The 41,417-nt window shown below is 64.1% G+C and carries 37 protein-coding genes and 3 pseudogenes; 13 read left to right on the plus strand and 27 right to left on the minus strand.

What is annotated here, in order from left to right; translation table 11 throughout:
• Window positions 1-508: sigma-70 family RNA polymerase sigma factor (locus ADT71_RS05595; protein ID WP_156336494.1), on the plus strand; the 508-nt coding region annotated here is incomplete at its 5' end.
• Between the two features lie 149 nt (window positions 509-657).
• Here ADT71_RS05595 and ADT71_RS05600 read toward each other — a convergent pair.
• The 4 genes from ADT71_RS05600 to ADT71_RS05610 all read right to left on the minus strand — a co-directional run bounded on the left by ADT71_RS05600 (window position 658) and on the right by ADT71_RS05610 (window position 5,099).
• Window positions 658-2,550, minus strand: a complete 1,893-nt coding sequence (locus ADT71_RS05600; RefSeq protein WP_054435724.1) for a tannase/feruloyl esterase family alpha/beta hydrolase — start codon at window positions 2,548-2,550, stop codon at window positions 658-660.
• A 302-nt stretch (window positions 2,551-2,852) separates the two neighbouring features.
• A complete protein-coding gene (locus ADT71_RS34885) occupies window positions 2,853-3,032 on the minus strand; it encodes a family 1 glycosylhydrolase (RefSeq protein WP_082370172.1) in 180 nt (59 codons plus the stop codon).
• Window positions 2,987-4,213, minus strand: a complete 1,227-nt coding sequence (locus ADT71_RS05605; RefSeq protein WP_054435726.1) for a family 1 glycosylhydrolase — start codon at window positions 4,211-4,213, stop codon at window positions 2,987-2,989. Before ADT71_RS05605 ends, ADT71_RS34885 begins: the two co-directional genes overlap by 46 nt.
• A 130-nt stretch (window positions 4,214-4,343) precedes the next feature.
• Window positions 4,344-5,099 carry a FadR/GntR family transcriptional regulator gene (locus ADT71_RS05610; protein WP_054435728.1) on the minus strand — a complete coding sequence of 252 codons (756 nt, stop codon included), beginning with the start codon at window positions 5,097-5,099 and terminating at the stop codon, window positions 4,344-4,346.
• 92 nt (window positions 5,100-5,191) lie between these two features.
• Here ADT71_RS05610 and manD point away from each other — a divergent pair.
• Window positions 5,192-6,399, plus strand: a pseudogene (gene manD, locus ADT71_RS05615) (D-mannonate dehydratase ManD).
• Window positions 6,400-6,432: 33 nt separating this feature from the next.
• On the opposite strand, the gene ADT71_RS32970 reads toward manD, so the two are convergent.
• The 4 genes and pseudogenes from ADT71_RS32970 to ADT71_RS05630 all read right to left on the minus strand — a co-directional run bounded on the left by ADT71_RS32970 (window position 6,433) and on the right by ADT71_RS05630 (window position 9,968).
• Window positions 6,433-7,980, minus strand: coding sequence for a glycoside hydrolase family 2 TIM barrel-domain containing protein (locus tag ADT71_RS32970; RefSeq protein ID WP_054435729.1), 1,548 nt, complete (start codon window positions 7,978-7,980; stop codon window positions 6,433-6,435).
• Window positions 7,981-8,203: 223 nt separating this feature from the next.
• Window positions 8,204-8,854, minus strand: a pseudogene (locus ADT71_RS32975) (sugar-binding domain-containing protein); the annotation flags it as partial.
• Window positions 8,851-9,111, minus strand: coding sequence for a hypothetical protein (locus ADT71_RS32980; protein WP_054435731.1), 261 nt, complete (start codon window positions 9,109-9,111; stop codon window positions 8,851-8,853). The gene ADT71_RS32980 and the pseudogene ADT71_RS32975, both read right to left, overlap by 4 nt.
• Before the next feature lie 152 nt (window positions 9,112-9,263).
• Entirely contained in the window at window positions 9,264-9,968 is a 705-nt protein-coding gene (locus ADT71_RS05630; RefSeq protein WP_082370175.1) for a GntR family transcriptional regulator, read from the minus strand.
• 129 nt (window positions 9,969-10,097) lie between these two features.
• Between ADT71_RS05630 and ADT71_RS05635 the strand changes: the two genes are divergently transcribed.
• The gene (locus ADT71_RS05635) at window positions 10,098-10,844 is read left to right on the plus strand and encodes an SDR family NAD(P)-dependent oxidoreductase (RefSeq protein WP_054435735.1); all 747 of its coding nucleotides are present in this window, start codon (window positions 10,098-10,100) and stop codon (window positions 10,842-10,844) included.
• 77 nt (window positions 10,845-10,921) lie between these two features.
• On the opposite strand, the gene ADT71_RS05640 is transcribed toward ADT71_RS05635, so the two are convergent.
• Together ADT71_RS05640 and ADT71_RS05645 are read right to left on the minus strand one after the other, a co-directional pair.
• Window positions 10,922-11,239 carry a hypothetical protein gene (locus ADT71_RS05640; RefSeq protein WP_231635614.1) on the minus strand — a complete coding sequence of 106 codons (318 nt, stop codon included), beginning with the start codon at window positions 11,237-11,239 and terminating at the stop codon, window positions 10,922-10,924.
• 318 nt (window positions 11,240-11,557) lie between these two features.
• Window positions 11,558-12,352, minus strand: a complete 795-nt coding sequence (locus tag ADT71_RS05645) for a sugar phosphate isomerase/epimerase (RefSeq protein WP_054435737.1) — start codon at window positions 12,350-12,352, stop codon at window positions 11,558-11,560.
• A 65-nt stretch (window positions 12,353-12,417) separates the two neighbouring features.
• On the opposite strand from ADT71_RS05645, the gene ADT71_RS05650 reads away from it, so the two are divergent.
• Window positions 12,418-13,617, plus strand: coding sequence for an SDR family NAD(P)-dependent oxidoreductase (locus ADT71_RS05650; protein ID WP_231635615.1), 1,200 nt, complete (start codon window positions 12,418-12,420; stop codon window positions 13,615-13,617).
• Window positions 13,618-14,074: 457 nt separating this feature from the next.
• Here ADT71_RS05650 and ADT71_RS32985 read toward each other — a convergent pair whose 3' ends face one another.
• Window positions 14,075-14,335, minus strand: a complete 261-nt coding sequence (locus tag ADT71_RS32985; protein WP_231635616.1) for a hypothetical protein — start codon at window positions 14,333-14,335, stop codon at window positions 14,075-14,077.
• Window positions 14,336-14,350: 15 nt separating this feature from the next.
• On the opposite strand from ADT71_RS32985, the gene ADT71_RS05655 reads away from it, so the two are divergent.
• Both ADT71_RS05655 and ADT71_RS05660 read left to right on the plus strand, forming a co-directional pair.
• Complete coding sequence (locus ADT71_RS05655) at window positions 14,351-15,295, plus strand: cytochrome P450 (RefSeq protein ID WP_231635617.1); 945 nt, start codon at window positions 14,351-14,353, stop codon at window positions 15,293-15,295.
• A gap of 28 nt (window positions 15,296-15,323) precedes the next feature.
• Complete coding sequence (locus ADT71_RS05660; protein ID WP_054435741.1) at window positions 15,324-16,067, plus strand: SDR family NAD(P)-dependent oxidoreductase; 744 nt, start codon at window positions 15,324-15,326, stop codon at window positions 16,065-16,067.
• 45 nt (window positions 16,068-16,112) lie between these two features.
• On the opposite strand, the gene ADT71_RS05665 is transcribed toward ADT71_RS05660, so the two are convergent.
• Genes ADT71_RS05665 through ADT71_RS05685 form a run of 6 tightly spaced genes read right to left on the minus strand, consistent with a single transcriptional unit; the run spans window position 16,113 to window position 22,788 of the window.
• A complete protein-coding gene (locus tag ADT71_RS05665; protein ID WP_054435744.1) occupies window positions 16,113-17,003 on the minus strand; it encodes a DUF1838 family protein in 891 nt (296 codons plus the stop codon).
• 24 nt (window positions 17,004-17,027) lie between these two features.
• On the minus strand, window positions 17,028-17,546 hold the full coding sequence (locus tag ADT71_RS32990; protein ID WP_369818181.1) for a TolC family protein: 519 nt from the start codon (window positions 17,544-17,546) through the stop codon (window positions 17,028-17,030).
• A complete protein-coding gene (locus tag ADT71_RS05670) occupies window positions 17,495-18,358 on the minus strand; it encodes a TolC family protein (RefSeq protein ID WP_231635618.1) in 864 nt (287 codons plus the stop codon). The genes ADT71_RS32990 and ADT71_RS05670 overlap by 52 nt, the downstream gene beginning before the upstream one ends.
• A gap of 4 nt (window positions 18,359-18,362) precedes the next feature.
• Entirely contained in the window at window positions 18,363-20,783 is a 2,421-nt protein-coding gene (locus tag ADT71_RS05675; protein WP_054435747.1) for an ABC transporter permease, read from the minus strand.
• Window positions 20,784-20,793: 10 nt separating this feature from the next.
• Window positions 20,794-21,471, minus strand: coding sequence for an ABC transporter ATP-binding protein (locus ADT71_RS05680; RefSeq protein ID WP_054435749.1), 678 nt, complete (start codon window positions 21,469-21,471; stop codon window positions 20,794-20,796).
• A gap of 15 nt (window positions 21,472-21,486) precedes the next feature.
• A complete protein-coding gene (locus ADT71_RS05685) occupies window positions 21,487-22,788 on the minus strand; it encodes an efflux RND transporter periplasmic adaptor subunit (protein ID WP_231635619.1) in 1,302 nt (433 codons plus the stop codon).
• 108 nt (window positions 22,789-22,896) lie between these two features.
• Between ADT71_RS05685 and ADT71_RS05690 the strand changes: the two genes are divergently transcribed.
• The 4 genes from ADT71_RS05690 to ADT71_RS33000 all read left to right on the plus strand — a co-directional run bounded on the left by ADT71_RS05690 (window position 22,897) and on the right by ADT71_RS33000 (window position 28,110).
• Complete coding sequence (locus ADT71_RS05690; protein ID WP_054435752.1) at window positions 22,897-24,111, plus strand: sigma-54 dependent transcriptional regulator; 1,215 nt, start codon at window positions 22,897-22,899, stop codon at window positions 24,109-24,111.
• A gap of 72 nt (window positions 24,112-24,183) precedes the next feature.
• Complete coding sequence (locus tag ADT71_RS05695; protein ID WP_156336496.1) at window positions 24,184-25,230, plus strand: PAS domain-containing sensor histidine kinase; 1,047 nt, start codon at window positions 24,184-24,186, stop codon at window positions 25,228-25,230.
• Window positions 25,231-25,423: 193 nt separating this feature from the next.
• On the plus strand, window positions 25,424-26,857 hold the full coding sequence (locus tag ADT71_RS32995) for a TonB-dependent siderophore receptor (RefSeq protein WP_231635620.1): 1,434 nt from the start codon (window positions 25,424-25,426) through the stop codon (window positions 26,855-26,857).
• Window positions 26,800-28,110: a TonB-dependent receptor domain-containing protein gene (locus ADT71_RS33000; RefSeq protein WP_231635621.1), complete on the plus strand. Its 1,311-nt coding sequence runs from the start codon at window positions 26,800-26,802 to the stop codon at window positions 28,108-28,110. Before ADT71_RS32995 ends, ADT71_RS33000 begins: the two co-directional genes overlap by 58 nt.
• Before the next feature lie 74 nt (window positions 28,111-28,184).
• Here ADT71_RS33000 and ADT71_RS05705 read toward each other — a convergent pair whose 3' ends face one another.
• The 4 genes from ADT71_RS05705 to ADT71_RS05720 all read right to left on the minus strand — a co-directional run bounded on the left by ADT71_RS05705 (window position 28,185) and on the right by ADT71_RS05720 (window position 32,785).
• A complete protein-coding gene (locus ADT71_RS05705; protein ID WP_054435755.1) occupies window positions 28,185-28,781 on the minus strand; it encodes an FMN-binding negative transcriptional regulator in 597 nt (198 codons plus the stop codon).
• 156 nt (window positions 28,782-28,937) lie between these two features.
• Complete coding sequence (locus ADT71_RS33005) at window positions 28,938-30,275, minus strand: amidohydrolase family protein (RefSeq protein WP_231635622.1); 1,338 nt, start codon at window positions 30,273-30,275, stop codon at window positions 28,938-28,940.
• On the minus strand, window positions 30,275-32,230 hold the full coding sequence (locus ADT71_RS33010; RefSeq protein ID WP_231635623.1) for a hypothetical protein: 1,956 nt from the start codon (window positions 32,228-32,230) through the stop codon (window positions 30,275-30,277). The genes ADT71_RS33005 and ADT71_RS33010 overlap by 1 nt, the downstream gene beginning before the upstream one ends.
• A 117-nt stretch (window positions 32,231-32,347) precedes the next feature.
• Window positions 32,348-32,785, minus strand: a complete 438-nt coding sequence (locus tag ADT71_RS05720) for an Lrp/AsnC family transcriptional regulator (RefSeq protein WP_054435761.1) — start codon at window positions 32,783-32,785, stop codon at window positions 32,348-32,350.
• A 145-nt stretch (window positions 32,786-32,930) separates the two neighbouring features.
• On the opposite strand from ADT71_RS05720, the gene ADT71_RS05725 reads away from it, so the two are divergent.
• Both ADT71_RS05725 and ADT71_RS05730 read left to right on the plus strand, forming a co-directional pair.
• Window positions 32,931-33,980, plus strand: coding sequence for an ornithine cyclodeaminase (locus ADT71_RS05725; RefSeq protein ID WP_054435762.1), 1,050 nt, complete (start codon window positions 32,931-32,933; stop codon window positions 33,978-33,980).
• A gap of 104 nt (window positions 33,981-34,084) precedes the next feature.
• The gene (locus ADT71_RS05730; protein ID WP_082370174.1) at window positions 34,085-35,656 is read left to right on the plus strand and encodes an amidase; all 1,572 of its coding nucleotides are present in this window, start codon (window positions 34,085-34,087) and stop codon (window positions 35,654-35,656) included.
• A 165-nt stretch (window positions 35,657-35,821) separates the two neighbouring features.
• Here the strand turns inward: ADT71_RS05730 and ADT71_RS33015 are convergent, their stop codons facing one another.
• From ADT71_RS33015 to ADT71_RS05740, 3 genes are read right to left on the minus strand one after another with little or no spacing between them, the layout of a single operon-like run.
• Window positions 35,822-36,073, minus strand: coding sequence for a hypothetical protein (locus ADT71_RS33015; RefSeq protein WP_231635624.1), 252 nt, complete (start codon window positions 36,071-36,073; stop codon window positions 35,822-35,824).
• Entirely contained in the window at window positions 36,043-37,119 is a 1,077-nt protein-coding gene (locus ADT71_RS05735) for a metallophosphoesterase (protein ID WP_231635625.1), read from the minus strand. Before ADT71_RS05735 ends, ADT71_RS33015 begins: the two co-directional genes overlap by 31 nt.
• A 32-nt stretch (window positions 37,120-37,151) precedes the next feature.
• On the minus strand, window positions 37,152-39,479 hold the full coding sequence (locus ADT71_RS05740; RefSeq protein ID WP_054435763.1) for a TonB-dependent receptor: 2,328 nt from the start codon (window positions 39,477-39,479) through the stop codon (window positions 37,152-37,154).
• Window positions 39,480-39,577: 98 nt separating this feature from the next.
• On the opposite strand from ADT71_RS05740, the gene ADT71_RS05745 reads away from it, so the two are divergent.
• Window positions 39,578-40,108 (plus strand): TetR/AcrR family transcriptional regulator, encoded by a 531-nt coding sequence (locus ADT71_RS05745; RefSeq protein WP_156336498.1) that lies wholly within the window; start codon window positions 39,578-39,580, stop codon window positions 40,106-40,108.
• A 253-nt stretch (window positions 40,109-40,361) separates the two neighbouring features.
• On the opposite strand, the gene ADT71_RS31935 is transcribed toward ADT71_RS05745, so the two are convergent.
• The 3 genes and pseudogenes from ADT71_RS31935 to ADT71_RS30105 form a co-directional block, all read right to left on the minus strand.
• Entirely contained in the window at window positions 40,362-40,808 is a 447-nt protein-coding gene (locus ADT71_RS31935) for a substrate-binding domain-containing protein (RefSeq protein ID WP_197282927.1), read from the minus strand.
• Complete coding sequence (locus ADT71_RS31940) at window positions 40,751-41,248, minus strand: LysR family transcriptional regulator (RefSeq protein WP_197282926.1); 498 nt, start codon at window positions 41,246-41,248, stop codon at window positions 40,751-40,753. Before ADT71_RS31940 ends, ADT71_RS31935 begins: the two co-directional genes overlap by 58 nt.
• A 69-nt stretch (window positions 41,249-41,317) precedes the next feature.
• Window positions 41,318-41,417: pseudogene (locus ADT71_RS30105) on the minus strand (IS5/IS1182 family transposase); the annotation flags it as partial.

Here is a 41,417-nt window from a genome sequence, read left to right on the forward strand (position 1 = left end):
GGATCAGGCCCGCACGATCCGCATCCCGGTGCACATGATCGAGACGATCAACAAGCTGGTCCGCACCAGCCGCCAGTTCCTTCACGAGCAGGGCCGCGAACCCACGCCGGAAGAAATGGCCGAGCGCCTGTCCATGCCGCTCGAAAAGGTGAAGCGGGTTCTGAAGATCGCCAAGGAGCCGATCTCGCTCGAAACGCCGATCGGCGACGAGGAAGATTCGCATCTCGGCGATTTCATTCAGGACGCGAACGCGGTTATCCCGGTGGACGCCGCGATCCAGGCGAACCTCAAGGAAATGATCACCCGCACGCTTTCCTCGCTCACCCCGCGTGAAGAACGCGTGCTGCGCATGCGCTTCGGCATCGGCATGAACACCGACCATACGCTTGAGGAAGTCGGCCAGCAGTTCTCGGTTACCCGCGAACGTATCCGCCAGATCGAAGCCAAGGCCCTGCGCAAGCTCAAGCACCCGAGCCGGTCCCGCATCATGCGCGCCTTCCTGGATTAAGCCAGACAAGGGGGGCCGCAGGCATCCAGTCTGCCGCCCCCTCCTGGGCATTCCCCTTTCAGCGAACCGGGCCGCCCGGGCAGGCTTTCACAGCAACAGTCAAGCGCAGTCGAGGGGGAATTCCAGAGAACTCCCCCTTCCCCGGCCGGTCAGATTTTCGGGCCGATGACTCCTGCCTGCCTTCCGCTCTCGCCGATTTCCAGCATTCTGCGATCGTTGGCCGGGCATTCCCAGTTTGCGCCGTCGTTGACATCGCCAGCGCCTTTGTACCGCGCCATTGCCGGATACTTGCAGAGCGGCATGGTCCGTCCCGGTGCCTTCGAGAAATCCTTCACGCCAAATCCGTTGACCGGATAGAGCGTCGCCATCAGCGCGTCGGGAGCCCGGCCGTTTTCAACCCACTTCTCCATTGCTCCGATGGCATCGAACGTGTTCGGGCCAATGCCGCCCATACTGCAGTGCGGCGTTCCGGGCAGCCCGAACAGACGTACGCTCTGCTGCACCTTCGCATAACCGCCATGGCGCGATGCAAGCTGGTTGTAGAGGTTCGTCGAGGCGTAAGGGGTGAGTACGTTGTCGGAAAGATTGTGCCAGATCAGCAGACGCGTCCTGGACTTGAGCAGATTGTCGAACCCCTCCGGCCGGTGCCCAATGCCCGAAAAGGCCTTGCGCCGCAGGAGCGCAACTTCCGAACCGGGCACGACGATGTGGAAGTTCGAGACCTGACCGGTCCCTCCACTGGCGAAGCTGACGACCGAACGCGTATGGAAATTGCGATCGTTGTCATGGACGAAGACCTTGAGCATGGCATCGGCAAGGGGCCAATATCCATTGTTCGCGACATCGCCATTGTCCGAGCCCGGAAAAGGTTCCGCGGCCGAAAGGTCTGCAGGACGCTTGGGCGTAATGAACGACGTTCCCTGCAATTCACTGACGGCAAGGCCCGGCTGCACGACCGCGCCGCGTTCATCGGTGACTGCACTGATGAGCGTGCTCACAGTCTCGACCTGTTCTTTGGTAAAGCAGGTGCCCGATGCTTGCCCCGGTTTGCAGATCGGCAGATCGCGTTCCGGTCGGAAATTACAGGCGGCCGGATTCTGGATCAACCCATCCTGAACGCCGTCGAGCTTGTCGCATTGCGCCATGACGATGGGCTGGATCAGGGAAACGAGAGCAGGCGTCACTTGCGCCGCCGGTGATCGCAAGGACGCGATCGGGACACCGGCGAACTGGAACGCCCCACCTGACGTGTTGTAGGGCGATCCCGCTATGATGCCGTCGAATGCTTCAGGAAACAGGCTTGCGGCGACAAGCGCATCGCGTCCGCCGCCGGAACAGCCGTTGAAATAGGAATAGGCGATCGATTGCGGCCGATTGCGCAGCGCCCCGTAGAACGCCTTAGTGAAATCCTTCCCCATTTTCGAGAGCACTTTGTCTGCCCGGTAGTAGAAGTCCTCTATCGCGTCTTCATCCACTTCGCCCGACGGCTTCACCGCCCAGGTTCCGCCGGCCATTCCGGTGTGCCCCTCGTCAGTCGCGAAGATCGCGTATCCCTTTGTGATCGCGTCCATCGGTTTGCCCTGGCTCGTAATGACGATCGTCGGCATGGCCGGATCGCTTACGAAGAACTGGCCGCAGTGCCCCGAACAGCCGACCTGCATGTACTTCCCGTTCCAGTTGGCCGGAAAAGTCGCCATGAAATTCGCGGTCTTGCCGGTTGCAGGGTTGGTCACGAAGCTGCCGACTGCCTGACAGAATGCAGGCGTCGTGGCGGTCGAAGCGTAGAACCTTGCGCCTTCAGGCACCGTTGCGCCATTGGGAATGGCCTTTACCGTAACACCCTGGCCCAGCACGGATGCGACGTTTTGCAGTGCTGCGGCGCTGCAGGCGGCAGCCAAAGTCTCGTCATTGATCGAAGAGGGCTCCGGCCCTGAGGCAGCAACCGGCAGCGGGGCGTCGCTTGTACTGCAACCCGACAAGGCAATCGCCAGTACGCTGCAGGCCACATACCGTGCGCGCGTGAAATCGCGATATCCGATCATTTCGTTCTCCCTCCCGATCCGCCGCCCTTGCAGGCAGCTTCGGCATTATTTTTACCGACTAATCGGTAGATAATTTAGACCGAGGGGAGTTACAACGAATTTATTGCCGGGCCAGAAATAGTCCGCGGCCTCGGACAATGCGGTTTCCAACGCCAAATTCGGGATCGGCACGTGCCGGAGAGAAACCGCTTGTTCGTTTCTCAAAGGAAGGAGGTTCTGGCCTGAATACCAAGCGCCGCGATACCGCAGCGCCAGGCGTTGCAGTATCGCGTTAAATTCGCGTGGTTCCGCGGGCTGCGCCCTCAGACCGCGTTGGCGCGGATGATTTGCCGGTAGACGGCAGCGCTTGGCTTGAGCTTCCGCGCGTAGGTCTCGCGGTCGACGGCGGCCAGCCCGAACTGGGGCTTGTAACCTTGAAGCCACTCGAAGTTATCGATCAGCGACCAGTGCATGTAGCCCATAACGGGTACGCCCGCATCCATCGCATCGTGAAGCTGAGACAGGACCTGCGGAATGTACCAGGCGCGCTGCGATCATCGGGTGTTTCGAGGCCGTTTTCCGTGACGAAGATCGGCTTTCCGGTCTGCTGGTGAACATATTCGACCGTATTGCGCAGCGCCTGCGGCTGCTTGATCATCTCTTCGAGATGCGCACGATCGACGTAAGGCATGTCCGGGAGATCGGGAAGCTTGGCACCCTCGCCCGGAATCCGAACCTGCCGATAGGTCTGCACTCCCACGAAGTCTCCAGAGCGCTTGGCAACCTCCAGCCAGTCTCCATAAGCGGCCTTGCGCAGTTCCTGGTGCTTCGCGCCTTCGTTCGCGGGCTGGAAATCGACGAGGTTCAGCGTGACGCCGGTCGGAAGATCGCCCCGCGCCGCCTTGATCGCCTGCACCGATTTTTCATGGGCGGCCATGAGTTGCGGCGTCATGCCCTTGATATCGGGATGGTTCATCGTGACGAAGCGCGCGCTACCCGTCACGCGCGCAGCCTCCCGGTGCGCGGCCTCCTGCGCCTCGTCCAGCTTTCCGAAGTAGGCCTGTGACTGGGGCATGGTCCGATAGGTGAGGCCGACCTGCGGCTCGTTGATCGTGCAGGCAACGCCGATGATCGACGCAAGCTGACGCGCGGCCCGGTCACAATAATTGGCGAACAGGTCCGGCGAATCCGGATTGAGCCAGCCTCCTGCCTCAGCGAACCAACGAGGCGCCGCGACATGATAGAAGGTCATGACGGGCTCGATCCCCGCTTCGCGCAGAGCTTCTGCAAAGCGGCGATAATAGTCGATCTCGGCTTGAGAAAACTGACCTCTCGTCGGCTCGATGCGGGACCATTCGATGGAAAAGCGATAGGAATTGAGCCCGATCGCCTTCATCACCGCAATGTCTTCCCGCCAACGGTGATAGCTGTCGTCGGCATCGCCGGAAAACTCCGCGAACGTCTGCGGCTTGACGTGCTCCATCAGCCACAGATCCGCGTTCACGTTATTGCCTTCGATCTGGTAACCCGCCGTCGAAGCGCCCCAGCGAAAGCCTTTGGGAAACCGGCGCGAAGCCGGTGCGGCCAGTGCGGCGGATGCGCCGATGCCGGCAGCGCCCGCGACCATTGCAGCAGTCGCAGCCATTGCCTTGCGGCGGTCGAAACGAACCTGTCGATCCTCCATAATCTCTCTCCCATTCGATCTATGTTCTTTGTCGCGACCCTGCTTTGCGCGGTATCGCCGTATGCCTGTGGGCGACCCATCGGCATATGATTTGGCGCGGAAGCGGAAAATTGCTGCCGCGCCGAAGTCTTCAGTTCGTGCGAATGTACCTTGCGCGCTTCGCCTCGGTTGCGCGCCGCGCTTCCTCCACGGCCATTTCCTCCGTCGCGAACAACAGGCTGTCTAGCACCGATGCCAAATGGCCGCGCATGGCCGCCCTTGCCGCCGCCGCATCGCCCGCCTCGATCGTGGCAAGTACTGCCGTATGCTCGTCCACCACGGGCTTCACATTGGCCGTTCTGGCCTTGTCGTGCAGGAGGGCGCTTTCGGGCGAAGCCTCGCGAAGGTCCCACAAACGCTCGACAAGATCGATCATCGCGCGATTGCGCGTCGCCCTTGCGATTGCCAGATGGAAAGCCCGGTCCGCGCGTTCCTTGCCAAGCGGATCGCAATTCTCGCTGGCAATCTGGTCAACGAGCGATGAAATTTCCCGCAGATCCTCGGCAGTCGCCTGGGTTGCCGCAAGAGCCGCCACTTCCCCTTCGACCATGAGACGCGCCTCGGTCAGTTCGAACGCGGTCATATCGAAGCCGGGCACATCGTTATGGCCGGGCAGGCGCACGACATAGGCACCCGATCCAATCCGCGTCTCCACGAAGCCCTGCACTTCGAGCGCGATGATCGCCTCGCGCACGATCGGCCGGCTGACGCCGTAGATGGTACACATGTCCCTTTCCGCGGGCAGGCGCGACCCCACGACGTAACGGCCCGCCACCAGTTCCTCCATCAGCTTGCGGGCAAGCTCCTGATAGAGCCGCCCTCCGGAGGCATTTTCACGTTCAGACATATTGCTCTCTTTTGGCCTGACCAATATACGAGAAGTTGTACAGAACGACACCGCGCCGTCAAGGCGGGCGGAACAGGGAGCCGGAACGCCAGATGTTTATCCATAGCGCCAGGGTCATCGTGACCTGCCCGGGCCGCAACTTCGTGACTCTCAAGATCGAGACAGATCAGGGCGTCTACGGAATCGGCGACGCTACGCTCAACGGGCGCGAGAAGGCCGTCGTATCCTATCTGGAGGATCACGTTATCCCCTGCCTGATCGGCATGGATCCGCGCCGCATCGAGGACATCTGGCAATATCTCTATCGCGGAGCCTATGGGCGGCGCGGCCCCGTAACGATGCGCGCGATCGCCGCGGTCGACATGGCGCTGTGGGATATCAAGGGCAAGATGGCCGGAATGCCGGTCTACGATCTTCTGGGCGGGCGCAGCCGCGATCGCGTCATGGTCTACGGCCATGCCAATGGCGGCGATATCGCCGAAACGGTCGATGCCGTGGGCCAGTACATCGACATGGGGTACAAGGCCATCCGCGCCCAGACCGGAATTCCCGGCATCAAGGACGCCTATGGCGTGGGCCGGGGCAAGCTGTTCTACGAGCCTGCCGACGCCGCGCTTCCTTCGGTAACGGGCTGGGATACGCGCAAGGCGCTCAACCACGTGCCCCGCCTTTTCGAAAGCTGCGAGAGACTTACGGCTTCGGCCACCACCTGCTGCATGACGGCCATCACCGCTACACGCCGCAGGAGGCCGCCAACCTCGGCAAGATGCTGGAACCGTTCCAGCTGTTCTGGCTGGAGGACTGCACGCCTGCCGAAAATCAGGAGGCCTTCCGCCTCGTGCGCCAGCATACCACCACGCCGCTGGCGGTGGGCGAGATATTCAACACGATCTGGGATGCCAAGGACCTGATCCAGAACCAGCTCATCGACTATATCCGCTGCACGGTCGTCGGCGCGGGCGGCCTCACGCACTTGCGCCGCATCGCCGATCTGGCCGCCCTCTACCAGATCCGCACCGGCTGCCACGGCGCGACGGACCTTTCCCCGGTGACGATGGGCTGCGCCCTGCATTTCGACACCTGGGTCCCCAATTTCGGCATCCAGGAATACATGCGCCACAGCGAGGAAACCGATGCGGTGTTCCCGCACGATTACCGCTTCGAAGATGGCCATCTCATCTGCGGCGAAACGCCCGGACACGGCGTCGACATCGACGAGGAGCTGGCGGCAAAGTATCCCTACAAGCCGGCCTATCTTCCCGTCGCCCGCCTCGAAGACGGCACGATGTGGAACTGGTGATCGAAGGGCGCCCCCTGGGGCGCCCTTTTCACATCATTTGTCGAGCGTGATCGCGGCGACGACCGCCTTGCCGCCCTTGCCGGCGAAGTCGAGCTTCAGCACGCCGCCCCTGACATCTACAGCAAAGGTGATCGACTTTGCCTTCAGCGCGCCGCCGGCCGATGCGGCAATATTGAAGGCCGGCACTGCGAGAGCGCCGTTCGCCGATATTGCCATCATCGCGCTGCCCGGTGCCGCCGGGCTCGGCTGGAAGGTGAGCACCGTCACCTTCCAGCGGCCGTCCGGAGCCGGTATCGCATAGGAGAACGCCTCGCCTTCGCGCCAGAACTCGAAGAGCTCCGGAGACCCGGCTTCGACCCGGCGCGGATTGGCCGCCTTGCGGCCGAAGCCCTCCATGTTGAGGATCATGGGCGCGCCGCCGGTCACGAAATTGTCCGAGCCGAACCGGCGCCCCGCCACGGCCCGCCCCGCCAGATCGCCGGCATCGATCGCAATGCCGGAAAGGGCCGGATTCGGACCGGTCCACACGGTGGCATCGCTCACCTTCGCGCCGCCGACCTCGGCATCGACCACCGCGCGGTTTTCCCCGGGAGCAAGCCTGACATCCGGCCAGATGCATATGCGGTCGGGGCAGTCGGTCTCGCCAATCATCTGGCCATTGACGGTAAGCCGGGCCTTCGCGGCGTTGGAATAGGCCCTGACCTCCATGACCGCATAGGCCCTGTCGACGTAGCGCTTGCCCGTCAGATGGATCATCGGCTCCGGATTCCACTGCGCCTTGTAGTAGTAGAAGGCGTCCTTCCGGGTCTTGCGATCGAAGCTCACCAACCCCTTCGTATTGAGGTCGATCGCATCGCCCTCCTGCCGCAAGTCGCTGGGGAAATCGAACATGTTCCACGCCCAGCTGGCGAACACATAATCCCGCTCGCGAATGACCGGCCAGTTCTCTTCATGAACGAAGGATTCGAATTCTTCCGGCTGGGGGCGTCCCGCCATGTTCACGAAGCCGGCACGCACATTGTCGCTGTGCTGGGTGAGCGATCCTCCGCCGCCGTATTCCGAAACCGAAATCGGCAAGGTGGGATGATCCGCATGAAGCTTGTCCAGCGCTTCGCCGAACTGCCTGCGCGCATCGGTCGGGTTGGGCATGTACCAGCCGTAGTAACGGTTGTAGCCGATAAGATCGGCGGCCCCGGCCAGCCCTTCGCCGGCCGTCTTGAACATCGTCAGCCCTTCGCAGCAATCAGCAAAAGTGGTCGGGCGTGACGGGTCTTCCTGCTTGGCGATCTGGTTGAGATGCCTGAGCAGCGCAAGCGGCTGTGGCGGCTCTCCCTGGACGCCGAAACCCTTGGCGGAATCGACCTCGTTGCCCACCGACCACATCATGATCGAGGGATGGTTGTAGTTCTGCCGGATCTGCTCGCGAAGCTGCTGCTCCGCATTCGCCCATAGCCGGTCGCTGCCCTTCCCGCCCGACAGCGAAGGCGTCGTGACATAGGGCAGCTCCGCCCAGACCACCATGCCGGAGCGATCTGCCTCGTCCGACCATGCATCGGCGTGCTGATAGTGGGCCTGCCTCACCGGTATTGGCCCCCAGTTCCTCGATCATGCGCATGTCGCGGGCATGGTCTTCATCCGAAAGCGCCCATCCCTTGCCCATGACGTCCTGATGGCGGGAAACCCCCTGCAGCTTCACATGCTTGCCATTCAGGAAGAAGCCGGCATTGGCATCGAACGAGAACGATCGCACGCCCAGCGGCACGGTGACAGTCTGCCTTGCCGCCCCCGGCTCCCTCGTCTCGACCGCAATGGAGTACATGTAGGGGTCGGCCCGGCCGTTCCACAGGTGCGGGCGGGGAAGCGACAGGCTCACCTGCCGGGAATCCTGCCCCGGCGCCAGGCTCAACGTCTGCGACTGTGTTGCCACCGTTCGCCCCCCGGCATCGCGAAGGGTTGTGGTCATCACCATTTTTCGGGGTGATGCGCCCTGATTGCGCAGGCGAACCAGCACGTCCACGCTTGCGCTTTCCGGCGTGACCGAAGTGGCCTTCGCGTAAACGCCGGGCCCGCCGAAATCGAGCAGATCGACACCGGCATCCGGCGCCGTCAGCAGGGTCACGCCCCGGTAGATTCCGCCATTGACGAAGAAATCGCCCGAAAGCGGTATGACCTGCCCGCTTTCGTTGTCCGCGGTAGGCTTCGAATTGTCCGCCCGCACGACGACCAGATTATCCTGGCCCGGCTTCCAGACGGCTGTAACATCGATCCTGAAGCGCGCGAACGCTCCTTCGTGCCGCCCCACATGCGTGCCGTTCACCCATATGTCGGCAATCTTGCCCACGCCCGCGAAGTCAAGGAACTGTCGCTCGCGCGCGGCTGCCCGGGGCGCCTTGACGTGGAGTCGATACCAGCCCGCCCCCTGATAGTTGTTGGCGGACGAGGATCGCTCCTTCACATACTCCCCAAGCCGTTCCAGGTGTGCGGAACGGAAACCGTCTGCCAGGCCGCATCGTCGAAACCTTGCCGGCTGGCCTCCTCCGGCTGATCGCCGACCTGGAACCGCCAGCCTTGCGATAGATCGAGCACGGACCTGCCCTGCGCCGCGGGCTGCTGGGCGCTTGCCGCCTGGGCGACGGAAGGAGCGAAAGCAGAACAGCAGCAGCCAAGCAGTGCCGCAAACAGGGCGCGCTTGCCCTTCGCATATCTTGTCACCGGAGCATCCCCATTGCAACTTTTTGGACTGACCATCATGGACCAATCGGTCCAACTCTGTCAGTCAAATGAGGTTGGTCAATGGCGAGCGGAAATGCCAATGGCGCGCAGGCGGCGTTCCGGCACGCCCGCACCCTGTATCCACTTCGAAATCAGCGGGAAGAATTGCCCCTTGCGCCTGCCGGCGTTTCGCTTCCCAGCAAATCCGCCCGATCCGCGTAACGCAGCAGCGCCTTGTGAGTGCGCCTCACCTGAATGGCCCAGATTCGCTGCGCCAAGTCCACTTCCCGGTGAGAAATGGCATCGAAGAGCAATTCGCGCTCCACCCGCATCGCCCGCAGACGTTCCTCATCCGCGACGGACATGCGCGCAAAGGCGGCGCGGTAACTATAAGTGGTATCCCATAGCCATTCTATGATGTGAGACAGCAGCGGCGCCCGATGCCCGCTGAAACAGAGCACATGGAATTCGCGAGTAAGCGCGAGATATTCCTCATACCCCAAATCATCGGCAAGGCGATCTTTGAGCTGGCGAAGCGCGTCGATCGCCTCCTCGCCAAGATGGGGAATGCTTTCGGCCAGCAGCATCGGTTCGAGAACCTCGCGGATGCGATAGGAAACATCCATGTCCTCCACGGTCCGGCTGACCACCTTCGCGCTCGCATTGGCGCGCAGCGAAACCATTCCCCGCTTTTCGAGTATTCTCAACGCATCGCGCACCGGGATCCGGCTCGTTCCCAACTCCACCGCAAGCTCGTCCTGCTTGATCGGCTCGCCGGCGGCAAGACGCCCCGTCATGATCCGCTCCGCGATGATCCTGGCAACTCGGTCGCCCGCCAGATCGGATTCATCGCCCATTCCATTGCCCTTCAAGATCGTTAGCTCCGCATCGTAGACTTCCCGCATTTCCGGGGCAAGGCGCCTCCCGATTTGCAAACACCATGGAACCATGCGACAGGTATTGTATACAATCTGAAAACTGGGAGAATGACTTTGTCGCTTGAAGGCAAGACAGCCGTCGTCACCGGCGGAGCACGCGGACTGGGCCGCGCCATCGCTCTTCGGCTCGCGGCCGACGGTGCTTCAGTAGCCGTCTGGGACCTGAACGAGGCCGGAGCCCGCGAGACCGCTCAATTGATCGCCGAACGCGGCGGGCAGGCCATAGGTCTGGCGGCGGACAGTTCCCTCGCGGGCCAGATCAGCGATGCGGCGGTCAGGAGCCGCGAAGCGCTAGGCCCGATTTCGATACTGGTGAACAATGCCGCGCTCTCTCCATTCGCGAAGTTCGAGGAACTCGACGAGGAGACATGGGACAAGCTGATGGCCATCAATCTCAAGGGCCCGTTCCTCTGCGTCAAGGAAATCGTCCCTGACATGCTGGCACTCGGCTGGGGGCGGATCATCAATATCGCATCGTCGTCGGCACAGGCAGGGACGCCCAATCAGGCGCACTACGCTGCGTCAAAAGGTGGGGTTCTGGGTTTCACGAAGGCGCTCGCCATGGAATTCGCGCAGCGCGGCATCACCGTCAATGCCGTTCCGCCGGGGTTCGTGAACACCGAAGGGCTGCAGGAATCTCCCGTCGATGTAGCGGCATATGCACCGATGACACCGATGGGACGCGCGGGACGGCCCGAAAACATCGCAGCCGCAGTGGCATTTCTGGCATCGGAAGACGCCGACTACATCACGGGCCATACGCTGAGCGTGAATGGCGGCCGCTATCTCAACTGATGAAAGCTTGAGGATCGCATGAAAGAAAAGGGGGCAGCCTTCGCCGCCCCTTTTTTATACCGGGTGCCGGAAAGGCCCTACTTTGCGGCAGGAACCTTGGCCAGATCCGCATCGATCTGCTTCAGCTTCTCGTCAGTCAGCGCATCGCCGGCATAGGACTGGAGCTGCTGCAGCGTCATGGAACGCGCCATATCGATCTGCGGATTGCTGATCATCTCGTGAATATACTTGTCGAGGACGGCCTTGGTCTGCGGGTTGTCCAGCAACGTGCCGAGATCGGTATTGATTGAATAGACCGGCGCCGCAGGCGCTTCGGCAGCAATCGCGGGCGAAAGCGCCGCGGGCACGGCAAGCGCGGCTGCACCTGCAAGCATCAGGTTGCGAAACATTCCCATTTCAGTTCCTTTCAGGTTGATCTCTCCGAGCCGGCACATTGCCACCGGCGCTCCATCCCTTGTCCCTGCCTCATGTACCCTGATCCGGACCGCATCCCGCCTTGCACCGGGAGCGACTCCTCCAGAGCCTTCGGCAGCCAGACTGATATACCAACCGTTCGGTTCCTCAACGCAAATCGCCATGGCCGGACAGTGTTGCGAGAATCGCCGGACTGGAAAGCGATAACCAAGGACAGCCGATTGTGGATTCGCGCAGCTTTGCGGCAACCCCGACCCGTCGATATCGGCACAGCGATGGACTTTCGGCCGCGTCCTGCATCAGGCTTCCTGCAAAATCCGCTTTATTGCCGCCATCGCTTCCCTGGCCTGCACGGAGGCCGTTTGCCCTGCCCGCACACGCGCAAGACTGGGGCACTCGATCCCGATCGTCACATCCGATGGCGCAGCGCGCAGGATCTCCAGCAACGGGAATTCTCCTTCGCCGGGATAAAGACGATGCCCGATCGCCTCGCTCGCGGCAATTTCCGGCGGCACCTGCAAAGGCCCGTCGCAGAGCTGGACGTAACGGATCATTCCTTCGGGAAGTGCCGCAATATCGGCCACCGATCCCCCGGACCTGATCAGATGGAACGGATCGAGGACGACACCGGCATCCGCGCCGGACGCGGCGATGAGTTCGGCGGCCTGCTGCAGCGAGCTGGTCTTCCCTCCCGCAACCGGTTCCAGATTGGCGCCGATGCCGTATTCCGCCGCGATCTCTGCAAATTTGCCGAGCAGTTCGGCGGATTGCCCGCGGTCGGGATTGGAGTAGTTGAGCACAAGGGCCGTTTTCCCTCCAAGCCGGGCGCCGCGCTCAAGCGCGGGCCTATAGGCTTCGAGCGCTTCGACGGAATGAAGATCGAAAACCTCCAGCGTCTCTATCGCGATACCCGTGTCCCGGATGCGGCGCGCACAATCCGCTTCCTTTTCCGCCGTGCAGGCAGACGATGGATAGAGCGCCGGCGGCTGAACCCACAGGCTGATCGTACCGAAGCCCGCCTCTGCGGCCGCTTCGATCAGTTCCATCGGCTCGGTGTCGGTAAGCGTAAGACTGTCCAGCGAGAATTTCGGCATCACTCTCTCCCTTGTGCCGCCCGTTCAGGGCGCGCTGTGCGGTCAAGCTAGCCACCGAACGTACCGTGCCGCGACATCTCCCCGGCGAACTTCGATTCGGGGCGAGCACCACAACACCTTACCGACCAGTTGGTTTTCATGGCAAGGTCAGCCGTCACTGCCCCGTCGACCCCAAACCCGATATTGTATTCAATGCTATTCCAGCACCCATTGAACACACCAATTTACCCTTGGGCGCCACGATATACGCAATGATCGTATACAGGATGAATCGGCCTGCCTATTCGCCGCCGCAATTTTTGCTGGTAGGCAGGCCCTCCGGCAGACAAGGATCGCGCGGTCACCCGCGATTCCGCGCGAAGTCAGAACCATCGGGAATTGGGAGAATGCAAATGGCCGTAAACAGCACCGTCGCATTGGTCACGGGCGCCAGCCGCGGCGCGGGCAGAGGGATTGCGCGGGCTCTCGGCGCTCATGGCTGCACCGTCTACGTCACCGGCCGCACGCTCAATCCCGGAGACGCGGAAGTGCCCGGAACCATCCATGCAACCGCTCTTGAAGTGACCGAAGCCGGCGGAAACGGCATCGCGGTTCAGTGCGACCATGGCGACGATCAACAGGTCAAGGCTCTGATTGACAGGATCATCGAAGAGCAAGGGCGCCTGGACATACTCATCAACAATGCCTGCTATCAAAGCCATGCGATTTCGGCGCCGGGCCAATTCTGGGAAAAGCCCCTCGAGATTGCCGAGATGATGAATGTGGGCCTGCGCAGCGGCTTTGTCGCAAGCTGGTACGCCGCACCGCACATGGTGAAGCAGGACAAGGGCCTTGTGCTGTTCACCTCCTCACCCGGCGCAAACCACTACTGCTTCGGCCCCTGCTATGGCGCGCAAAAGGCTGGCGTGGACAAGATGGCGCATGACATGGGCATCGATTTTGCCGATTCCGGATCGCATGTTGCTGCAGCTTCGATCTGGATGGGCCCACTGACGACCGAACGGCTTCTCGAGATGATGGAGGCTGCGCCCGACAAGTTCGGCCACCTTGAAGGCAAACTCGAATCCACCGAATATACGGGCCATGTCGCCTGGGCGATGTTCAACGATCCGCGCATGATGGAGCGCTGGAACGGAAAGGTCGTCATCGGCGCCGAAGTCGGCCGGGAGTATGAGATAAAGGATCGCGGTGGCAACTACCCGCTTTCGGTCCGCAGGACGACCGACACGCCAACCCCGGAATTCGCGGCCTACAAGGTGAAGTAAGCACGGCGTTCCTCGGCGCCTCTCTCGGCAGATGAGCCGGCGCCGATAAACTGCTCCTCTCCACCGGCGGGCTCATCAGCAGCCCGCAGGACAGCACCGCGCACATGCGGGCAATCGCCTGCACGTTATTCGCCGCACATTGTCCGGCTAAAATGTGCCGCTTTCCGGCTCATTCCCTTACGCGCGGATCAATCTCCGGCCTGGCGCGCGCAGCAGTGGCACGATTTCGGTTGCACGATATACCAACTGGTTGGTAGCTTTGTTTTCAGTCGAGAGACCGGGGATCTTTACGTCAGGATTCTCGCGTGACGAAAATCATGCGCACAACGCAGCCGGGCCAGCGTCCGCGGCGAGGTGAGCAGCCCGAAAACGATAAAGTCCTGGAGAGAATTGTGACCGAGGAACTGGCCCTGAAGGACCGCGACTACCTTACGGACCCTACGCTCCTGAAGGACCCCTACGAATATTTCAGGGCCTGCGTGCGCAAGGCCCGGTCTACCAGCCCAAGACCCGGGATCTGCTGATCGTTACCGGATTTTACGAGACGCTCGAAGTCCTGAACAATCCCCGGGACTTCTCCTCCTCCATCGCCCCCGGCGGCCCGGCGCTCCCCCTCCCCTTCACACCCGAGGGCGACGACATCACCGCGCAGATCGAGGCGCATCGCGACCAGATCGTTGCCGGCGATCTTCTGGTCGCGCTTGACGACGTCCATCATGCCAATGCACGCGCCGTGCTCAACCGCCTGTTCGTTCCCTCCCGCCTCAAGGCGAACGAGGAATACATTCAGCATCTTGCCGACCGGATCGTCCGCGATGTGGTGCGCACGGGCCGATGCGAGCTGATCAAGGAGATCTCGGTTCCGTTCGTCACCCTCGTGATCGCGGATTTGCTCGGTGTTCCGTCCGAGGACCGCGAAGTGTTCAGCAATATCCTCGACCAGGGTCCGCCTCCGGGCAGCATCGCGGCGGAAGGGGCGACGACGGATGTCGGCCCGCTGGAATTCATGGCCGGTTACTTCGTCCGCTACCTCATGGAGCGCAGGGCCGCTCCAAACGGTGACGTTCTCAGCGACCTGGCGACGGCCACCTATCCCGACGGATCGCTTCCGGACATCATCGATCTCGTCAAGATGAGCACTTTCCTGTTCGGAGCCGGTGCGGACACGAGCGCCAAGCTGCTCGGCAATGCCATGCTCTATCTGGCCCGCATGCCGGATTTGCAGCAGCAACTGCGCGAGGATCGCAGCCTGATTCCGGCCTTCATCGAGGAAATCCTTCGCCTGGAGGGCTCAAGCAAGGTGACATTCCGTCTGGCGCGCCGACCGACGAAGATCGGCGAGATGGAAATTGCGCCGGGAACCAAGGTGATGCTCGCGCTGGCGGCCGCCAATCGAGATCCCGCCCGCTGGGACAATCCCGATCAGTTCGAGCTGAACCGCCCAAAACTGCGCGAGCAGGTCGCATTCGGTCGTGGTGGCCACGTCTGCTCGGGGGCCCCGCTCGCGAGAGTGGAAATCCGCATCATCATCGAGCGGTTTCTGGAACATACCAGCCACATCGCCCTTGACGAAGCCCGGCACGGTTCCGCGTCCGCACCCGATCTCAGCTACGAACCGAGCTTCATCATCCGCGGGCTGGAAGAGCTCCATCTGAAATTCACGCCGGCCGCGGCCTGATCCCCCATCCTTTTTGCGAGGAAATTACATGACCAGGAAAACAGTCATCGTCACCGGCGCAGCCGGTGGCATCGGGCTCGGTATTGCCCAGCGCTTTGCCCGCGACGGCCATCCGACCGCGATGCTCGACATGAACGCAGAGCTGCTGGAAAACGAAGCGGAAGCTTTGCGGGCAGAGGGACATCAGGTCCTCACCCATGCGCTCGACATTACCGATCGCGAAGCCATCGATGCCGCCTATGCCCGGGTCCGGAAAGAGTTCGGCCCGGTCGGCATTGTCATCGCCAACGCCGGCATCTCGGAATTCGTACCCTTCGCCGACCTCAGCCAGGCCTTGTGGGATCGCATGCTGGCGGTCAATCTGACCGGCGTATTCCACACGGTGCAGGCCGCCCTGCCGGACATGATCGACCAGTCCTGGGGCAGGATCGTCACGATTTCATCGCAGGCCGCACAGTCCGGCGGGCCGCAGCAGGTCCACTATTCGGCATCGAAGGGCGGCGTCATCGGCATGACCAAGGCACTCGCGCGCGAATTCGCGCCGCACGGCATCACGGTGAACACCATCCCGCCCTCGCTCGTCGAGACGCCGACCATGCACCGCCACGCGGAGAGCAGCGGCTTTCCGCTGGAGGCCATCGTCCAGATGATCCCGATCTCCCGCCCCGGCACGCCCGCAGACATCGCTGGAGCATGCGCCTACCTCGCATCCGAGGATGCGAGCTATGTCACCGGCCAGGTTCTCGGCGTGAACGGCGGCATGTACATGTAGTGCGCCCCTTGGCCTGAACGCCTGTGCGCCGGTCCCTCGTCAGGCTCACCAGGTCGCAGCTTCCACCTTGACCTTGCCGTCCAGTACCGCGATCGGATCCGCGGCAATCTGCGGATAGTACCGCTTCAGCATGGCATGCCAATCGTCGGGCAGGTCGGCAAAGCGGCTGACCTTGCCCCCGTTCGCGAACAGCGCCAGCGATCCGGGCCGGTCGTCCATCTTCAGCCATGCCGGCCAGCTGCGAACATCGTTCGACTGGACGCGGGCGTTGACGGTCGTGGTTCGGGGGTCGAGCACGATTTCGCGCGGACCGGCGATCGTGCTGACTTCGTTGAGGAAGGATACCGAGCCGTCCGGCGCGGTGACGCGCGCGTGCGAGCGGTCGCGAAGGGCCAGTTCGGTACGGCCGAGCGGGAAGAAGCTGACCGGCATATGTTCATGCTCGTATTTCGGCTGGCCGGGCACTTCCGGGATGACGAACTCGTTGTCGGCCGACACTTTCAGGTGAGTGGGAACAGGCCCGCGCCCGCCGACCGTCACCGTCTCCCCGGTGACGGGGTTGCGCAAGGTTTTCAACCGCTCGCCGGTCTGTACATCGACGCGGAAACTGATCTCCAGATCGATGAGCTCGAAGCTGCCGTCGGCATTTTGCGTCACGCGCTGGATGGCCCCGAGGTTCAGGGCGTACATGGGAACGAGGTCACCACCCGTCGATGCCATGTATGGCCCCTTGATCCAGGAAAACAGCAATCCGTCATCCGTGCGGTAGCGCAGCTTGCGATAGATCAGCCGGGCATCGGCAGGGTCGGCAGGATCAAGCTGACGCGCCGCCGCTCGTGCCGTTACCGATGGCAGCGCGGTAGACGCGGCCATCCCCAGCCCCAGTTTCAAGGCGTCTCGCCGCCCCGGCCGGGCAATATCGAACATGCTGGACATCACACACCCCGCGTCATGGAAGCTCTATTCTTGCCCATGACCGAAGAACCGGCACAGCTCTTGCGCGATTATCCGCCGTTCGGGGAATTGAGAGCGAAGCGCCTCCGCTCTACTCATATGCCGTCCTGTCAAGCCTGCCGGTTGCGCGCAACAAGGCGCCTCGGCCACCAGCACGTCGGACCGGGCCAGGGCGACAGCAAGCTGTGCGGCGCGGAAGCTCTGATCCGCAACGAGAATGTCGATCGTAGAACGCAGGCCGAAGCCATATTCCGCGCGGACGCCCTTGAGCGCGAGATCGGCGGCGGAGAGCCCTTCGCCATTGGCGCGAAGCCTGCCCTGTGCCGCCTTCAACATGGCCCAGGCCGTGTCCGCGCCGCGCACGGCTTCGCGCTCAGCCGCATCGGCCTGAAACCGCTCTGCCCGATTGTTTGCCTCGGCCTGCCGCACGCGCGAGGAGACGAGACCGCCCGTGAGCAAGGGCACCCGCAGTGTCATCCCGACAGAGGCGGCGCCTTCGAAATCGCGCAGGTTCCCGCCGGCCAGCCTTCCGCCGCGCCCGTAAGCCCCGCCAAGATCGACGGAAGCGCGCTCGCCCGCGCCCGATCAATTCGCGCGGTCGAAGCCTCCACCGCAAGGCGCTGCTGGAGCAGCAGGGGATTGGCCGCTTCCGCCGCCCGGCGCGCATCGTCGTTGCTGGCGGGCAGCGCGGCCGGCGATGGGACATCGGCCGTCAGCACGCCCGCGTCACGTCCCACGGCCGCGCGATAGGTCGCCGCCGCCGTGGCAAGCGCGCCTTCGGCATCGGCAAGGTTGGCGATGACGGTGGAACGCTGTGCTTCGAGCTGCGCGACGTCGGTGCGCGTCGCCTGCCCGAGATCGTAGCGAGCGCGGGTTTCGGCGACCTGGGTATCCAGCCGCTCGATGCCGACGCGGGCCACTTCCACCGCCTGCTGGTTGTAGAGCAGCGCGGCATAAGCAGCGACGACGCCTTGCAGGATCGCCGCTGCAGTGTCGCGCAGTCCTTCCTCCCCGGCGGCGACATCCCCGTTCGCCGCGCGCACCGCCGAAGAAACCCGGCCACCGGTCCAGACCGGCAGGGCCAGGTTCGCGGTCAGCGATCCTGCCCTGCCATAGCCCTGCCGGTCGTAGCCGGCATCGCCATCGACCGACACCGTGGGCCGGGCGAGCGCCCGCTCCTGTTCAGGCGTTTCGGCAAGGGCTTCCTGCCGGGCGCGGGCGGCGGCAAGCTGCGGGTTGGACTCGTAAGCGGCGGCTATCGCCTCGCCGAGGGTTTCGGCCGAAGCCGGAGAGGCGAGCAGCAAGGCGGACACGGCCCAGGCCGATCCTCTTTGCATGGCCCTATTCATGGCGCAGCGCCCATGCCGGAGCCGCACGGCTGGCCCGCAGCGATTGGCCCAGTACCGTCAGGATCGCGATCACCGTTGCCAGCAGGCTGCCACCGATGAAGAAGAGCGGCGAAAGCGCGATGCGGTCGTCGAAGCCGGCCAGCCATGTCCGCATCGCCACGAAGGCAAGCGGCCATGCCAGCAGGTTGGCCAGCAGCACGGGGCGCAGGAACTGGCCGACCAGCAGCCTGGCGATATCGCCGGAGGATGCCCCAAGGGTCTTGCGGATGCCGATTTCCTTGATCCGCATCTGGGTGTTGTAGGACGCCAGCCCCCATAGCCCGACGCAGCCGATCAGCACGGCAAGGCCCGCGCCAATGGCGAAGAGCCGCGTCGCGCGGTCGTCCGCCTCATAGAACTTGCCAAGCTGAGTGTCGGCGGTTTCCGCCTCGAACGGCACTTGCGGCACGGTGCGTTGCCAGATCGCGCGCACGGCATCCATCGTCACGCGCGGATCGCCGGCGAAGCGGATCGAGGCGACTGTCGTGTAGGCCTTTTCCGGCTCGCTGTAATAGACGTAGTAGCTGGCGCTGTTGGGTTCGCGCGGCGAGAAGAAGCGCATGTCCTCGACCACGCCGATGATCGTGCGTGGGCGATTGCCACCGACAGTCTTGCCAATGGCATCCTCTGGCGAGCGGAAGCCGAGCGTCGATACCGCGCGGCGGTTGATGACGATGTTGCGTTGCTGCCCGTCGGTGCGGGAAAGCGCATCGTCGTCGCGGTGGCTCTCGTCGAACACGCGGCCGGCAAGGATTCGGGTGCCGTGAACCTTGAAGAAATCGGGCCCGACGATCATCCAGCGCAGCGAAGGCCCGTCTCCGGCGCGCCCCGGCAGGGGCACGTTATCGGCGTTGTTCTCGCCGCTGCCGCCCACCGCATTGTTGCCGAGCGCGGCGGCACGAACCGAAGGCAGTTCGCGGATCGCCGCCACGACCGCGCGCGTTTGTGCGGTGGCGACAAGGCTGTCGCGGGTGGAGAGCACCACCATCAGCCCCTCTCGCTGGAAGCCGAGATCGGATTGCCGGACATGGCGGGTCTGCGCGACCAGCACGCCGGTGCCGACCATGAAGGCGATGGCAAGGCCGAACTGGAGCACGACCAGCCCCTCCCGAACGCGGGTTCCCACGCGGCCGCCGCCGGGCGAACGGGCAGAAGCCAGCACACTCGCAGCCGGGTATCCGGAAAGCAGCAGCGCCGGATAGAAGCCCGCCAGCAGGCCGACGACGAGCGTCAGCACCACCAGCGCGGGAACGACCAGCGCATAGGGGATCGAAAGCGTCAGGCCGCCGGCGGCATTGACCAGCGGCAGGCTCAGTTCGGCCAGAATGAGCCCCAGCAGGGCCGCGACGCCGACCGTCAGCATGGCTTCGGACAGGAACTGCCGCACCAGCGCAAGCCGGTCCGCGCCGAGCACCTTGCGCATGGCGACTTCACGGGCACGCAGATTGGCGCGTGCCGTTGCCAGATTGACGTAGTTCACGGTGGCCACCAGCAGCGTCAGAAGTCCTACGATCGCAAGCGTGACGACGGTGATCTTCTGGCTGGCGCTGGCCTGCCCTTCCGGTTCCAGATGCATGCGGGCAAGCGGCAGCAGCGAGATTTGCTGCGTCTTCCAGGCATCCTTGCCCAGATCGGCAAGGCCCCGCCGGTTCACGAAAGGCGGCAGCTTCTGTTCGAAAGCGCGCGCGGCCTCCGGCGTGTCGAACCGCAGGAACGTCTGGAGCGAGGAACTGCCCCAATGAAACCACTGCGGCACAGGCGGCGTGGTGGGCATCGGCACCAGCAGCGACAGCTTGAAATCGGTATTCCTGGGCAGATCACGGAAAACCCCGGCGACGCGGTAATTGATGGTCTTGTCCATCGCTATCGTCAGGGTCTGGCCGATCGGATCGCTTGTCCCGAAATACCGGCGGGCCAGGGTTTCGCTGATCAGCACGCTGGTGGGCTGGCGCAGCGCCGTGCCGCTGCCGCGCACCATCGGCAGGTCGAACACGTCGAAAAACGCGGGATCGACTTGCGCGACATCGACCGACGCGGCAACGCCGCCACGAATGACGACGCCGCCGTTCCTGCCGCCCCGGATGCGGGTGCCGACAAGGCCGGGAAAGTCCTCGCGCATCTGTTCGAGCAGGCCGCTCATCGTATAGGGATAGGCACCGTTGAACGGGCTTTCCGGCAGGTTCCACACGGTCTGCACCACATAGATGCCCTCATGCCGGGGCAGCCACTTCTCGTAGCTGGTTTCGAACCGGGCGTAGAGCCCCAGGACGAGGAACACCGCGATCCCCACCGCCAGCCCGCCGACATTGAGCGCGGCATAGAGCTTGTGGCGGGTGAGCGAGCGGTAGAGCGAAAGCAAGGCGAAGCGGTTCATCCCCGGCCCCTCAGATCGAGCGCATGGCCGAGGCGACGATGCGCCCGTCGAGCATGTCGATGCGGCGTCTGGCCATGTCGGCATGGCTGGGCGAGTGCGTGACCATGACGATGGTCGCGCCTTCGTCGTTCAGCGCCTGGAGGATGTTCATCACCTGCTCGCCATTGGCGGTATCGAGGTTGCCGGTCGGTTCGTCCGCAAGGATCAGCCGGGGATCGCCAACGATGGCGCGGGCGATCGCCGCGCGCTGCTGCTGGCCGCCCGAAAGCTGGTGCGGAAAGTGACGCGCGCGGTGCGCGATGCCGACCTTGTCCATCGCCGCCGAAACCCGCGCGCGGCGATCCCCGCCGTTGCTGCGGTAGGCAAGGCCGAGGGCCACGTTCTCCTCGATGGTCAGTTCATCGATCAAATTGAAGCTCTGAAACACGAAGCCGAGCGTGGAGCCGCGAAACTTCGCCAGGTCCTTCTCGCCCATCGCCGCCAGATCCCGATCGCCGAACAGGTAGCGCCCGCTCGTGGGCCGGTCGACCGTGCCGAGCGTGTTGAGCAGGGTGGACTTGCCGCAGCCCGATGGCCCCATGATGGCAAGGAATTCCCCGGCGGCCACCTCAAGGTCGATATCGCGAAGGGCCGTCGTTTCCACTTCGTCGGAAACGTAGCGGCGCTGGATCTTTTCCAGTCGGATCATGAGAATGGCTCCCTGTTAGCGGATATTGAGGATGTCGCCGGTGACCGACGAGGTGTTGGAGGTGACGATGCGCTCGCCCGGCTGGAGGCCGGAGAGGATCTCCACCTGTTCGGGATTGCGGCGGCCGGTCTTCACGGCGCGGCGGCGGGCATGGGCGCCATCGGCGTCGAGCACGAAGACCGAGGAACCGCCGCCCGCTTCCAACCAGCCGCCGACAGGGGCGACCAGCGCAGGCGCGGTGCTGCCAAGCGTGATGCGGATATCGAGCGTCTGCCCGCGATTGAGCCCGGCGGGCGGCGCGCCCGCAAAATCCAGTTCGGTGCGGAAACGCCCATCCTTCACGGCGGGCAGGACTTTCGAAACAGTCAGGCGGGCGCCATCGGCAATGGCCGTCTGCCCCACGGCGACGCGGCGCAGGTAATATTCGTCGACATCGGCGGTCAGCTTCCACGAACCTTCGCTGTCGACCTGCCCGGCCGGATCGCCCGGTTTGAGCGCCTGTCCGGGCTGGATCGTGAAATTGGTGAGGCGGCCGCCCATCGGCGCGCGGATCGTCAGCGCATCGAGGCTGGCGCGCACGGCCGCAAGATTGCTTTCGAGACGGCTGCGGGTGTCACCAAGCCGCGCGCCTTGCGTGGCGGTGATGCCCGCCTCGCGCGCGCTGCCCGATTGCAACTGGGCCAGCCGCTTCTGCTGGTAGGCGGCCTCTTCGGCATAGCTGCGCACACCGGCATCGGAGAGATAGCCCTGATCGTAAAGCTGCTGGCGGATAGCCAGTTCGCGGCGGGCCTTGATGAGATCGTAATTGGCCTGCGCCACCTGCCCGGCGCGGTCGATGCGGTTGCGCTCGATGCCGAGGTTCTCCCCCGCAACGCCGCCAAGCTGGCTCGCGATCTGCGCCTCGCGGGTCAGCACGTCGAGCCGCAGTTCGGGATTGGCGAGCGAGGCCAGCGGCTGGCCTTCGGAAACCATGGCGCCGTCCTGCACCAGCAGCTTCTCGACCTGCCCGCCCGAAAGCACGCCGACCAGCGTGGTGACTTTCGGCGCAACCGCCGCGCGCACCGGCAGATAGTCGGCGAAAGGCGCGCGGCTTACTATGCCGGTCTCGATCTGGGCAGCGGCGATGTCGGTCGATCCGCTGGCCGGCAGCAGCCGCCAGAGCAGCACGGCGGCCACCGCGACGCCGGCAATCGCCACAACGGCGGGCCGCCGCCATAGCGGCGCGCGGCGGCGCTCGACTTTGCGATCCATCTCCGCGCCGGGGGAAACGGTTGCATGTACGGGCTGTTCGGTCATCATGGGAACAGTGTCACCCATGTCCGCCGGAAAGCCTAAACCTCGATGAATGCTGGAGTTTTTGAAGATGCCGGTCCCAGTGACCGTCCGGCCGCGGACACACTGTCCGCAAATGGACAGTCAGGCGCCTTGTCAAGCGACGGTACGATTCTCCTGATCGACGACAACCCTGCCGTGGCGGGGGCCATGGAAATCGCATTTCGCCTGGCCGGGCGGCGGCTCGATACGGCCAGCGGCCCGGAAGAGGCATTGTCGCGCCTTGCCAGCCGGCGGTTCGATGCCATCCTGCTCGACATGAATTTCACGCCCGGCCAGTCCAACGGGGAGGAAGGACTGGCCTTGCTCTCGCGGATCATGGCCGACGATCCGGCGGCCTGCGTCGTCGTCATCACGGCGCACAGCGGCATCCGGATCGCGGTGGCGGCCATGCAGGCCGGAGCGCGGGACTTTGCGATGAAGCCATGGCGAAACAGCGAACTGGTGGCCAAAGTGGAGGCCGCTATCGCGCGGGACGCCCCTGCCGCCCCGGTTCCGACCGCCATGCCGCCCGAAGCGGAGCCTGTCCGGCTGCTCGGCGAAAGCGCGGCGATGCAGGCCCTGCGCGAACTGGTTCGCCGCGTGGCCCCCACCCCAGCCGGGGTGACGGTGACCGGGGCATCCGGCAGCGGGCGCACGCTCACGGCGCTGGCCGTCCATGCGGCGTCCGGGCGGGGCGAGGAGGAGCCCCCCAGGATCGACCTGCGCGACGACGGCGCATGGGTTCGCCTTCAGGACAGCACCGGCACGGTAATCCTGCGTCACCCCGACAAGCTGGGCGAAGTGGCGCAGGCTCGCCTGTTGGATCGTCTGCCGTCAGCCGTGCGCTGCATCGCGATCGCCGACGATCTCGCCACCCTGTCACCGGCGCTGCGGCGCCGCATCGCCACCGTCGAAATCGCGGTGCCGCCACTCGTCCGGCGGGAAGGCGACGGCATCCTGCTGGCGCGGCACTTTGCGCGCAGGGCCGCGGAGCGCTTTGGCCGTCCCCCGCCCCGGCTGACGGCGGCGGCCGAAGAGGCAGTCCGCTCGACCGTGTGGGACGATGAAGTGCGCGGACTGGCGCTGGCCATCGAACGCGCGGTGCTGCTGGCGGAGGACGGAACGGTCGATGCGGCGGCACTGGCATTGCCGATGGCGCCGGTTGCCGCCGGTTCCCCGGATGCCAGCTTCGACCTTACCGACGCCGAGAAAGCGATGATCGAGGCGGCTTTGCGCGAACATCGGCACAATGTGACTCATGCCGCCGCCGCGCTGGGCCTCAGCCGGGGCGCGCTCTATCGTCGCATGGCGCGCTATGGGCTTTAGGCTGGGCGCCATCCCTTCCGGGATCGGGCTCGCCCTGAGCGGTGCGGTGCGACCGAGGCCTGGCATCGGGGCATGTGGGGCACGCTGACCGGCGCCGCCCTGCTCGCGGTCTGGATCGTCCTGATCCGCGCCTGGCGCTCGGGAACGGAACGGGTGCCCGCTGCACAAGCCGTTCTGCCCGCGCCGCCGGAAATCGGCTCGCATCGTCTGCTGCTCGATGCCGCGCCCACCCCGATGCTCGCGATACAGGGGAACAATGCACATGCCCTCAACCGTGCGGCGCGCAAGCTCTTCGCGACGGACGACAGGGTTCTGCCCGTGCCGTCCGCGCTGGCCGATGGCCAGGCCAGCCATTTCCGCCATCAGGGACGCAGCTGGCGGATAGACAGGGTTCTGCTGGCAGCCGAAAGCCGCACCGTGGTCACGCTGATCGACATCGAGCAGGAAGAACGCGCGGCGGAAGCGCGGGCGACCGCCGAAATGATACAGGTGCTCGGCCACGAACTGCTGAACGGCCTGGCGCCGATCGTCTCGCTGGCGGACAGCGGCCTTGCCGCGATCGACAGCCCCGCGCCCGACACGCCGCTGCTTCGCGAGATCCTCGGCACATTGACCCGGCAGGCGGAAGGCCTTCAACGTTTCGTCGAAGCCTACCGCATTCTGGCGCGCCTGCCTGCTCCGCAACTCCGCTCCATCCCGGTTGAGCAGCTCATCGAAGACCTTACGCGCCTTTGCGCCGGGCGCTGGCCGCAGGTCGCGATTTCTGTGGACGTCAAGGAAGGCCCTTCCCGGCTGATGGACCGCGACCAGATCAGCCAGGCCCTGTGGGCGCTGATCCAGAACGCAGCGGAGGCCGCAACCGCCGATCGCGGCGCGGACGCCCGGATCGAACTGGTCGTGCGCCGTCAGGATCAGGGGCTGGCCTTCGAAGTCCGCGACAACGGCAACGGAATCCCGCCCGAACACGAGGCGCTGGTGTTCCGGGCATTCCACACGACCAAGCCCGAAGGCACCGGAATCGGCCTCAGCCTCGCTCGCCAGATCGCGCATGCCCATGGCGGGACACTCTCGACCTGGCGTAGCGATCAGACGATTTTCTGCCTGATCTTGCCGGACTAGAACCGCTCTCGCAGCGTACATCGCCCGGCGCCGGATTCCGGCCGGGCGATAGCCCGGTCCGAGCTTGGTCCCCTCCATTTCCCTGAAGTGGATGTTCCGCTGGACCGGCCACCTGCTTCATCCCCCCGCCGGGCCACAGAGCCTTGTCAGATCGCTCACCATGACGAGGGCGACCGTGAATCAGGGATTTAAAATGACGGAACAGCTTCTTCGCGCGCGCCGCCGGCCTTTCCTGGCCGGCACCGCGCTTCTTGCCCTGTGCACAGCGGCCACGCCGGCCCTTGCCCAGACGGGCGCGCAAACTTCTTCGGCCGATGCGGACAAGACCGGCGACATCGTCGTCACCGGATCGCGCATCGACCGCCCAGGATACGAATCGCCCACCCCGCTGCTCCACATGACCCAGGCCGACCTCGACGTGGTCAGCCGTACCAACGTCGGCGCCGCGCTGGCCGATCTCCCGCAGTTCAAGGCCTCGCAGTCGCCCCAGACCTCGGGCACCAATGCGCAGGCCGGCCGCTTCCCGATCAACATCCGCGGCCTCGGCGAGACACGCTCGCTCGTTCTCGTCGACGGACGCCGGCTGGTCAGCGACAACGATCTGAACACCGTGCCTTCGATCATGGTCAAGAGCGTGGACATCGTCACCGGCGGCGCTTCGGCGGCCTGGGGTTCCGATGCCGTCGCCGGCGTCGTGAACATGATCATCGACAGCGATTACGAAGGCGTGCGCCTCGGCGCCGAGGGCGGCTTGTCCTCACGCGGGGACGCGGGCCAGGTGAAGTTCGAGGGCAAGTACGGCACCGCCTTCGCGGGGGGCCGTGGCCACCTGGTGATCGGCGGCGAATACCTCGACAACAAGGGCATCCTCAAGAAGACCGACCGCAAGAACACCGGCCGTTTCGCCACCATCAGCAACACGCTGACCCCCGATGTCGGCCTGGCCACCCGCCTGATCGGCGGCTACATTGCCTCGGGCGTGCTCAAGGGCTATGGCTTCAACCCTGACGGCAGCCTTCGCACGCCCGATATCGGCACCGTGGTCGGCACCAACATGGTCGGCGGCGAAGGCCCGTCCGACGACGAACGCAGCCCGCTCATCACGCCGCAGCAGCGCTACACCCTGATGGCCAAGACATCGTTCGAGCTGACCGACACGCTCAAGCTCAGCGCGGACCTGCGCTATTCGCGCTACTACAACAGCTACACCTGGTTCGGCGACCACACCGGCAGCGTTACCATCAAGTCCGACAACGCCTTCCTGAACGACGACATCAGGCAGATGCTGGCGGATGCGGATCAGGGCAGCTTCACCATGGCCCGCTACAACGCGGACCTGTCGTACAGCACCATCAACCTCGACCGCCGCAGCATCCAGGGCACGCTCGCGCTCGACGGCAGCTTCGGTGACGGGCGGTGGCGCTACGGGGCCTATTACAGCCACGGCCAGTACCGCAACAAGATCAACACCCCGGGCTTCCTGATCACCCAGAACTTCAACAATGCGGTGGACGCGGTGATCGACCCGGCCACGGCGAGGCGGTCTGCCGTTCCGGCGCGGCGGGCTGCGTGCCGATTGACCTGTTCGGCGAAGGCGCGCCCTCGCAGGAAGCGATCGACTACGTGACCGGCACGCCGCGCCTGAACAGCCTCAACAAGATCGACACTTACGGCGTCTCGCTGCGCGGCGAGCCGTTCGACCTTCCCGCCGGGCCGGTCTCGATCGCGATCGGCGCCGAAGGGCGCAACCTGTCCACCGTGTCGAAGGTCGGCGAACTCGGTGCCGCCAAGGCCTTCACCTCGTTCTGGTTCAACTCGCTGCGCGGCAAGTACGACGTCAAGGAAGCCTTCGCCGAAGTGGTGGTGCCGGTGATCCGCGATGTGCCCGTACTGCGCAAGCTGGAACTGAATGGCGCCGTGCGCGCATCGGACTACAGCACCAGCGGCACGGTATGGTCGTGGAAACTGGGCGCCACCAACGAATTCCTGCCCGGCGTGATCGGCCGCGTCACCCGCTCGCGCGACATCCGCGCACCCAACGTCAGCGAACTCTACACGAACCAGACGGTCAGCAACGTCAACATCGTCGATCCGCGCTACACCGATGACGGCAGCCGCAGCGTGGTCGTCTATGGCGGCGGCAACCCTTCGCTGAAGCCCGAAAAGTCGGACACCTGGACGGCCGGCATCACCACCGCCCCGCTGCACGGCCTGACTGCCTCGATCGACTATTTCAACATCGCGATCAGGGACGTCATCACCAGCATCAGCGCGCAAGTGCTGATCGATCGCTGCGATGGCGGCAATACCAGCCTGTGCGACTATATCACCCGCGACAGCACGGACCGCATCACCAGCGTCGCGTCGTCCTCGGTCAACCTGTCGGAGTTCAAGAGCGACGGCGTGGACGCCGAAGTGGCCTACACGCTGCCGGTCAACAACGATGCCAACGGCCGCTTCAACTTCCGGCTGGTGGGCACCTGGGTGAACCACTTCACCACCGACGATGGCGTGACCAAGGTCGAATACGTGAAATCGCAAGGCTATGCCTTCGTCAACGGCGTGCCGCGCATCCGCGCCAATGCCTCGGTCGGCTATGCCAGCGACGGCTTCAGCGGCATGGTGCGCGCACGCTACATCTCGGCCGGCTACTGGAACCGCACCAGCACCGCGCTGACCAACAACCGCATCCCCGCCTATGCCTATGTCGACCTGCAACTGAGCCAGAAGGTTCCCTTCGGCGACGGCGGCAAGCATTTCGAGATCTACGGCAACGTGTCGAACCTGTTCGACAAGGACCCGCCGCTCTACTCGACCTTCTCGCCGTATTACGACGTGATCGGACGATACATGACGGTCGGCGCGCGTCTGGAGTTCTGAAGAACGCCCGGCGGCAAAAAGGAAAGGCGCGGGTTTCACACCCGCCGCCTTTTTTTGGCCTGTAGCATCGAAAGTCAGGGATTGAAGCGGCGCATCCACTCCACCAGCACCGGGTCATGGTGCGAGGCAAGGATATGCGAGAGAACCTCGGGCCGTTCGTCCTGCCCCAGCTTGAAAATGCCCGTGCACGAACGGATTTCCGCGCGAAAGCCGATGATCGCATCTGCCAGTCGGGAATAGCGCCCGCCCAGTTCCTCCTTGCTCCACGGGTCCGGGCGGCAGCGTTCCATCTCGTCTATCAGGATCTCCAGCGCAGGCCCGGTCAGTGCATCGTCGAAGCGCAGGTCCGCCGTTATCTTCAGTTGCACATAGTTCCAGGTGGGCGCCCAGTCGCGAAGGCCCGCGTGCTCGGGCGAAACGTAGCCCTGCGGCCCGGTGAACAGGACATGGGCGGCAGAACGCGCGCGCAAGGCGCGGTGGAGCGGATTGTGCCGGGCCATGTGCCCGATCAGTGCAGTCAGCTGCCCCTGTTCATCATATTCGCCCACGAGCGGCAGCAGCGATGCCTGAACCTCATTCCCGCCGGCCCATGACTGCACCCAGGCGAGCGGGTACCGTTCGATCAGGAAACGGACGTCCTGCGGGCCATAGGCCGCGAATGATTCATTCAAAGCGCTGCTCCTCGTGCACGCGGCGATAGATACCGCGCCGATCCGTGCAGTGGGTCAGGCACTGGTCCACCTCAAGGTCCAGTATCGTCAAAAAGCGGGGTCCAGAATGGCGGATGGTCCCAGGCCCCGCCGGGGCCTTCCGCCCCGGCAAAAGGCTCAGTACTCGAACGAGGCGGCGTTGCCCTGTGCTTCCTCGAAGGCGGCCGCCGTCTTCATGGCCAGCGCGACCTCGCTTCCGGACATGCCGGCGAACCACGGCGCCGCCTTCGGCTTACGGCGCGGCCATTGTTCGTCCAGCGTGGCGGCGTCGTAGAGACGGCCGTTCTGCATCACCAGCTCCAGCGAACGCGTGTTGCGAATGTCGGCCAGCGGGTCCTTGTCCAGCACCAACAGGTCGGCCAGCTTGCCCGGCTCGATCGAACCGAGATCGAGCGCCCGCCCGATCACCTGGGCCGAGCCGATCGTCGCCGCCTGAAGGATCTGCGCAGGACTGGCCCCGCCCGATGCCATCGCCTCCAGTTCCCAGTGATAGCTCAGCCCCTGCACAATGCCATGAGCGCCGACGCCCAGCAGACCGCCCGCGCTGCCGATGTCGCTCGCCTGCCGGGCGAACAGGGCGAACCCCTGCCCGTCCGCACGGTTCCACTGCGCGGAATCCCGTTTTGCCGCGAACGCGAACTCGGGCACGAAGCGGGCAAGCTTGCTGTCGAAGTCGTCCTGATGCCCGGCTACCATCGCGCCCAGCGGCCCCGGCGCACCGTAGAGCACCAGCATCGTGGGCACCGTGGCGATCCGCGAACGCACCAGCATCTGGATCATGTCGTCATGGATCGGCGCGATCGGCAGGCTGTGCTCGTTGCCGGCATAACCGTCGAGCATCTGCGTCAGATCAAGGCGATAGTCGCTCGCGCCTTCCGTCGTCGGCATCAGGCCCAGCGCCTGCGCCCCTTCGATCAGATGCCGCCGCTCGGCCCGGTCGCCGACCATGTACTCCTTGATGTTCGGCGTGCGGTAATAATCCGAATAGCGCCGCAGCGTGGCGATAGCCTCTTCGCGATCGCCCATCGGGCTGGTGCGGAACACGCCCTCTCCGGTCGAGAAGGCGCGCTGCCCGATCATGAGCCCGGCGTCGATCATGTCCGCATAGCCGAACACGTCGGGGTCGAAGGTCTGCACGTCGAGACCGGTGGTCACGCCGTAGGCGAGGTTGGCGGCGAAATCCCAGTGCCCGATGTCGAGGATACGGCGGCGTGTCTCGAACCAGTGGGCGTGAGCGTCGATGAAGCCGGGCACGATGAACTTGCCCGTCACATCGCGCACCTCGGTGCCGTTAGGTACCTTCAAGGTGCCTTTAGGTCCTATGCCGGCGATGCGATTATCGACGATAAGCAGGTCGGCATCGTCGATGACCTCCGCCCCCTTCATCGTGGCGACCCGCGCGCCGCGCAGCAGCAGCCTGCCCCTCGGAACGTCGCGCGGCAGTTGCACGTCCATCAGCGCACTGCGCGCCCGCGCCTCGACGGCAGCCGGTTTCCCGCTTTCGGCGCGCCCAGATCCAGTTGACGCACCGTCGAGCCCACCGACCATACCAGCGAGCGCATGTCCGGCGCCCAGTCCATATAGTCCGCCCCGATCGCCGTAATCCGCCGCGCACCGGACGCCGGATCGCTCACCGTAACGGTCGGCGCCTCGCCCTGCTTCGCCTCCGGCACCGGGACGAGGTACAGCTGCGAGGCATAACGGACCAGCGCGGTTCGGCCGTCCGCGCTGAGCTGCGCGTTCTTCAGCGGCGCGGGCGCGTCGAAATACTGGCTGTCGGGCCGCGCGACCAGCTTGACCAGATGGCGGGCCGCGTCCTCAGCCGATGCTGCGCCGTCAACCGGGTGCGAGGAAATCCAGCCATCGGCATAGTAGCGCACCCGCCCCGGATCGGCATCGCGCCGCAAGTCCATCGCCGCCCCGACACTGCCGAGCGAGGTCATCACGCCCCCGTCGGCCGGCACGCGCACCAGCGAGGAAGGCATCGGCCCAAGGCTCTCGGCGGAGCGGTAGAGCCGGTCGTGCTGGCTGGCGCTGAAGGCCACCACCTCCCGGTCGCCCGCCAGAAACAGCGGTTCCGAGTAATAGGCCGCCTGCGACGTGATGCGGCGCGGCGCGGTCCTGCCATCCGCCGCCGCGATCCAGATATGGCCTGCGTCCTTGGCGGTCCAGGTAACGTAAGTGACAAAACGGCCATCGTCCGACCAGCTCGGCTGCCATGCGGAACCGGGCACCTCAAGGCGCCGGGGCTTGGCGCCCTTGCGGTTCTCGGCAATGTAGAGACGGCCCAGGGCGCCGAACACCACGCGCTTGCCGTCCGGCGAAAGACGCGGCGTCTGGATCACGCGGACATGGACGGGGCCCTGATCGATGCGGTGCTGGCGCCGCAGGTCCGGCCCCATCTCGTGCCGGACGTGCGCCTCGAAGGGGATGTCCGCCAGCGACCCGCTCGCGATGTCGAGCCGCTTCAGACCGCCGCCCTGCCCCAGGTATATGCTGCGATCGTCGGCGGAAAACACCATGCGGGGCAGCAGGTCCACATAGTATCCGCCGGACTGGCCGTCCGGGTCCAGCGGACCATGAACCACGCGGTCCGAGCCGTCCTCAAGGTCTCGCAGGTGCAGGACGGTATGCTGGCCCTCATGCGTGGCATAGGCCAGCAAACGGCCGTCATGCGACAGTGCCGGGCGCATGGCACCGCCGGGCGTGGTCATGAAAGCCTGCTGCTGGCGGGTCGCCAGATCGAAGCGCACGATCGTCCAGTGCGGCAGCGCCCCGCTGGTCCATGTGGTTCCCGGCTTGGTGGCGTAGTACAGGCTCCTGCCGTCGGGCGAGGCGACCACGCCCATCGCATTGCGCCGCTCCGGGTGAGGATCATCGCCGTTCGGCTGCGCCTTGACCAGCACTTCGCGAGCACCGCTCGCCACGTCGAACGAGAGCAGCTCGAACGCCAGCACACCCCAGATCATGCGCGACACGTAAAGCGTCCTTCCATCTGGCGACCATGCCGGCGAGCCGTAGTGCGGCGCCCCGCTCTCGTCTTTCGACACGCGGCGAGCGTTGCTGCCGTCGGCATCCGCGATCCACAGGTTGTCACGCCCGTCACGATCGCTGACGAAGGCGATATGGCGGCCGTCCGGCGAAAACACCGGCTGGGTGTCGAAGGCGGCGCCGGTCATCATCGGCCGGGCTTTCCCCCCTTGCACGGGGAGGGCATAGATATCGCCGAGCAAGTCGAACAGGATGGTGTTGCCATCCGGCGCGACATCAAGCGCGGGCCAGGTGACTTGCCGGGTATCGTATTCGATCACCCGCCCGGTCAACGGCGGTAACGTATCCGCCCAAGCCGCCGGGCTTGCAAGCAGCGCCGCGGCCGTCACGATCGCCGAATTCGCCAACCACCTGTTCACCGCATCACCTTTCACGTCATAAATCGGGGCACATTCCATTGCGGTCCGGGCACCGCCCGCAAAACATCCAGTTTGCATCCGGCGAGGGGACCATTGCCGGCGTGCCGGATCGGCCGGTCAGACCGTGCTGAGGAGCAGGCTGGTCTCGCTGTTGAGCACCCCGTCGATCATGCGCACCTGCCGCAGCACGCGATCGAAATCCGAGAGGCTCGCCGCACGGATGTCGGCGACCAGATCCCAGCTACCGTTGGTTGTGTGCAGGGTGCGGATCTCGACGATCCCCCGCAGCTTGCGGATGACCTCGGTCGTCGATTTTCCCGTGATTTCGATCAGCATCACCGCACGGACCGACAAGTCGTCGTAATCGTCCCGGACGCGGATGGTGAAACCCAGCAACGTCCCGGTATCGACCATCCGGTCCAGACGGCTCTGCACGGTGCCCCGCGCCACGCCCAGGGCATCCGCCATCCTGGACAGGGACGCGCGCCCGTCCGCCCGCAGATAACTGATTATGCGCCGATCGAGATCATCGGGGATGAATTTTGCAGACACCACGCAGCAGCACTTTCATTCATGCAATTTGCCTAATTGGACTATAAAAATTCTCCAAAATTGGGCGAATTGCAAGGCAACCTTGCCATTTATACCAACAGCGTGCCGCCTTACGATCCGTCCGGTTCACTTCCCAAAGGACAGATTCATGGCCCCGCCTCCTTCCCCCCTCGCCTTCATTCCCTTCGTCAGCGTCGAGAACATGATGCGCCTGGTGCATCATTTAGGGATCGAGACCATGCTGCGTGAACTCGCCGACGCGATCGAGGCGGACTATCTGCGCTGGCCCATGTTCGAAAAGACCGCCCGGCTGGCCTCCCATTCGGACGAAGGCGTGATCGAACTGATGCCGACTTCGGATGGAGAGGCTTTCGCCTTCAAGTACGTGAACGGTCACCCGAGCAACATCGCCAGGGGCCTGCAGACGGTTGCCGCGTTCGGCTTGCTGGCGCGTGTCGACACCGGCTACCCATTGCTCCTGGCCGAGATGACCCTGCTAACGGCCCTGCGCACCGCCGCAACTTCGGCGATGGTCGCGCGCAAGCTCGCCCCGGCGGACTCGCGCGTCATGGCAATGATCGGCAACGGCGCGCAGGCGGAATTCCAGGCGCTGGCGATGAAGGCCATCGTCGGCATCGAGGAAGTGCGCCTGTTCGATATCGACCCCGCCGCCACCCGCAAGGTCGCGCTCAATCTGGAAGGGTCCGGTCTCGGCGTAGTCTCCTGCGAAACCTCGCAGGAGGCGATCGAGGGCGCGCAGATCGTGACGACCTGCACCGCCGACAAGGCCTATTCCACGATCCTTTCCGACAACATGGTCGGCGCCGGCATCCACATCAACGCCATCGGCGGAGACTGCCCCGGCAAGACCGAACTGCACAAGGACATCCTGTCGCGCGCCTCGACTTTCGTCGAATTCGAGCCCCAGACCCGCATCGAAGGCGAGATCCAGCAGATGGAAGCGGCCTATCCCGTGACCGAGTTCTGGAAGGTCCTGAACGGCGAGGCGCCGGGACGTGCCGATGCCCGGCAGATCACCCTGTTCGACAGCGTCGGTTTCGCGGTGGAGGACTTTTCGGCGCTGCGCTATGTACTGGGCAAGCTGGAAGGCACGCAATTCTTCCAGCAGTTGGACATCCTTGCCGATCCCGACGATCCCCGTGACCTGTTCGGCATGCTTCAGCGCGCCGCCGCCTGACGGGGAAAGCACGCGCCTGGACCCGCACTTCAATGTGATATTGGACCTTTACGGCTCCAATATCACGGCGAAGAAGCGGCCGCGTTCGATACTGGAGAATGAGAATGGGCGATACGATCCTCGAACGCGTGACCATGGACCGCAGGACGGTTCTGGCAGCGACCCCCGTGGTGCTTGCCGCCGGCACCGCGCCCGCTCTCGCCGGAGCGCGGCCCAACGGCTCGGGTCCGGGCGATATCGTCACGATGACCGCAACCGACCTTTCCGCCGCGATCCATCGGCGCGATCTCTCCAGCCGTGAAGTGATGGCCGCGCATCTGGCCCATATCGACAAGCTGAACCCGCGTTTCAATGCCATCGTCTCGCGCGTGGATGGCGATGTGCTGCTGCGACAGGCGGCAGCGATGGACGAGGATGCCGTCGCCGGCCGCTTCCACGGTCCTCTCCACGGGTTTCCCCATGCCGTGAAGGACACCGCCCCGGTCAAGGGCATACGCACGACGCAAGGATCGCCGCTCCTGCGCGGCAATATCCCGACTGCCGACAGCCTGGTGGTGGCGCGGATGCGCCAGGCCGGCGCCGTGTTCATCGGCAAGACCAACGTTCCCGAATTCGCCTTGGGCTCGCACAGTTTCAACCCCGTGTTCGGGACCACCCACAATGCCTATGCCCACGGCCGTGCAGCCGGCGGCAGCACCGGCGGCGGCGCGGTCGCGCTGGCACTGCGGATGGTGCCTGTGACCGATGGCAGCGACTTCGGCGGCTCGCTGCGGAACCCGCCCGGCTGGAACAATGTCTTCGGCCTGCGCCCCTCGTTCGGCCGCGTCCCCTCAGTCCCCAACACCGACTTTTTCTGGCAGAACTTCGCGACATCGGGGCCGCTTGGCCGCACGGTGGCGGATCTCTCCATGCTGCTTTCGGTCCAGGCGGGTGGCGACAGGAGATCGCCGTTCTCGCTTGGCGACGATCCCGCCATGTTCGCGCGGCCGCTTGACCGGGACTGGAAGGGCGGCAGGATCGGCTGGCTGGGCGATCTCGACGGCGCCTTGCCGATGGAAGCGGGCATCCTCGACACATGCGCCAGGGCGCTCAAGGCCTTCGAGGCGATCGGCATGAAGGTAGAGGCGGCCAGGCTTGCCGAACGGGCGCCAGATATGTGGCGCACGGCGAAGATACTACGTCAGTGGTCGGTCGGTGCCGATCTCCAGGCGTTCTACGACGATCCGGCCAAGCGCGCGCAGATGAAGCCCGAGGCGATCTGGGAAGTAGAGGGCGGCATGAAGCTGACAGGCCCGCAACTGGCCGAGGCATCTGCCGGGCGAACCCGCATCTATCAGGCCTTCGACGCCGCCTTCGAACATTTCGACTTCCTTGTCCTGCCCACCGCGCAAGTCTTCCCTTTCGACGTCAAGGAGCGCTGGCCCACGCAGATCGCGGGGAAGCCGATGGACAGCTACCACCGCTGGATGGAAGTCACCCTGCCCGCGACGATGGCCGGATTGCCTGCACTCGCCGTTCCCGCGGGCTTCGGCGGCGCACTGAAGCTTCCCATCGGCCTCCAGATCATCGGGAAGCGACACGACGACCTGGGCGTTCTTCAGGTGGGTAACGCTTACGAGAAGGCATCCCCCTGGATCGCCTCCACGCCGCCGCCGGCACTGCACGGCAGAGGCTGATAATCCCGGGCCATCATCGAAGTCGTGGACACGTTCGCTGCCAGCGGTGGCAGCAAGCTCAGCGGCGCTCGAGACACGCGGCGCTGATGATTTCCGAGCACCTGCATGATGAGCGGGCGAATGCGGCTTCCAACGCCCTCTCCCGCTCATCATGTTTACGGATGCTTATTTCGCGGATCGCGCAGGTTTGCGGAAACGCGTGCGAAAATCGGTGAGGTCGATAGTGAAATCGTCCGCCTTCATATATTCCTCATCTGTCAACTTGGGCTTTTCCTCGGCCTTGTACCACTTGGCATAGTCAGACGCGTCCACGCTATTGACCTTGTAATGCGTCGAATAGGTTCGCACTTTCACCTGCGGCACCTTCAGGGCGAGGTCGAAAGTCATCAGGCGCAACCAGCCGTCGCCGATTCCCATGCCTGGCTCCAGCTTTGCCCCGGCATCTTGGCAGTCTGCGCACGGTCCTGATAGTCTGCCAGCACCTGGTAGACCGGATGGCCGAATTTATTGAAGTCCGTGCGGAAGGCCTGCGCGTGTTCGTGTCCGCAGAGCACCATGAATATCTGATCATGCTGACTGAGGAGCTTGTCCCAGATCATCTGGGGGCTGTTATCCTCCGGATCGGCGGCTGCGTTGTCGATGATCGGATTGGCCAGACGTTCGCCGGCGGTGTTCAGGAAGTCATGCATCGAAACGATGGTCGGCAGGCCGGGATATCTGGCGATCACGTCCGCCGCCCACTTCAGCGAGGCATTGGGTGCATCGAACTGCAGGCCGATGTGCAGGAAGCGATAGCCGCCGGCCGTGAAAATCTGCGCGCTGTCGGCACCGTCGTCATGGCTGGCGACATACCACGACTGGTCCTTGAAGTACTGCGACTGGTCCGAGAAGACCTTCTTCCAGTTCGACAGGCCACCCGAATGCAGCATGCCTACATCCGCCGCGCTGCGGACCTGCGCGGCCGGCGGATGGTTCCAATCCGTCCACATCGCATCATAGTCGTGATTGCCGGGCACGACCGAGAACGGCACTTTTCCTGCAATCATGTCCCAGCCTTGGCGGACTGTCGGCATTTCGACAGTGTGGACCTTCTCGGTCGGCGCGAAGTGGGCATCCATCATCGGGTTGGGGGCGCGCTTGAAGCCACGGGCCGCGTGGGCCGGATCGATCATGAGCGACTGGTGCTGCCAGTTGTCGCCCAGACCGTCCACGAAAGCGATATCGCCGCCGGCGCTCTTCAGGTTGACGGCGACAAAGGCCATCTGGTCGAGGAACATCTTGCTGGCGTCGAATGCAAAGCCCTCACCGGTCTGGTGGGTGTAGTCGACATAGTTCTGCGTATCGGGGATTACCGCGATGGTGAAGCTGTCGTCGGCCTTGTCTGCGGCTGTCGCAGGCGCGCAAGCAAGCGCCACACCGGTAAGGCAAGTGCAAAGGGCGAGAAGGCGGGAAAGCGTTTTCATGATTCCATGGCTCCGAGAGATGTCAGGAAAGGTCAGAACGAGAAGCGCAGCGTCGCGCCGTAAGTCGCCGGATCGCCGAAGAAGGCAACGTAAGTGCCCGGCAGGACCGAGCCGTAGTTGAAGTAATTGGTGGCGTACTTCTTGTCCGTGACGTTGCGGCCCCAGACCGAAAGATCCCAGTTGTCGTCGATGCGCACGCCCGCACGCAGGTTCAGCAGCCCGTAACCGCCAGTGCGGGTGAGCGCGGAATCGTCAAGCGAACCGAAGTATCTGGAACGATAGGAGAATTCGGCGCTGGCATAGCCGATGAGGCGGGAGGCGATTTCATGCTCGTAGGAGCCGTTGATACCGGCCGTCCACTTCGGAGCACCCGCAATCGCGCGGCCCGAGAGGTCGCAGGTCGCCTGTCCGGTCGTTTCGACAGGGCATGGGCCTTCGGTGTACTCGCGGTACTTGGCGTCATTGTAGGCGACGAAGCCATGGAGCGTGAATCCCCGTATCGGGCGCAACGTCGCTTCGGCTTCCACACCCTGCGTGCGGGCACTGCCGGCGTTCGTCAGAAGCTGCACGACCTGATCGTTCACCTCCATCAGGACGTTGGCCTGATAATTGCGGATATCGGTGCGGAACACATCAAGGTTGACGGTTAGCGCATGGTTGAGGAAGTCGCCCTTGATGCCGGCTTCATAACTGGTCGCCGTTTCCGGCTTCACTTTAAGCGCGTCGGCGCCAAGCCCTGAAGGCGGCAGCGTGGTGTTGAGACCGCCCGCCTTCTGCCCGCGCGAAACCAGCGCATAGACCATCACTTCAGGGGTGAAGCGGTAGTCGGTGCTGAACAGGAACGAAGGCGCCGTGTTGGAAATGCGCGCATGGATCGGTCCTGCCGCCTGCGAGGCGAGCGCAGCGACAGGATCGCCGGTCGCGGTGCTGACCGGCACCGGGCGGGTCACGTCTTCCTGCTTGGTTTCGTAAGTGACACGCAGGCCGCCAGTCACGTTCCAGTTCGGCGTCACATGCCAGTTGACCTGACCGAAGCCGGCGATGCTGTTGGTTTCCGGCGCGGCATGCGTATCCCAGCGCGTGCCGTTATAGGCCAGCAGGGTCGCCAGCGCCGCCGAGTAAGGAGCATAGGCCTTGATCGTCGCGGTGGGCATGCCCGCCAGCCACGCCGCCGCATCCTCGCCATAGGAGACGTACTGCGTCGTATCGACCTTCTGATAGAAGTAATAGATACCCGCCACCGCATCGACGTTGCCCATGCGCGGGAAGGCCAGACGGACTTCCTGCGTAAACTGGTCGTTCTTGATGTGATAACCGCCGTACATGACATCGGCGCTGCTGCCTTCGGTGTCCGAGGCGCTGTCGTATTGCCAATAGCGATAGGCGGTGAGCGAAGTCAGCGTGAAGCCACTGCCGAAGTTCCAGTTGATTTCGGCGGAGCCCGCTCCCTGACGGGTGCCAGTGCTGTACGGGCCGGCGGCAGCGGTGGTAAGACCATCCGGATCAATCGCGAGCGTGGCGCCGGTGGCGTCCAGCTTGGTCTGGATAGCGGATGGGGTAAGACCCCAGCTCGGGATCACAGTGACCGCCCCCGAACTTTGCTGCTCGCGCGCATATTCACCGATCAGCCGGATGCTGAGATCGGCGGAAGGTTTGTAGAGAAGCTGCAAACGCGCACCGCGCCGCCCAAGATCGCTGACCTTGTCGCCGTTGGTGATGTTCTTGACGATACCGTTGCGCGTGGTGTCATAGCCGGTCAGGCGGAAAGCGAGATTGTCGCTGATCGGGCCGGTGACGGTGCCCTGGTACTGCTGGTAGTTGAAGCGCCCGTTCGTCACTGCCCCTCGGCCACCCCAATCGAACTGCGGCAGTTCGGTGGTGATGTTGACAGCGCCTGCGGTCGTATTCTTGCCGAACAGCGTCCCCTGGGGACCGCGCAGCACTTCGACTTGCGCAATGTCGATCAAGTCGCTCGCCGCCATGCCCGGACGGCCCAGGTAGATGCCGTCGATGAAGACACCCGCGCTGTTCTCCAGCCCGTCGCTGCCCGGATTGTTGCCGATGCCGCGGATCGAGATGCTGGTCTGGTGACCGTTGGTGACGACGACATTGGTGCTGGGGACGAGCTGGTTGAGGTCCTCCAACCGGATATGGTCATTGCGGCGCAGGTCCTCCGCGCCAATGGCGGTGATGGCGAGCGGAACGTCCCCGATCTTTTCCTTCACCTTGCGGGCGGTGACGACGATGGCGTCGCCGGACCCATCTTCCGCCGGGAGGGACTGTGCAGGAACCTCCCCGGCATGGGCCTGCCCGGCGCTGAGCGCCAGAACGCTTGAGAACAAGGCGAATTTTCCGATCACGACCCGAATCCCTTATTTACAATTCCGAAATACGATACGGCCGTGTATCGTTATTATGTGACAGATTTGTGAGACTGAATTTGGTAGAAGGGCTGTCGATGAAGGACGAAACGGAAGCGCCGACACGCGGTCGAGGAAGGCCGCGCGATGAAGAAAAGGACGTGGCCATTGCCGAGGCTACCTGGCGGATTCTCGCCGAAAAAGGGTATGAAGGGCTGACCTTCGAAGGCGTGGCGGAACTGGCTGGTTGCAGCCGTTCCACGCTCTATCGGCGCTTTGCCCACAAGGCCGAACTGGTCGAGGCGATACTTGGTCAGACATCGCGCCGGATCGAACCGAAGATCGACGAAACGATGAGCCCGCGCGAAATTCTGCTGGCCCACGCCCGCGCGCTATGCGTTTACATGGCCGGTCCGCGCGGCCCAGCGATGCTGATGATGTCGGTGAGTGCCGAACACCATGCCGACCTCTCCGCCGCCATCGCTCGCCACGGTACAAACGAGCAGGCGTTCTACCTGCGCGAGCTGGAACGTGCCCGCCCCGGCACCAGCGAACAGGTGCGCGACTTCGCTTTCAATACGCTGATCGGAAACATCATCTTCCATGTCGCGTGCTGCGCACCACACTGACCGAACGCAGATCGTCAGGCTGGTGGACGGCGCGTTGGCACTGCTGGAAATGGAACCGGGCTGATCGATGCCCCCCCGCCGATAAACGCCGCGATGTTCCATCGAACATGGCATACAGCCTAGGACGACCTGCCATCCTGCCCAAGGAACCGTGTTCGAGACTTGCGAACCGCGTGACGGAAAACCCCACAGGCAGGGTCGTCGTGCAGTTCGCAGTTCCAGATCTTGATCCACCGGCATCGGACCCCACAGCTTATCCGCCGCGCAACCCCCGCAATAGCGTCTGGCGGGCATGCGCCACGCGCGGATTGCGTAGAGCCGTAGGCAGCCAGACCAGCGAGTAGGGATTGGTCAATGGCGTAGAAGTCGGCGCGATCTTCACCAGACGTCCTTCGGCAATATATTCACGGCACATATAGTCAGGCAGAACCGACCAGCCCACATTGGCCTGCAACATCTGACGTAGCACTCGCAAATCCGGGCTCGTCAAACCCGGCGATGTATCGACATGTCCCAGGCGCTGATGCCGCAGCCACGTGTCGATCAGTGGACGGTCCAGATTATAGGCCACCATGACCTCTCCCCTGAGCCCCGCTTCCAGCGATGATGCCGCCTTTATGCGGGCGGCAACCTGCGGTGCGGCTACGGCATGAACCGGCTCGTCACGGATGATTTCGCTGTGCAGACGAGCGTCGACGATGGGATAGCCGAAACCCCCAGATCGAAATGCCCCTCCAACAACATCTGCTGCACCAGATCACGATGCGCCGGTTGCAGCCGCACCCGCATCCCGGCCGCAATCAACGAGGGCAGATGCTGCACGATCTCTTCAGCGATAAAATCGGCATGACCGATGATGCGGATCACCCCGGCCAGATCGGACGAGCGTGCCCGCGCCTTGCCCATCGCCTCTTCCGCCCGGTCGAGCAGGTCGCCCAGGTCCTGCGCGAGTTCGTCAGCGGCCATGGTAGGCTCCACCCCGCGCGACCGGCGCTCGAACAGGGTGCGGCCGAATGCCACTTCCAATCCGGCGATGTGCTGCGAAACGTTGGATTGGGTGAGAGCCAGGCTGCGCGCCGCGCCGGAGATAGAGCGCAAACGGTAGACTTCGACAAAGGTGCGCAAGCGAACAAGGGACATGGGTCAAGTTCCATCAGATTTCTGATGGCTGCTTGCACTAGCCTTGTGAGTCAATGCCTGCAACTCCGTCTAGGCCGTAGACTCATAAGCTCGCAGCCATAGCCGCATTGAGGCAAGTTGAACCATGGCGAGGAAGTTGGCGGCGAGCTTGTCGTAACGGGTGGCGACG

The sequence above is a fragment of the Novosphingobium sp. ST904 genome, assembly GCF_001298105.1.
GTDB lineage: Bacteria > Pseudomonadota > Alphaproteobacteria > Sphingomonadales > Sphingomonadaceae > Novosphingobium.

Coding starts and splice junctions, on each gene's coding strand:
- ADT71_RS05600 (WP_054435724.1), bottom strand. CDS start 2,550: ATGATCGGATATCGCGATTTCACGCGCGCACGGTATGTGGCCTGCAGC.
- ADT71_RS34885 (WP_082370172.1), bottom strand. CDS start 3,032: ATGGATGCGGGCGTACCCGTTATGGGCTACATGCACTGGTCGCTGATC.
- ADT71_RS05605 (WP_054435726.1), bottom strand. CDS start 4,213: ATGGAGGATCGACAGGTTCGTTTCGACCGCCGCAAGGCAATGGCTGCG.
- ADT71_RS05610 (WP_054435728.1), bottom strand. CDS start 5,099: ATGTCTGAACGTGAAAATGCCTCCGGAGGGCGGCTCTATCAGGAGCTT.
- ADT71_RS05630 (WP_082370175.1), bottom strand. CDS start 9,968: ATGGGCGATGAATCCGATCTGGCGGGCGACCGAGTTGCCAGGATCATC.
- ADT71_RS05635 (WP_054435735.1), top strand. CDS start 10,098: ATGACTTTGTCGCTTGAAGGCAAGACAGCCGTCGTCACCGGCGGAGCA.
- ADT71_RS05640 (WP_231635614.1), bottom strand. CDS start 11,239: ATGGGAATGTTTCGCAACCTGATGCTTGCAGGTGCAGCCGCGCTTGCC.
- ADT71_RS05645 (WP_054435737.1), bottom strand. CDS start 12,352: ATGCCGAAATTCTCGCTGGACAGTCTTACGCTTACCGACACCGAGCCG.
- ADT71_RS32985 (WP_231635616.1), bottom strand. CDS start 14,335: ATGATGGACGTCGTCAAGCGCGACCAGAAGATCGCCGGCAACGATCTG.
- ADT71_RS05660 (WP_054435741.1), top strand. CDS start 15,324: ATGACCAGGAAAACAGTCATCGTCACCGGCGCAGCCGGTGGCATCGGG.
- ADT71_RS05665 (WP_054435744.1), bottom strand. CDS start 17,003: ATGTCCAGCATGTTCGATATTGCCCGGCCGGGGCGGCGAGACGCCTTG.
- ADT71_RS05670 (WP_231635618.1), bottom strand. CDS start 18,358: ATGCAAAGAGGATCGGCCTGGGCCGTGTCCGCCTTGCTGCTCGCCTCT.
- ADT71_RS05675 (WP_054435747.1), bottom strand. CDS start 20,783: ATGAACCGCTTCGCCTTGCTTTCGCTCTACCGCTCGCTCACCCGCCAC.
- ADT71_RS05680 (WP_054435749.1), bottom strand. CDS start 21,471: ATGATCCGACTGGAAAAGATCCAGCGCCGCTACGTTTCCGACGAAGTG.
- ADT71_RS05685 (WP_231635619.1), bottom strand. CDS start 22,788: ATGGGTGACACTGTTCCCATGATGACCGAACAGCCCGTACATGCAACC.
- ADT71_RS05695 (WP_156336496.1), top strand. CDS start 24,184: ATGTGGGGCACGCTGACCGGCGCCGCCCTGCTCGCGGTCTGGATCGTC.
- ADT71_RS32995 (WP_231635620.1), top strand. CDS start 25,424: ATGACGGAACAGCTTCTTCGCGCGCGCCGCCGGCCTTTCCTGGCCGGC.
- ADT71_RS33005 (WP_231635622.1), bottom strand. CDS start 30,275: ATGGACGTGCAACTGCCGCGCGACGTTCCGAGGGGCAGGCTGCTGCTG.
- ADT71_RS05725 (WP_054435762.1), top strand. CDS start 32,931: ATGGCCCCGCCTCCTTCCCCCCTCGCCTTCATTCCCTTCGTCAGCGTC.
- ADT71_RS05730 (WP_082370174.1), top strand. CDS start 34,085: ATGGGCGATACGATCCTCGAACGCGTGACCATGGACCGCAGGACGGTT.
- ADT71_RS33015 (WP_231635624.1), bottom strand. CDS start 36,073: ATGGGAATCGGCGACGGCTGGTTGCGCCTGATGACTTTCGACCTCGCC.
- ADT71_RS05735 (WP_231635625.1), bottom strand. CDS start 37,119: ATGAAAACGCTTTCCCGCCTTCTCGCCCTTTGCACTTGCCTTACCGGT.
- ADT71_RS05745 (WP_156336498.1), top strand. CDS start 39,578: ATGAAGGACGAAACGGAAGCGCCGACACGCGGTCGAGGAAGGCCGCGC.
- ADT71_RS31940 (WP_197282926.1), bottom strand. CDS start 41,248: ATGTCCCTTGTTCGCTTGCGCACCTTTGTCGAAGTCTACCGTTTGCGC.